Origin of the sequence: Porphyromonas sp. COT-239 OH1446 (assembly GCF_000768875.1) — a bacterium.
Classification (GTDB): Bacteria; Bacteroidota; Bacteroidia; order Bacteroidales; family Porphyromonadaceae; genus Porphyromonas.
Genome location: NZ_JRAO01000018.1, coordinates 57,672 through 104,537, shown reverse-complemented (window position 1 = coordinate 104,537; position 46,866 = coordinate 57,672). Strand labels below are relative to the sequence as shown.

The following is a 46,866-nucleotide window of genomic DNA, read 5'->3' as shown; positions in this document are numbered from 1 at the left end:
AGGCCTAGAGAAAAGTTGGGTTTCAAATCCCCAGCAAAAGTATTCTTCGCTGCTATAAAGTAAATTTGCACTTGATACTTGAACCTGCAGTCGAAAAACAGTACCTTCCTACCTTGACAGCATTGGTCTGTTTTTTGTAAGTTTGCAGTTTGAAAACTATATTGCTTACATATAATTCAAGGACAGACTATGAATATAGCTATCGTAGGGGTAAGCGGGGCCGTGGGACAAGAGTTTCTCAAGGTACTCAGCGAACGCCCTATCAAGATAGATCGCCTAGAGCTCTTCGCCTCGGCTCGTTCGGCAGGTAAGAGTATCACCTTCAGAGGTAAAGAATACACCGTCCGAGAGCTTCGTCATGGAGACGACTTCAAAGATATTGATGTAGCTTTCGTCTCTGCTGGAGGGGATGTCTCCCTCGAATATGCCGAGACTATTACTCGCCATGGGGCTGTGATGATCGATAACTCTAGTGCCTTCCGAATGCAAGAGGATGTGCCTCTAGTTGTCCCCGAGGTCAATGCCTCTGATGCTCTCGTACGTCCTCGAGGGATCATTGCCAATCCCAACTGCACAACGATCCAGATGGTTGTAGCCCTCAACGTTATCGAGCAACTCTCGCACATTACCCGAGTGCACGTGGCTACCTATCAGGCGGCCAGTGGCGCAGGAGCAGAGGGTATGGAGGAGCTAGACCGACAAGTTGTCCAGATCGCCCGAGGAGAAGAGCCTTCGGTAGAGAAGTTCGCCTATCAGCTTGCCTATAACCTTATTCCTCAAATTGATGTCTTCACCGATGGAGATTACACCAAGGAGGAGCTTAAGATGTATTACGAGACCCGTAAGATCATGCATAGCGACATCGCTGTAAGTGCGACCTGCGTACGAGTGCCCGTTACCCGAGCACATTCGGAGAGCATTTGGCTCGAGACAGAGAGGGAGCTGAGCCTAGAGGAGGTGCGAGAAGCCTTCCGTGCAGCCCATGGCCTCGTCCTACAGGATGTGCCTGCCGAGCAGACCTACCCCATGCCGCTCTATGTAGCCGAGAAAGACCCTGTATACATCGGTCGCCTACGCCGAGACCTAAGCAACCCTAGGGGGTTAGCCTTTTGGTGTGTAGCGGATCAGATTAAGAAGGGGGCGGCCCTAAATGCCGTACAAATCGCAGAGTATCTTATCGCTCAAGGAGCATTTAACAAGAAAGCTTAGAGATCATGAAGGTATTTCAAGAGATTGCTGAGCTACAATCTTTCATCGCTCAGCAGAGGGCCGCTGGCAAACGTATTGGCTTCGTCCCCACGATGGGGGCTTTGCACAGCGGGCACATCAGCCTTGTCCAAGAGGCTCTACGACAGTGTGAGGTCTGTGTTGTCAGTGTCTTTGTCAATCCTACTCAATTCAATGACCCCAAGGATCTACAGACCTATCCTCGTACACTCGAGGCAGATATAGAGAAGCTGGAGGCTGCTGGGGCGACGGCCCTCTTCTCTCCAACAGTAGAGACCATCTATCCTGAGCCTGACAATAGAGACTTCGCCGTTGGTCGAGTAGCCGAGGTGATGGAGGGGGCTCATCGTCCAGGGCACTTCCGAGGTGTGATGCAGGTAGTTAGCCGCCTCTTTGACATTGTTCGTCCAGATAAGGCATTCTTTGGGGAGAAGGACTTCCAGCAGATCGCCGTCATCCGAGCCATGGTCGAGCTCCTATCGCTCCCTGTGGAGATCGTCGATTGCCCCATCGTCCGAGAGGAGGATGGCCTGGCTCTGAGCAGCCGCAACGTTCGCCTCTCGGCTCAGGAGCGCAGCTTCGCCCCCGAGATCTATAGAGTGCTCAGTAAGAGTCGAGAGCTTCAGGGCTCGTACAGTCCTAGGCAGTTGGAGCAGTGGGTTGTAGATCAGATCAATGCCACCCCTACACTCCGAGTAGAATACTTCGAGATCGTTGATGCGCGATCGCTAGAGCGTATAGAGCACTGGGGTGATAGCCCTCACCCACATGGCTGCATTACAGTCTTCTGCGGTCAGGTGCGTTTGATAGACAATATCGCTTACTCATCATCAATATAGTCGTGAAGACGATCAGTAAGATAGCACTAAGCAGCCTGCTCCTAGCCTCTATAGGGGTGGGCTGTCGTGCCAAAAAGGATTTAGTCGCATCCCCTCCTGAGGTTGTCTCTGTGGTAGAGCCCCCAAGCATGGCCTTTGCTGCGCAAGAGCCGCTCTCTCTACCAGCCCTCCCTGCCTCTGCAACTTGGAGCCCCCCCATGGGCGACAGCATCCGTCAAGAGATGCGTGCCGTGTGGCTAACAACTGCTTATGGGCTCGACTGGCCGAGGACCAAAGCCGATGACGAGAATGGTTTACGGCGTCAGCAGCAGGATCTCATTCGCATCCTCGATCGCTTGGCGGCAGATGGCTACAATACAGTTTTTTTGCAAGTAAGACAATCCGGGACAGTGCTTTATCCGAGCAATATGGAGCCTTTCGCCCGTTTCTTCACCAGCTCGGGCCAACCTCCGGCCTATGATCCTCTGAGCTTTGCGGTCAAGGCCTGTCGGGCTAGAGGCCTGGCTATCCATGCCTGGCTGGTTACTTACCCTTTGGCCTCTCCAAAGAATGCCCCACATCCGCTCCTCCAGCGTCATCCAGCCTGGGGGCTCAAGCACAAAAATGCTACTCATCTCGACCCCGGAGAGCCTGGTGTGAGACAATATATCGCCTCTCTAGCGAGGGAATTGGCAGCAGGTTATGACCTCGATGGTCTACATTTCGATTACTTCCGCTATCCCGAGGATGCAGTCCGCTTTCCCGACCAACGTTCGTACCGGCTCTATGGGGCTGGGATGGATCGAGAGCAATGGAGACGAAGCAACCTCACCCGTCAGCTTGAGGAGATCAACCAGGCGGTACACTCGATCAAGCCCTATATGCAGATCAGTGTTGCCCCTCTGGGGAAGCTACGCAAGCTTCCCATGCTAGATAGGAGTCATGGATGGACGGCCTTCGAGTCGGTGTATCAAGACCCAATAACCTGGGCCAAGAAGGGCCTTGTGGACTTCCTCGTGCCCATGATGTATTACCGAGACCATCTGTACACGCCTTTCTTGCAGGACTGGAGTCAGTCCGTAGGCCGCTACGTGCCTGTGGTAGCCGGTCTAGCTCCCTATCGCATCGTACAGGATAGGTGGCAGGCACAGACCATTATAGATCAGATGGAGCAAGAACGAATGATGGGCTCTGGCGGCATTTGCTTCTTTAGAGAAGAGCATGTAGGGGATAAATATCCAGCCATGCGTCAGCAGATCCGTCAATTCTTTCATCGCACAGCACTGCCTCTTGCGTTGCCCCGAGGTCTAGAGCACAGAGCCCAAGCCCCTAAGCTTCTTCGTTTAGTCCTAGAGCCCAACGGGGAGCGCACTGTCGTTTGGATGCACGACCGTGATGCCCACGAGCCCCCTGTAACCTATCGTCTCTGGGCTACACTAATCAAGGGCAATGGGGAGCGTCGTGGAGTGCTCCTTGCACAGGGTGTTCGTGAGCCTCACTATAGGCTTAGGGGTGAGCAGTTCTCTGGCTATGAACGTGTGGAGATAGGTGTCGAGGCAGTTAATAGCTATGGAGTCAGCACCCCGATCGACCAAGCCCTTGTGATCACGATGGGATAGGAGGTGTTCCTCTACATCTGTTGAGTCTCCCTCTATATTCCCTCAGTCGAAAGGGCCATCCCCACAACACCTACGATACAATGCTGATACAGATCAGTCTAGAGCAGATGCGCTTCTATGCCTATCACGGAGTGCTGGAGCAGGAGCGTCGGGTGGGCAATCACTTCGAGGTCTCGCTCACAGTCGAGGCCTCTGTGGCGCAGAGCCTCTCTTCAGATGCCCTAGAGGATACAATCAACTATGCCCTCCTGCACCAGGTAGTGGCCGAAGAGATGGCCGTGCCCTCGGAGCTCCTCGAGCATGTCGTCGGTCGTATGGCTCGTCGCCTGTTTGATGAGTTTGCTATGATCGAAGGCCTAGACCTTAGGCTAAGCAAGTGCAATCCTCCCTTCGGGGGGGATGTGCAGCGGGCGACGGTTCGCCTGCAATGCGCTCGTGGGGAGCTGACCTCTACTTGAGGCCCTTGACCCGAGCGGGGTTCTGCTTGACGAAGTCGGCCCAGTTTTTCGTTGCCCCTGCTGAGGGTTGCATCATGGGCGAGGAAGTCAAAAAGTGGTGGCATAATGCCACAGCAAGGGCATCGGTTGCGTCAAGCTCTTTGGGAGTTTCGGGCAGCTTGAGGTAGCGTTGGAGCATACCCGCCACCTGCTCTTTGGAGGCATGACCATTCCCCGTAATAGCCTGTTTGACACGCATAGGGACGTATTCGGTGATCGGAATATCGTACTTGAGGGCTGCGGCCATGGCCACCCCCTGAGCTCGTCCCAGCTTGAGCATGCTCTGCACATTCTTGCCAAAGAAAGGGGCCTCGATGGCTAGCTCGTCGGGACAGAATTCCTCGATCAACCCCGAAACCCTATCGTAGATACGTCTGAGACGTAGGTAGTGATCCTCAAACTTATTGAGCGAGATCACGCCGAGGGCAAGGACGCTGACCTTACTCCCCTGTACTCGAAGTAGACCATACCCCATCTGGAGCGTCCCTGGGTCTATTCCGAGGATGATACGTTCGTTATCCTTATTCATCAATCTAATCTTGCGCTGAGCCCTCGACCCTCTCTTCGGCCTACAGCTCGACCTCCTCCATCGTTGTTGAGAAGCCTATTACTCGCTCGCCAAAGTGGCGTACTAAAGCAGCATTACTATCCACAGCGATCTCTGTCATGAAGCTCATGAGACTCATCTGATCGTCAACTCGAAAATGTAGGGCAAAGCTCACTGCATCGCTCTCTCCCTCGTGTGTTTGGATGCGATGTAGCCTGATGTCGCTCAATATATCACTACCTCTGAGCGCAGGGAGGTAGAGCTCCCTCATAAAGTCAAGAAACTCTTGTACAGTCTGTTCTGTCATCATAAAGGTGGTATTGTGTAACAGTGCCATTGTTGAGAGAATATATTTTGAGATATTTTCGAGCAAAGATAATACTAGAATCAAAAATATTACTTACCTTTGCATCGCAATCGAGAACGGGGTATTAGCTCATCTGGCTAGAGCGCGACACTGGCAGTGTCGAGGTGAGCGGTTCGAGTCCGCTATACTCCACTGGATCATCTAGGTAGAGGAATGATCTGCAAAATAAAGGATCGAGGGTGTGCATGCGCCCTCGATCCTTTTGCTTTTGTATGCTTTCAGGATCTCCGAGCCTATCGCAGCGGACGGGCAATACCCCCACTAGGCGTAAGCGTCTCGAGAGCATAGATTGGCTGAATATTTGGGGTGGAGAAGAAGGCTGCCTACAGCCCCGGAGGAAATCCTCATAGTAGATAGAGGCGAAATGAAGCGGATACCGTAGAGGTGAAAATGATCTAAATAGGATCTCCACCGAGATCCTATCTGAGTCTCAGGTGAGATCCTATCTGAGTCTCGAGTGAGAGCCTACTTGGGCCTCCACGGAGGTGCTCCCGAGAGCTTATCGGATTGAATCTCGAGAGCTCATTTACGAAGCCTGTAAGATCTCCGAAGAAATCGATAGATGCAGGCATTCAAGCTGATAGATAGACCTTGGGCTCGTAGAGCCTCCACAATACGCCGAAAACTCACAAAAAAGAAGCGAGTATCTGCCTGTTTTGGCAAATAAAAACGTAACTTAGCCTGCAAATAAACAAACTATCCCTTTTGTAAATATCAAATAGGAGGAATAATTGACCATGAGCTATCTCAAATTTGATAGACGAATGATGTCTAATCTGGATGAAGCCCTCCAAAGGGAATACATCCGTACTAATAGAATGGGCGCTTACTGCTGCTCAAGCATTGTAGGGTGCAATACCCGCAAGTACCATGGTGTGCTGGTCGTCCCTATTCCCGAGCTGAGCCCTAATAATCATGTCCTACTCTCATCCCTCGATCTGACGATCGTACAGCATGGAGTTCCTTTCAATATAGGGGTGCATGAGTATCGGGATGGCTCGTTCTCTCCCAAGGGGCACAAGTACATTCGAGAGTACAATATAGACATTGCTTCGTCTACGACCTATCGTGTCGGTGGGGTTGTCCTGCGCCGAGAGTTTTTCTTCTGCCACTATGAGCACCGGGTGATCATCAAGTTCACTCTCCTAGAGGCCCATAGCGAGACCACGCTAAGGCTCTCGCCCCTCTTGGCCTTTAGAGATGTGAAGATGCTTACCCACCGCAATGATCACATCAACTCTGAGGTGCGACCCTGCCAACAGGGCATCAGCATGTGCCTCTACAAAGGTTATCCAGAGCTCTACATGCAGCTCTCGCAACCTAGCGACTTCGTACATGAGGCCTACTGGAACGAGCAGGTAGCCTACTTCAAGGAGCGTGAGCGAGGGTATGAATTCACCGAAGATCTCTATGTGCCTGGTTACTTCGAGGTGAAGATCGAGAAGGGCAAGCCCCTCTACTTCTCAGCAGGGCTCAGCGAGACCGATCCCTTGAGGCTCGAACAGGCCTTCGATGCAGAGGTCGATGTGCGCATCCCCAGGCAAGACTTCCGCTCGTGTCTGCTCAATGCAGCTCAGCAATTCTACTATCGCCCCAACCCGACCGATGGTTACCTACTGGCAGGCTACCCTTGGTTCGGCGTCCGAGCGAGAGACCTCTTCGTAGCCCTGCCTGGCTGCTCCATCTACTCTGAGGCTCCCGAGCGGTTCTATCGAATCATGGACACCATGATCCCGGTCTTTGAGCGATATATGTCTCAGGTCTCTGTCGATCCACTAGTAACCCACCTGACCGACCCCGATGTAGGGCTGTGGGCTCTATGGAGCATCCAGCAGTATGCCCTACATACGGGCCTAGAGGATGCTCGAGCTCGCTATGGCTCATTCGTCGGCAAGGTTATTGCCTACTATCAGCGCAATATTCACCCCAGTGTGCGCATTGATGAGACGGGGCTACTCTATACCTATAGCCACGATGATAAGCCACTTAGCTGGATGGATGCCAAGGCTCCCGACGGCCGAGCGATCATCCCCCGAACGGGCTACCTCGTAGAGCTCAATGCTCTGTGGTATAATGCTCTGTGCTTCTATTCGGAGCTGATGCCTGCATACAAAACCCTGGAGCTAGAGGAGCTGTGCGAGCGAGTGGAGCGCAACTTCTGTGCGACTTTTGTCAATGAGCACGGCTACCTCTATGATAGTGTGTGCTATGGAGGGGTCAAGGACTGGAGCGTGCGTCCGAATATGATCTTTGCCGTATCGCTCCCCTACTCTCCGCTCCCACGACCTGTGCAGCGCTCGGTTATCGAATTCGTAACCAGAGAGCTGCGTACCCCAAAGGGGTTGCGCTCCCTCAGCCCGAAGAGCTTCGGCTACGAGGCGCACTGCTCGGGGACCCATGCAGAGCGAGAGCGAGCCTATTACAATGGTTCTGTTTGGCCCTGGTTGCTCGGGCCTTACCTCGAGGCTTATATCCGCCTCTATGGCCGCGCAGCGATCTCCTTCGCCGAGCGAACCCTCGTGGGGATGGAGGAGGAGGTCAAGGAACATGGCCTCGGTACGATCTCGGAGCTCTTCGACGGTAATCCGCCCTACAAGAGTCGTGGAGCCATCTCCCTGGCCATGAATGTGGGTGAGATCCTCCGATCGCTCAAGCTCTTAGAGATCGCCAAGACGAAGTATAACAATACAAACCCTATCATTAGATACGAATGAAAGCATTGATGTTTGGTTGGGAGTTTCCACCACATATCTTAGGCGGCCTCGGGACTGCTAGCTATGGTCTAACTAAGGGCATGGCTCAGCAGCCTGATATGGAGACCACCTTCGTTATCCCCCGTCCCAGTGGAGACGAGGATCAGAGCTTCCTCCGAATTATAGGCGCAGGCGATACTCCTATCGTCTATCGTGATGTCCCTTATGAACATGTGCAGCATCGCTTACAAGGCAAGATGGCTCCCGAGACCTACTACCACCTGCGAGAGCATATCTATGCGGACTTCAGCTCCAAGCATACCAACGACCTCGGCTGCATCGAGTTCTCAGGCCGATATCCAGACAACCTGCTCGAGGAGATCAACAACTACTCGATTGTGGCAGGGGTCATTGCTCGGGCCGAGCCTTTTGATATTATCCATTCGCACGACTGGCTCACTTACCCTGCGGGCATACATGCCAAGAAAATCACAGGCAAGCCTCTAGTCGTGCATGTGCACGCCACCGACTTCGACCGCAGCCGAGGCAATGTTAACCCAGTGGTTTTCGGCATCGAGATGGATGGGCTTAACCATGCAGACCATATCATCACGGTGAGCGACCTAACCCGCCGAACTGTGATCGAGAAATACCACCAAGACCCTAGCAAGGTAACCACAGTACACAACGCCGTTACACCGCTCGAGCCCTCGATCCTCTCCATCCCCGACCAGCGAGGGGTCAAGGAAGATAAGATCATTACCTTCCTCGGGCGCATCACGATGCAGAAGGGCTGTGAATACTTCGTCGAGGCAGCTGCTCGGGTGCTCGAGCGCACGAATAAGGTTCGCTTCATCATGGCGGGCAGCGGGGACATGATGGATGCTATGATCCGTCTAGCTGCCAAGTACAATATCTCTGACCGCTTCCACTTCACAGGCTTTATGAAGGGACGACAGGTGTACGAAGTCTTCAAGTCCAGCGATGTCTACGTCATGCCCTCAGTCTCAGAGCCCTTCGGGATCTCTCCCCTCGAGGCGATGCAGTGTGGCGTCCCCTCGATCATCTCGCATCAATCAGGTTGTGCCGAGATCCTCAACTATGCTGTCAAGGTAGACTACTGGGATGTGGAGGCCATGGCCGACGCTATGTATGCCCTCATTAGCTATCCTGAGATGCACGAGTTCCTCAAGGTCGAGGGGCTACGTGAGGTAAATGCCCTGACATGGGAAGATGCAGGGCTCAAGGTTCGTAACATATACAATAGACTCATTAGATAACGCTACGTTATGAAAAAGATTTGTTTGTGCTTTCAGATACATCAGCCCTATAGGCTACGTCGCTACCGCTTCTTCGATATAGGCAATGAGCATCACTATAGCGATGATATTCAGAATGCTGAGATCTTCTCTCGCATAGCCGAAACCAGCTACTTACCCGCCAATAGGATGCTGCTAGAGATGCTCCGCGAGCACCCCGAGCTGCGCATCAGCTACTGTATCTCGGGGTTGGCCATAGAGCAGATGGAGGGCTACGGGCAGCAGCTCATCGAGAGCTTCAGAGAACTAGTGGCCACTGGGCGTGTAGAGCTCCTGGCCGAGACCTATGCCCACTCGCTGACCTCCCTCTATGACCCAGTTGAGTTTCGCTCTCAGGTTAGGATGCAGCAGCGTAAGCTCCGAGAGCTCTTCGGCATGCAGCCTTCAAGAGTGCTGTGCAATACAGAGCTCATCTACACGGACGAGATCTCCGCTGAGGCTAGGGCTCTAGGTTTCGAGGCTGTACTGACCGAGGGAGCTAAGCATGTCCTAGGCTGGAAGAGCCCTAACTACATCTACAGCTCGTCCACAGAGCCCAGCATCAAGCTCCTACTACGCAACCCATCCCTCTCCGAGCTCATATCCAGAGACTTCTCTCGCTACGATGCCCCCGAATATCCTATCACAGCGGACAAATTGGCTGGCCGTGTGCGCTGGTTGCCTGAGGGAGAGGACTTCACCATCCTCTACATGAACTACGAGGTCTTGGGGAGTATGCACCGAGCCGAGAGCGGCATCTTCGATTTCTTCAGAGCCCTACCATCAATTGCCAAGCGAGAGGGTGTTGGCTTCGCCACTCCGAGCGAGCTACTTGATCTGCATAAGAGCGTGGGAGAGCTCTCTGTCCCTTATCCCATATCCAGTTCAGGAGAGGAGAAGAGTACGAACGAATGGACAGGCAACATCCTACAGCAAGGAGCTATGGAGAAGCTTCGTGAGTGGGGGGAACGTGTACGTACCGTTCAGGATCAGACAATCCTACAGGACTGGCTATATCTACAAAGCTCTGACCACTTCTACTATATGAATACGGTCAATTGGGGGGGCGGAGGCTTTAGCCCCTATAGCTCACCCTACGATGCCTTCAACAACTACATGAATGTCCTGAGTGACTTCGATGTACGAGTAGAGAAAGAGGCCCCTCGGTCGATCGATGTAGAGGAGCTCAACTCCTATCAGCAGACGATCAAAAATCAGAACCTGCGCATCCAAGAGCTCGAGCAAAGACTCGCCCAGCTCTCAGACAAGCAGTAGTCTGAGGGCTTGCCCTACCGTCGAACCCATTTGTACTCCCTTGGCCCGAGCACTAGTCTCGACCGAGGGAGTGCTTTTGAGCCAAACATTCATCCTCAGATGAGGGTTATTCAGATAAATCATTAACTACAGACTTTATGAAGCAATTATCAGATATAGGGCTGATCGGCCTGGCTGTTATGGGAGAGAACCTCGCCCTGAATATGGAGCGCAATGGCTTCTTTGTCTCGGTATACAACCGGGCAGAGGGGGCAGAGGCCGAGGTAGTAGAGCGGTTCATGCAGGGGCGTGGGGCTGGCAAGCGTTTCGCTGGCTTCACGGATCTGAGCAAGTTTGTCGCCTCCATTGAGAGGCCTCGCCGCATCATGATGATGATCCGGGCTGGCAAGCCCGTAGACCTTGTGATCGAAGGCCTTCTGCCTTACCTAGAGGCTGGAGACATCGTCATCGATGGGGGGAACTCAAACTGGGAGGATAGTGAGCGACGAGAGGCCTACCTCCGTGAGCGAGGCATCTACTTCGTCGGTGCTGGCATCTCGGGCGGGGAAGAGGGAGCTCTGAATGGCCCCTCGATCATGCCTGGAGGGGCTGTAGAGGCTTGGGAGCGCATCGCTCCCATCTTCACCCGCATTGCCGCCAAAGCAGAGGATGGCACCCCCTGCTGCTCATGGGTGGGGGCAGGAGGCTCTGGACACTTCGTTAAGATGGTGCACAATGGTATTGAATATGGGGATATGCAGCTTATCGCAGAGGCCTATTGGCAGATGAAGCATATCCTCGGGATGGACAATGAGGCGATGGCCGAGGCCTTCGGCAGGTGGAATGAGGGTAAGCTATCTAGCTACCTCGTAGAGATCTCTTCGCAGATCCTACGCCATCGGGATGCCGCTACAGGAGGCTATCTGATCGACCATATCCTAGACACTGCAGGGCAGAAGGGGACGGGTAAGTGGAGCGTCATCAATTCGCTTGAGTATGGAGCTCCGCTCAATCTGATTGCCTCGGCAGTCTACGAGCGCAGCCTCTCGGCCGCTAAGGAGCTCCGCCTAAGGGCCAGTGCCCACTTCGCCTTAGATCACCACGCCTCAGCAGCCAATGGGTTGCCAGAGATAACCCTCGAAGCTCTACATGACTGCCTCTATGCTTCCAAGCTCGTCTCCTATGCTCAGGGATTCGTGCTCATGCAGCAGGCCTCTCGAGAGCGAGGTTGGGGGCTTGACTTGGCCTCTATCGCCCGCCTCTGGCGTGCTGGCTGCATCATTCGTTCTCGTTTCTTGAGCGAGATCTCTAGAGCCTATGAAGAGACCACTCAGCTCGAGCATCTGTTGCTGGACGATTACTTCTCAGAGGAGATCAAGCAGGCTCTCCCCGCCTGGAGGCTCTGTGTCGCTCAAGCAACGCTGAGAGCTTATCCAACGCCAGCTTTCTCCTCGGCCTTGAATTACTTCCACTCTCTCGTCAGTGGGCAGCTACCTGCCAATATGCTCCAGGCACAGAGAGACTACTTCGGGGCACACACCTTCGAGCGGACGGATGCGCCCCGTAGTACGTTCTTCCACGAGAATTGGACAGGCTTTGGAGGCAATACCTCCTCGACAACCTACAGCGTCTAGCCTCCGCCTCTCCTCGACTCGAAGGATCAATCCCACAATACACAACAAGAAGGAGATGGCTAGGCAAAGCCCCCCTCTCCGTCTAGCTGATAGATGTTGCCTAACGAGTGAGGTTGCCTGGATGAGGAAAAAGCCTTACCTTTGCGGCCGAAGGGAGATACAGACGACCCTTCTATGATATGGGGCCTCGTAGTTCAACGGATAGAACAAGAATTTCCTAAATTTTAGATAGCAGTTCGATTCTGCTCGGGGCTACTTATAAATGAAGAGAAGGCTGCGGTATCAACCTGGGTTGATACCGCAGCCCTCTTCTTTCGAAGGTTTTAGAATGATGACTATATCGCAGATTTTTACGATATTTGCAGCGAATTAAGCCAAAGACTTTGTAGTCTCAGGCTGAGAGCCTAACAAAATAGTTTTTCAAAATAGAAATAAGACGATGACAAAAAGTCCATTACAGGCAGCACGTGGGCAATATAGCCCTAAACTCCCCCTAGCCCTTCAGGGCGCAGTAAAGGTAGTCCTTGGTGAGAAGACGCAGAGCGTTAGCGACCAAGAGGCTGTTCAGGAGCTCTTCCCCCATACTTATGGCCTTCCCAAGCTTACCTTCGAAGCAACAACAGAAGAGGTTCAGGGCAAGCCAGTCAATGTAGGCGTTATCCTCTCTGGTGGTCAAGCTCCTGGTGGGCACAATGTGATCGCTGGTATCTTCGACGGGATCAAGGCGATCCATGCCGAGAGCCGTCTTTATGGCTTCTTGATGGGCCCTGATGGTCTTGTCCAGCACAACTACAAGGAACTAACCGCTGACATCATCGACCAGTATCGCAACACCGGCGGCTTCGACATCATTGGCTCTGGACGTACCAAGCTCGAAGAAGTGGAGCAGTACAACAAGGGCCTTGAGGTCCTCAAGCAACTCAATATCTCTGCTCTCGTTATCATCGGTGGCGACGACTCCAATACCAATGCTGCAGTCCTAGCCGAGTACTATAAGAGTATCAACGCACCTGTGCAGGTTATCGGTTGTCCTAAGACAATCGATGGCGACCTCAAGAACGAGCAGATCGAAACTTCATTCGGCTTTGATACAGCAACTAAGGTCTATGGAGAGGTTATTGGCAATATCCAGCGCGACTGTAACTCAGCACGCAAATACTGGCACTTCATCAAGCTGATGGGTCGCTCAGCTTCTCATATAGCCCTTGAATGTGCTCTGCAGGTGCAGCCCAATATCGCTATCATCTCCGAAGAGGTAGAGGCTAAGGGAATGTCTCTAGATGATGTAGTAACTTATATTGCGAGCATTGTTGCCAAGCGTTCGGCCAAGGGTGAGCACTTCGGGACAGTCCTCATCCCCGAGGGTCTGATCGAGTTTATTCCTGCGATGAAGAAGCTGATCGCAGAACTCAATGACTTCCTTGCTCATCACGAAGAGGACTTCCGTGCCGTAGCTGCAGACGAGCAGCGCAACTACATCATCTCTCACCTGAGCAAGGACAACTCTGAACTTTATGCTAGCCTCCCAGCTACGGTTGCCCGTCAGCTGACACTAGACAGAGACCCACACGGCAACGTACAAGTTTCGCTCATTGAGACCGAAAAGCTCCTGGCAGAAATGGTAGGTACTAAGCTCGCTCAGTGGAAGTCAGAGGGTAAGTTTGCAGGCAAGTTCTCTGCCCTAACCCACTTCTTCGGTTACGAAGGTCGCTGTGCTATGCCATCGAACTTCGATGCAGACTACTGCTATGCCCTCGGTCGCACGGCTTCTTGCTTGATCAACTCGGGTGTTACGGGCTATATGAGCTCTGTTCAGAACCTTACTGCTCCTGCTTCAGAATGGATCGCTGGAGGTATCCCAACCACGATGATGATGAATATGGAACGTCGTCATGGGATGATGAAGCCTGTTATTCAGAAGGCTCTCGTACGCCTCGAGGGCAATCCCTTCCGCTACTTTGTTGGCCAGCGTGATGAGTGGGCTGAGAATACCTGCTATGTCTATCCAGGCCCTATCCAATACTTTGGTACACCAGAGCTGTGCGACCAGCCTACACTGACTCTCAAGCTCGAGCAGTCTAAGTGGTAACTGTCAAATAAATATCAAGGCCTCTCGAGTAGCTGCTCGGGAGGCCTTGATCTTTTCTAGTCCACCTCGACTCCGAGGCAAGTAATAGGGGCTATGCCGACGATTGCGGCATAGCCCCTATTACTTGCCGAGCTCTTAGTAAGTACGCAGCATCGTACGGAGCTTACGATCCTTAATGTCAAGGCTAGGATAGCCTCCATTCATAGCCTTCTCCCATGTACCATAGTTAGGGTTAGGCAGTACAATAAATCGCTTGCCAAACTCTTGCCTCATACGCTGGCTAGCCTCATCTCGGATGGCCTCGTCTGCACTATCAAAGATATGGTCGAAGTCTCCAAGATTATCCCCGAGGTACATCACGACATCATAGTTATCCAGGACAAACTGCCTGCGAGCAGTCTTGTCCGAAGTCGAGGCACGCAAGAGCAACTGAGCATCCTCTACCTGAGGGAAGCCTAAACGACGCAGGTTGAGTAGCGTTCCCTCTCGATTAACCTCGTTGCGATTAGAGACGTAGAAGATCTTCACCCCTCGTTTATCTGCATGAGCAAAGAACTCCCTAGCCCCAGCGAGAGGTAGGGCTTCGGCACGATCGCACCAGGCGTTCCACGAAGTATCGGTATAGTCCTGACCTCGAAGGGCTTGATGTACAGCATTGGGGCTGTTGTCCACGATAGTCTCATCTATATCTGTGATGATTGCTAGAGGCTTTGCCCCTGGACTATGCGAGGCTAAGTGGGCATCTAGTCGCTCTGTAGCGATGTTGAAGGCTTGATGGCAGAGGGCCTTGTACTCTGCCGAGCGTTGGATCCAGGCAGAGGTAAAGAGTTTGCCACCGAGGGTTGCGCTGCTCTGACGAACGATCACCTTGCGTCCGACTTCTGAGTCCTTACCATTCACGTGTACGAAGCAGCCACTACTTAGGAGCACTAGAGCTGAGAAGGCTGCACATTTGGTCATGATTACTTTCATATAAAATCTGTTTTGACTATTGTTTTTGTTCGTTCTTTTGGTGTCTGAGATAGCATCGGCGGCAGAGTGGGCTGTAGGACTGCATCTCTCCGAGCATGACCTGCTGATCGCCCTCGACCAAGCGATAGGAGTAGTTGGCTAGGCGTCCACACTCCATACAGATGGCGTGGATCTTGTCCACCGAGTCGGCAATGGCACAGAGGGCAGCCATTGGGCCGAAGGGCTGACGCTTGAAGTCCATATCCAGCCCTGCAATGATCACCCGTACCCCTTGGTCAGCCAATTGCTGAACCACCTCGATAAGCCCTGGGTCAAAGAACTGTGCCTCATCGACCCCAACGACATCGACCTCTGAGGCCATCAGCAGGATCGTCGCCGAGCTGTCTACGGGCGTAGAGGCAATGCTATTACGGTCGTGCGAGATCACCTGCTGATCGTCATAGCGGGTATCTATCGAGGGTTTGAAGATCTCTACTCGCTGATTGGCGATCTTCGCTCTACGGAGTCGACGCATAAGCTCCTCCGTCTTGCCGCTAAACATCGAGCCACAGATGACCTCTATGCTGCCCCGAGAGGCAGCTCCACAGTTCTCTATGAGGGCGTGTTCCATAAGATAGGATAGGTAGTTTATAGCAGATTAGACTTCGTTGTAATGGGCTGTGAGGATGCGGCCCTGACCATCGGCTTCGAGGGAGAGCTCGACCAGTACAGTATCGCTGGGGAGTATAGGCTCGAGGAGCTTGGGCCACTCGATGAGGCATAGAGCTCCACTCTCGAGATAGTCCTCCACACCAAGCGATAGGGCATCATCGAGACGCTCTAGACGATAGCAGTCGAAGTGATAGATAAGCTCGCCCGAGGGCTCTGCTCGATATTCGTTGATGATGGAGAAGGTAGGACTATTGATAACGTCCTGTACTCCTAGGGCCAAGCAGAGGGCCTTGATGAAGGTTGTCTTGCCCGTACCCATGGGGGCTTCGAAAGCAAATACATCTCCATAGGGCAAGACCTCCTCAACGAATTGGAGGGCTACCTCGGGCAAGGCCTCGAGGCTGGGGATGTGATACACTCTAGTCTGTTTCATTACTTAGGCTGCATAGTGATGAGCGGAACAAGCATCTCCTCAAGAGATACCCCTCCGTGCTGGAAGGTGTCCTTGTAGTACTGCACGTAGTAGTTGTAGTTGTTCGGATATGCGAAGAAGTTGTCCCCTATGCTGAAGACATACTTGTCTGATAGATTGGACTGTGGTAACCCTACTCGAGCGGGATTGGCAAGCTCAAAGACTGTCTTAGGGTCGTAGGTAAGCGACTTGCCGAGCTTGTAGCGGAGATTGGTGTTGGTGTTTCGGTCTCCAATGATTTTCACAGGGGTCTTGACTCTTATTGTGCCATGGTCTGTCGTGAGGACAACCTTATAACCGAGTTCCGAAATGCGCTTGAAGAGGTTGTAGGTAGTCGAATGGCGGAACCAACTCTTCGTCAATGAGCGATAGGCCGCCTCACTATTGGCTAATTCACGGATCATCTTGCTCTCTGTACGGGCATGGGAGAGCATATCCACGAAGTTGAGGACGATGACATTGAGAGGGAACTGCTTGAGGCTATTCAGCTGCCCCAGTAGTCGCTCTCCGTACTTAGCCTCATAAACTTTGTTGTAAGAGAAAGTATAGGGCTTGCGGTAACGCTGCAGCAGGGTGCGGATCATCGGCTCTTCATTGAGGTTCTTCCCCTCCTCGCTCTCCTCATCGACCCAAAGGTCGGGGAACATCTGAGCAATGTCCAGGGGCATCAGCCCCGAGAAGATCGCATTGCGAGCATACTGTGTAGCCGTGGGCAAGATGGAGAGATACATATCCTCCTCGAAGGTGTAGAACTCACTCAGCAGCCCCTTGACTGAGGCCCATTGATCCCAGCGGAAGTTATCGATCAGGATAAAGAAGACCCGTTCACCTGCGTCGAGCAAGGGGAAGACCTTGGTCCTGAAGAGGTCGGGGCTCATCACAGGCTTGGTCTCTGGCTTGGCGAGCCAATCCTCGTAATTGCGGGTGATGAAGCGGGAGAAGAGGCGTCCAGCCTCGGACTTCTGCATATCGAGCAGCTCGCTCATCTGCTGGTCTCCGTCCTCGAGCTCGAGCTCCCAGTAGACGAGACGCTTGTAGAGCTCCTTCCACTCCTCGAGAGAGAGCCTATCACTCATCATAGTACCTAGGCGAGCGAACTCCTGACGATAATTCATCATCGTCGCCTCGCTGATAATGCTGCTTTGGTGCAGGTTCTTCTTCAGCGAGAGGAGCAGCTGGTTCGGATTGACTGGTTTGATGAGGTAGTCGGCGATCTTGCCCCCGATGGCTTGGTTCATCAGCTCCTCCTCCTCGCTCTTGGTTACCATGACGATGGGAACGAAGGGCTTGATCTCCTTCAGTCGCTGCAGGGTATCGAGGCCCGTGAGGCCAGGCATGTGCTCATCGAGGAAGATGAGGTCGAAGCTCTCCTGCTGTACAGCATCTATGGCATCAGCCCCACTGAGCACGGGCTTGACGTAGTATCCCTTGCTCTCCAAGAAGAGGATATGAGGCTTGAGCAGATCAATCTCGTCGTCTGCCCAAAGGATGTTATAGGTCTTATTTGTTGGCATAGTGATCTATATCTTTTGTTGCTAGTCTCCTAGAGATAACGTAGAGAGTAGCTCTTTATTGAGTTGGAAGTCCTCGCCGAGAGCCCCTAGGGCAGCGAGGGCGAAATGCTCGTTCCAAAGCAAATGGCAGCGAAGAGACTGCGGCTGCCCCTCCTGGAGGGATACGAGACGGCAACGACGCTGCTCGAGGAGCTCATCGAGGGGGGTAGCCAACTCGAAGGAGAGAAGCGAGCCACTTGGCGGATTGACCAGCTTGAAGGCGGCCTCCTTGGACGACCACAAGAGATGACGCAGGAGGTGTGCCTCAGGGTGAGCCGAGACCTCCTGCTCCTCCCTAGGGGTGAGATAGCGGGCCGAGACTCGCTCGACTTGATTGCCCAAACGCTCTATATCGACACCGACATCGCCCTGAGGGGAGAGGAGGACTACAGCCCCCCCCTCGGTATGGCTGATGCTGATCCCGAGGCTGGGGCACTCTGTCAGATATGGAGCTCCACACGCTCTGTAGGAGAGTCCCCCACCCCTCTGCTCGCCCAGCAACCCCAGCAAGAGGCTATCGACTGCACGACGCTCGGCCTGGAGGCGTCGATCTCCTGGACGATAAGATACAGACGAGACTGCGATCTGAGGCGCCGTGTGCTCTAGGCTCATCATTGCTCGAGGACAGGAAGCATGCTAGGCCTCTGCCGCAAAAGAGGGCGGAGGGATAATCAAAATCTCTATGATCCGATACCGCTCGATCTGAGTAACCTTAAATCGCCAGCCCTCGGCCTCAGCCATATCGTTGAGCTTGGGGAGGTCTTGCTTGATCTCCATGAAGAGGCCTCCGAGAGTATCGACCTGCTCCTCTGACTTGCCGAAAGTGCCTGGGGCGAGCTCTAGGTGGCGCAGCACATCATTGAGGGGGGTCTTGGCCTCGAAGAGGTAGCTCCCATCGGCGAGCTTCTTATAGGGCAGAGCCTCCTCGTCGTACTCGTCCGAGATCTCGCCGACGATCTCCTCGAGAATATCCTCTAGGGTAACGAGGCCACTTGTCCCCCCGTATTCGTCCACCACGATAGACATGTGGATCTTATTGTGGCGAAACTCCTCGAGTAGGTCATCCAGCCGCTTGTTTTCGGGGACGAAGTAGGCCTTGCGGATGAGGTGCTCCCAGCGAAAGTCCGCCCCCTTGTCCTTGTGTGGGATCAGATCCTTGACATAGAGGATGCCTCGGATATTGTCCTCGGACTCCTCATAGACTGGTATACGAGAGTAACCGCTCTCGAGGATGAAGGAGAGCACTCGGTCAAAGGGCCAAGAGATCTCGACATCGACCATATCAATACGTGGCACCATGATCTCACTGGCGGTCTTGCTGTAGAAGTTGATGATCTCCTCCATCATAGCCTTGTCCTCAGGCTTGTGGTCGGTCAGTAGATCTACCGCCTGGCTGAGGTCATCGACAGAGATACCATACTTCTTCTTGTGCATCCGCTTGGTAACAAGGGCCGTCGAACGCACGAGGAAGCTCGACATGGGGCGGAGGAGGCGGTGCACCACTTCCATACGAGGGGCGGAGAAGCGACAGAAAGCCAACGGGGCACGCTGCGCATACACCTTGGGGATGATCTCGCCAAAGAGCAGGAGCAGCATCGTAAGCACTACCGTCTGGATCATGAAGCCAACTATGGGATAGAGGGAGAAGTCGAAGATCAGCCCAAAGGCATAGCTCGTCAGGATCACGATGGCGACATTCACTAGATTGTTGCCGATGAGGATGGTCGCCAGGAGATGCTCGGGGCTCTTGAGCAGGTTGTAGAGACGCTCATCGGCAGGGCACTCCTGCCGCTTAACCTCCTCAATATCCGCAGCTCCTAGGGAGAAGAAGGCCACCTCGGACGAAGACATGAACGCCGAGAGGACGAGTAGCCCCAGGCTAACGGAGAGGGTGATCCACGCAGCCCAAGGGATGGGACCATTGACAACCTCGCTCAGTATGATACTATCCATTTGATGATGATTGCAGGGCTCTTCAGTTGCCCTATTGCCCAACAAAGATAATCATTCCCTGCGCTTGCCCATCCTCATAAGCTCTGCGAAGTGCTCTCCTCTTGGCTCATCATGGCACTTAGGTGCACTTAGGGATCGTAGGGGAAGCTCTCTCAAGCGATCCTCTCCTCTATGGTCTCTCCCCATCTCTCCTCCAATACCCTACCCCCTCCCGAGGAGCTTCCCATTGCCCTAAGAGTCAGCATAAGGTATTTACCTCCAAAATTCTCGAGTCTAAGGCAACTATAGTATGGATATTTTCGTAACTTGCTCTTTACAAGCGTGTCCCTCTCGGGGTACGTGAATTGAAACATTGTAAGCGTGTCGGCAGGCAAGGAGCGCACAGTGTCGCATCCCTCTCGGGATGCGTGAATTGAAACTCACCCTAATGCGTAGCGAGGGTATCAAGGTTAAGTCGCATCCCTCTCGGGATGCGTGAATTGAAACGCTCTACGCTCTGCCTCGTCCGCCTTGTGCTGCGCGTCGCCCCCCTCTCCGGGTGCGTGAATTGAAACCCGCTTGGCGCAAGTGGTTCGGCGGACATGTTGATGTCGCATCCCTCTCGGAGTGCGTGAATTGAAACCTTGTGTATCTCGAGAAACACCTCTACCTTTGCATTCAAATCACGCTCGGGATGTGTGAATTGAAACAAAAAGGCAGCAATTGCCCCCAACGATACGTACAGAAGCGGACTACCCCCTCGCTGAGGTAGGGCTTCGGATATAAATGGTTACAACGATGAATATTAAGAGACTAAAATCATATCTGCTCGGACTGCTCACCCTCGTGATGCTCCTGGGTAGTGGCGCAGCCTATGCCCAGGAGGCGGCACGAGTATCGCCTCGCTCTATCTTCGAGGCCCTCGAGGCCAGTGGCCCTAACCTCGGCAAGATCACGATCCATCAGAGCGAAGAGGTTCGCCGCCTGGTGGGCAATGCCTCCAGCCGCTACAACCGCATCCTCAGCAAGGAGGGCAATACAGCCCTCGTGTGGGGCTACCGCATCCAGTTCTTCAACGGCAATCAGTCCAACTCGAGAGCGATCGTTCAGGCTCGAGAGCAGGAGATCAAGCTCTCTGAGACCCATCACAACACCTATATTATCTTCAACGCCCCCTTTTGGAGACTACTTGTGGGCGACTTTGCCACCATGGGCGAGGCGAGGCAGGCACGAGCTCGACTGCTCAAGATCTTGCCCGACTGGGCTCGGGAGAGCTACATCGTCCGAGACAAAGTGCGCATCATCAATTACAATTCTACTCTAGAGGAGGGAATAGAAACATTATGAATCAAGACAAGCAACAGCCCTCAGTGCAACTTGAGCTACAGGAGCACTACGGGCAGATCCTCTCGCTGCTGGGCGAAGACCCTCAGCGAGAAGGGCTACTCAAGACCCCTGAGCGAGTAGCCAAAGCATTACAATTCCTTACCAGCGGATACCAGCAAGACCCCGAGGCCATCCTGCGTGGGGCTATGTTTCGGGAGGATTACCGCCAGATGGTCATCGTCAAGGATATCGACTTCTTCTCGATGTGCGAGCATCACATGCTCCCCTTCTTTGGCAAGGCTCATATTGGCTACATCCCGAACGGCTATATTACGGGGCTGAGCAAGCTGCCTCGTGTAGTCGATGTATTTGCCCGCCGCCTCCAGGTGCAGGAGCGGCTCACCACTCAGATCAAGAGCTGCATCCAGAAGACACTCAACCCCCTAGGGGTCATCGTCGTGATCGAGGCCCAGCACATGTGCATGCAGATGCGAGGGGTGGAGAAACAGAACTCTCTGACCACCACGAGCGACTTCACAGGGGCTTTCTCCGAGGCGAAGACCAGGGAGGAGTTCATGCAGCTCATCGGGCATAGCCGCAGATAGGCCTAGGGCCCCGACCATACAGCCGAGTAGCATGGAGTGCATCGAAATCAGAGTTTCGAGCACCTAGGGGCTGCTCGGCTTCTTCATGCTCGGAAACTCCCCCAACCGAATGCAATACCTAGAGCAAACGATCGACTACCTCGGGCAAGAGGTTCGCCTCAAGATCCATCTAGAGATCAAGAAGGGACAAATAGCCACCCCACTCCACTGTGCCGTACTCGAGACCAGGCTAGGGCTCGTCGGCGTGGCCTCAAGCACCAGGGGACTCTGCCGATGCTCGTTCGTGAGCGATCGAGAGAGCTTCGCCCGAGAGCTCGCCGAGCATGCCCCGACGGCAGAGCTGCGCTTCGTCTCTCCAGGGCAATTCGCCCCCCTCATCGACCTCCTCAACGGGCAGGCGAGTAGCCCCATCGAGCTCAGCCTCCACCTCATCGGGACGGCCTTCGCCTGTAGGGTTTGGCTAGAGCTGATCAGCATCCCCACAGCGGAGGTACGTACCTATGCCGGGGTTGCAGCTGCGATCGGGCAGCCTAGAGCCACGAGGGCCGTAGGTAGTGCCGTCGGGCGCAACCCCATCGTCCCCCTCATCCCCTGCCACAGGGTCATCCGCTCGGATGGTCAGATAGGGGGCTACAGCGGCTTAGGTGGCCGAGAGCGCAAGGCTTCGCTTCTGGCTCTAGAGCGTTCGCAGGATAAATAATCGACGAGGTCTCGGAGCACCACTAGGGAGATCCCCATAGGATAGAGGGTGAGGAAGCAGTGGCCCCTCAGCAGAGAACTTAGACGAGATCGTCCTAGAGATCCAAGTAGGATCTCGACTGAGGTCTAGATAGGCGCGAAGGTGAGACTCAGATAGGAGCGCAGTGGAGATCCTATCTAGGTCTCGGGGCTGGTCTCAGTCTGCTCTGCACAGCAGCCCCTGGAGCAGTCCTAGGTCAAGCGCATAGTTTTTATATCTTTGCGATACGAATATCTTACTCACTTGTTCAGTTTATAATTCAATCAATGTCTCAGATACACAAGCAACCGAACTTCTTCGTTAGGGTCTATCGCTTCTATGCCAATGGCTTTCGTACACTCACTCCTATGAGCAAAACACTGTGGCTCATCATTGGGCTGAAGATCTTCATCATGTTCGCCATCCTCAAGGTCTTCTTCTTTCCCAACCACCTCAGGCAAGAGGCAGACAAGCAGAATGTAACCAACTCTCAGTGGGTGCAGCAGGATCTGATAGACCGAGGAGCAAGCTCCCCCACAAACGACTAACCAAAACAAATTATTCATCCAATAACAACTATTACTATGCACCTAGAGTCCTTAATTGACTGGTCAAGAGCTCAGTTTGCCCTCACGGCAATGTTTCACTGGCTCTTCGTACCGCTCACCCTCGGGCTGGGGATCATCATGTCCCTGGTGGAGACCCAGTACTACCGCACAGGCGAGGAGTTCTGGAAGAAATCAGCCAAGTTTTGGCAGAAACTATTCGGGATTAACTTCGCCATCGGTGTGGCGACGGGGATTATCCTAGAGTTCCAGTTCGGAACTAACTGGTCCAACTATAGCTGGTTCGTCGGTGACATCTTTGGTGCTCCGCTGGCTATCGAGGGTATCTTGGCCTTCTTCATGGAGTCTACCTTCATCGCTGTGATGTTCTTCGGCTGGGGTAAGGTGAGCAAACGCTTCCACCTGGCCTCCACTTGGCTCACCATCATCGGAGCAACGATCTCTGCAGTGTGGATCCTCGTGGCTAATGCCTGGATGCAGAACCCCGTTGGGATGACCTTCAACCCCGAGACGATGCGCAGTGAGATGTCGGACTTCTTCGCAGTAGCCCTATCCTCAACAGCGATCATCAAGTTCTTCCACACGGTTGTATCCTCTTGGAGCTTGGGAGCACTCTTTGCAGCAGGGGTATGCGCCTTCTATGCCCTCAAGCAGAAGAACATGGAGTTTGTACAGCGCAACTTCAAGATCATTGCTCCATTCGGCCTAATAGCTGCGATCCTCACGGCTACTACAGGGCATTCGTCTGCGGTCGATGTTGCAGAAAACCAGCCTATGAAACTCGCAGCCATGGAGGCTCTCTACGACACGAAGCAGAGCGAGAGCGGGGCTTACTCTTGCGCTGACGGTGAGGGGATCGGTCTGAGTGCCTTCGGCATCCTCAACCCCAGCAAATCTCGCCCAGATGACGGTGTAGATCCCTACCTGCTGAACATCGAGATCCCTCGTGGCCTCTCCTTCCTAACCGCCAGCGAAGGCAATGCTTATGTCCCAGGCATCAACAACATCCTCCGAGGCGACTACATCCTCAAGGATGGCACGAAGGCGATCTCCGTAGAGGAAAAGATGGCCCGAGGCAAGATGGCCATCAATGCCCTCAAGAACTTTAGTCTGGCCAAGCAAGAGAAGAACGAAGAACTCGCAGCCCAGCATCGAGCTACGCTCGAGGAGCACTTCCCCTACTTCGGCTATGGCTACTTCGACAGCCACTACGAGGCTGTGCCCAATGTGGCTATAGTCTACTACTCTTTCCGCATCATGGTCAGCCTCGGGGGGCTATTCATCCTCCTATTCGCCCTATTGAGCTGGTTCTCTCTACGTCAGAGGGGGGGGGAGCTGCTCCGTAAACGCTGGCTACTCTGGGCGAGTGTCCTCTGCACACCACTGGCTTGGGTAGCTAGCCAATCAGGCTGGATTGTGGCCGAGCTCGGCAGACAGCCCTGGACCATCCAGGATCTACTACCCGTGCGTGCTGCTGTCTCTAAGATCGAGGCCTCGTCGGTGATGATCACCTGCATCCTCTTCTTTGTCCTCTTCTCGATCATGCTCGTAGCTGAACTCAACATCATGCGCAAGGCCATCAAGAGCGGGCCCGATGCACACTAACCCTCCTCATCAACCCTAAATAACTTACATCACTATGAGTTACGCTTTTCTACAAGAATATTGGTGGTTCTTGGTGTCCGTACTCGGGGCTCTGCTCGTATTTCTACTCTTTGTCCAGGGGGGGCAATCGCTCTTCTTTAGCCTGGGCAAAGATCAGATCGACCGTAAGCTCTTGGTCAACTCCGTTGGACGCAAGTGGGAGTTCACCTTCACTACCCTCGTGGTCTTCGGGGGGGCATTCTTCGCCTCCTTCCCTCTATTCTACTCTACGAGCTTCGGCGGGGCCTATTGGGTGTGGATGCTCATCCTCGTGTGCTTTGTCATCCAGGCCGTCTCGTACGAGTACCAAAACAAGCATGGGAATATCTGGGGGAGCAAGGCCTATCAGATCGGTCTCTTCATCAATGGGCTTCTCGCCCCCATCCTCTTGGGGGCAGCGGTGTCTACCTTCTTTACGGGGTCAAACTTCACGGTCAATAAGGGAGCTATTGCAGATCTCTCTGGGGCTAGTCAGGTCATCTCGGCTTGGGTACCCTACCAGGGTATCCAGCTGCATGGTCTCGAGGCTGTCCTAAACCCTTGGAATGTGGTCTTTGGGCTTGCGGTATTCTTCCTCAGCCGCACGACAGCTCTGCTCTACTTCATCAACAATATCTCCGATGACAAGGTCGAGGGGGCCTCTCGCAAGCGTCTAGCCTGGAATGCAGCAGCTTTCCTCGCTCTTTTTCTTGCCTATCTAGGCTTCCTCCTGACCAAGGAGGGCTTTGCAGTTAATCCAGAGACTGGCGAGATCTTCATGCAGGCCTACAAGTACTTCAACAACCTCATCGAGATGCCTCTCGTGCTGGTGCTCTTCCTCGTGGGTGTAGTCCTCGTCCTCGTGGGCATACTACTGACTATTCTCAAGCCTGGCTTCAAGAAGGGGATTTGGTACGAGGGGGTTGGCGTGGTGCTCACAGCCCTAGCCCTCTTCCTCATCGCTGGGTGGAACAATACGGCCTTCTACCCCTCACTCGGGGAGAACCTCCAGCACTCACTAACCATCCGCAACAGCTCGTCCAGCGAGTTCACCCTCAAGGCGATGAGCATCGTCTCGCTGCTTATCCCCTTCGTGCTGGCCTATATGGTCTACGCTTGGCGTGCCCTTGACCTGCACAAGCTGACCCGCCGCGAGGTACAGGATCCTAGCGGACACAATTACTAGAGCTTCTAGACCTCTACTCCGTCTATGGATAAGGTAAGGGATGGCCCGATTGGGCCATCCCTTGCTTATTTGATATAGAGTAGTACAAGCCACCTGAGGCTTTCCCCTACCTACTCCCAAATGAAAAACTCCTCTGGGGCATTGACCAGGTAGAGCCGCTCCGTGGCTCGTGTGATCGAGGTATAGAGCCAGCGCAGCATCGACTGATCCATCGGCAGGAGCTTCATAAGGCCTAGATCTATGAAAACACAACGCCACTGTCCTCCCTGTGCCTTGTGTGCCGTTACGGCATAGCCATACTTCACCTCTAGAGCACCCCAGTAGGGGTCTCGACGAATGCTTCGCCTTCGCTCCGTAATAGACGCTATATGCTCATAGTCTAAAGCGATCTGCTCGAAGAGCTCCGACCGCTGGGCATAGCTTCGCTGTGGCTGCTCATCGCTGAGGCCAGAGAGCAGGATGCGAGCCTCTATCTCCCGATCTCGCTCGGGCAGTCTCAGCGTAGCATCGACAAAGCTGAGGCCATACATATCGTGGTACTTACGCAGGTGCACAATCTCGGCCTGCTCGCCGTTGGCGATGAAGTCTGAGCGATCTCTCCGCTCTGCATAGTGATAGTTGTTTCGGGCGACAATGAGCCTATCGCCACGCTCGAGAGCCTCCTCAAAGTCCAAGACTTGGGCCCTAATACCGAGGTTGAAGCTCAAGGCCCTCTTATTCGACGGAGTAACGACGAGGCACTCCTGCATCCCATAGCGTCTATAGGCAGAGTCTAGCTCATCGACTAGATCACAGCTAGAGACGAGTGATACCTGCCTCCGATCGAGCTGTCGCAGGTCGAGAGAGAGAGGGATAGGAGCATCACTAGGCTCATCGGCATAGGCCTGTAGCAGGGTTCGCAGATGAGTCGCTAGGCTCAGGATGGGCGATCCTTCCTCTTGGCGGACGACTTCTGTTAGTTCACATTCGTAGACCTTGAGGCCATACTTCGTCTGAAGGATCTCCGTATTCAGGGCATCGCTGAGCTCACACCCCACGGGAGGCAGCTGGGCAGCATCGCCCACGAGGACTACTCGAGTCCCCTCAGCCTGCCAAGCAAACGAGAGCAGGTCATCCAGCAAATCGCCCGAGCCAAAGGGAGACACCTCTCCCGTTGCCCCAGAGATCATCGAGGCCTCATCGACAATGATGAGGCTGTCAGCCTGGGTACTCGTCTCGAGACGGTAGCTGCCCCCTCGCTCGATCAGCTCACTAGCAGAGCGATAGATGCGTCGGTGTATCGTACTGGCCGACCGGCCCGTTGCCTGAGAGAGTTGCTTAGCTGCTCGGCCTGTCGTGGCCAAAAGCTCTAGGGGCATACTCGCCTCGGAGGCTGCCTCTGCGAGCAACCTCAGCAAGAAGGTCTTCCCCGTACCCGCATAGCCCCTAAGGACGAAGATGCTGTAGGGATGAGGGTCTTGAACGAAAGATGCCAATTGCTCGAGACAAGCCCTCTGCCCCGAAGTAAGTCCGTCAGGCTGGTTGTCCAAGAGATTAGCGGCACAGGTATATGATTTCATTCGACAATTATTGTATCTTTGCAAGGGTGAAATTAGTCTTTTCCCATAATAGTCTGTACATTTGAGGCCAATAAGCTCGAATTAACTTAATAACTATAGTATAGGATGAACAAAGTATTCATTGCCTTAGTAGCCATTGTGGCAGGTCTACTGGCTTACCTTACGTACGAAAGTGTTGCCACTCCCGTGAGATTTGACAAAGTGCAGATAGAGCGTGAGAAAGAGCTACAGAAGAAGCTCAAGAAGATCGCCAACTATCAAGATGCCTACGAGGACGTTTACGACCGCTTCGCCTCTCGTGAAGAGCTCACGGAGTTCCTGACTAGCGGAAAGCTCTACTACGTTAAGGCCGAGGGAGTGTATACCGACGAAATGCGTGAGAAGGGCCTCTCGGAGCAGGAAGCAGCCCAAAAGGGCCTCATCGTGCGCGACACTACTTGGGTGTCAGCCAAGGATTCTCTGCTCAAGGATGGTACAGACGTCGCTACACTCTTCAACGTACTCAACACCAACAACAAAATTAGTGTCGTAGCAGCTTATATCGAGCAGGTAGCAGGTCAGGATACTATCCAGGTGCCTGTATTCGAAGCGACCATCCCATTCGAAGCATACCTAGCAGACCAGGATCAGAAGCGTCTCGAGCTCAAGAAAGCAGAGCGTAAGAAGAAAGCGAACAGCTACGCAGGTCTTCGCATCGGTTCTCTCAAGGAGGTGAAGATGACTGGTAACTGGGAGTAATGTCGCAACTGCATAGCTCCGAGGCCATCATGCCATCGGCCCTCGAGGTTGAGCAATACTCTATGTCCATCCGACTTGCGTCGGATGGACTTGTTTTTGCCCTATCCCCTCTCCAGAAGGGCAGCCATTTGCCGACCCATCGAGAGGTCGTCCGAGTCGAGGCATCCGGGGATCTTTGGCGGCAGGAGCTTAGGGACGCAATCCTCCAACGTCCCCTCTTGCTACAGAGCTACCCCAAGATCCTTGTTTATTATGAGCCTAGTGCTGGAGTGCTCGTCCCTCAAGAGCTCTATGACGAGGGAGAAGCTGAGATTTGGCTGAGGAATATACTCACTCACCCCTGTGGGAGAGCTGACCAAGAGGCTTCGCTCTACGCCCTCTCTTATCCCTGGAAACAAGAAGGCAAGGTATTCGTACACTACTGGGATGAGGAGGTCTACCACTTCCTACAGCGCACGCTGCACAGCCCTAGCTTTGCCCCTTACTTTGCCCAACTCATAGATCGACGCAAGGCTCTCTCGAGGAGGGACGGTAGGGCCGAGCTGTGTGTCTTCGTCCGAAGGCGTGGCTTCGACTGCATCCTCGTTAGAGAGGAGGAGCAAGTCTTTTACAACAGCTTCGTCTTCGTAAGCCCCTTCGATGAGAAGAGCAAGGTGGGCGAGCTCCTCTACTATATCTTCGCCCTGTGGCAAGACCTCGGGCTCGATGCTGGGCGAGATAGCCTATGCCTCGTCGAGGCTGGCCTAGGGGAGAGCAATCGTCCTCTACCCTCTTGGAGATCTGAACTCAGGATCGAGCTTGGACGACGCCTCAGTTCAATGACCATATTAACTCACTCGGCACTCCCTTAACATATACTGGAGAGCACCTCGGACATTAGCCAACTAGCACTTATATAGAAATAATGAGAATTATCGGAGGCAAGCACAAGCGTCGTCTCTTCGACGTGCCAAAGAGCTTCAATGCTCGCCCAACTACAGACTTCGCCAAGGAAAACTTATTCAACGTCCTCGCCCACTACCTAGACTGGGAGGAGGTCGTAGCCCTAGACCTCTTTGCTGGTACAGGCAGTATCTCGGCTGAGATGCTCTCTAGAGGCTGCGCTCGTGTCGTCGCTGTCGAACAACGCCGAGAGCATGCCACCTTCATTCGCTCGGTAATAGAAAAACTCGGAGAGGGAGATAGGGCAAAAGTCCTACAGACTGATGTCCTGCGCTACCTGCGCATGCCTGGAGTGGCAGAGTTCGACTTCATCTTCGCTGACCCACCCTACAAGCTCGATCAGCTAGCCGATCTACCCGAGCTCATTCTCTCGTCGGGCAGGCTACGCCCTGGAGGGCTATTGGTACTCGAACACCCGGGTAACTATAGCTTTGAGGAGCACCCTCTATTCGTGGAGCATCGCAGCTATGGGTCGGTGAACTTCAGCTTTTTCGCCAAGGGATCGCCACAGGAGACAACAAGGAGATCCATCTAAAGTATCAGAGGGACTCTAGAAGAGAATAGATAAATACTGTCTAGAGATGGAGAGACCAAATAGAGGTAGGGTTAATAGCTCCTATTACAGGGTGATATTCTATGGTTTGTCCCCTCTCTATACTAGAAAAATATAGCTACCTTTGTAGCTCACATTAGTTAAACAACTAAACGAGAAAAAAGATAATGAGAACCAATCTAAGTTCACTCATCAAGCTCTCGGAAGTACCTGTTAGGTATTATCGACCAGCAAACGCTATCGAAGAGGCTGTACTGACCCGCTTCGAGAAAATCCCCACCACTATTGGAGAACATGACTTCGAGGCAGCTCAAGCCCTCGCCCACCAAATCGCAGAGGAAATCAAGGCTGCCCAAGACGCAGGCCACAAGTACCTACTGGGTCTCTCTGGCGGTGAATCGCCCGTAGCTGTCTACAAGGCCTTGATCGAGCTCCACAAGAGAGAGGGATTAAGCTTCGTCAACGTCGTGGCTGTCCTAGGCTATGAATACTATCCTCTCTCTGCCAATGCAGCTGTAGGCTGTCTAGCCAAGGTGAAGAACGAGTTCCTTGACCACATCGACATTAAGCCCGAGCATATCCTCGTTCCCCCTGCCACATGCTCTGTAGAGGCAGTGTCGGCCGAATGTGCAGCTTTCGAACGGAAAATCGCTGAGTTTGGTGGCATCGACCACTTCATCCTGGGCATCAGCTCTTCATCTGCCATTGGCTTTAACCCTCCTGGTACCACACCTAACACCTACACTCGTCTTGTGGCCCTAGATGCTACGGCCCGCAAGGAGGCAGCCAAGTCTATGTTCCACCACGTGGATGCAGTGCCTCGCAACGCTATCAGCGTGGGCCTAGGCACAATCCTAGCAGCGAAGAAGGCCTCACTAGTAGCCTGGGGTGATGTTAAGGCCAAGCAGATCGCCCTAGCCGTAGAGGGTCGCATGACAGACGCCATCCCAGCCTCTATTCTGCAGAATCACCCACATGCTCGGGTTTACCTAGATCTCGGGGCTGCCTCTCTGCTCACCCGTATCAACCATCCCTGGCTCGTTACGACCTGTGAGTGGAACAACAAGCTCATCCGCCGCGCTATCGTATGGCTCTGCGAGGTAACCGGCCTACCCATCCTCAAGCTCACTAATAAGCACTATACCGACAATGGTCTCGGTGAGCTGATCACAGAGTTTGGCTCTGCCTATGCTGTGAATATCAAAGTATTTAATGACATCCAACACACCATCACTGGATGGCCTGGAGGTAAGCCCAACGCAGACGATAGCAACCGTCCTGAGCGGGCAAACCCCTATCCTAAGCGAGTAATTGTCTTCAGCCCACACCCCGACGATGATGTGATCTCTATGGGTGGCACTTACCACCGCCTGGTGGAGCAGGGACATGACGTACATGTTGCCTATCAGACCTCGGGTAATATCGCAGTAGGGGACGAAGAGGTGATTCGCTACGCCCTCTTCCTCAGAGATATTGCCAAGAAGTATGGCGTAGAGAATGACCCTATCCTACAGAAGGCGGAAGAGATCCGAGAGTTCTTACAGCACCATAAAAATGAAAATGATCCAGAGCGCGAGGATGTTCGCTTCTTCAAGGGAACGATCCGTCGCGAAGAGGCTCGTACAGGTAGCTACTATGTAGGTCTACCTGATGATCACATCCACTTCCTAGACCTCCCCTTCTACGAAACTGGTACAGTCAAGAAGAGCGATCTCAGCGAGGTAGACATCAAGATCGTGAAGGAGTTCATCGAGAGCATCAAGCCTCATGAGATCTTCGTAGCCGGAGACCTAGCTGACCCTCATGGTACGCACAAGGTTTGCCTAGATGCTATCCTCGGGGCTATTGACACCTTCAAGGATGAGCCTTGGTATGCTGAGGACTGCCGTGTATGGATGTATCGTGGAGCTTGGGCTGAGTGGGAGATCGAGCACATCGAGATGGCTGTGCCCATGAGCCCAGAGGAGCTTCGCTTCAAGCGCAATAGCATCCTCAAGCATCAGAGCCAGATGGAGGCAGCTCCATTCCTCGGCGACGACGAGCGTCTCTTCTGGCAGCGTTCGGAGGATCGCAACAAGGGTCTTGCCGAGCTCTACGCTAGCCTTGGGCTAGCCAGTTACGAGGCGATCGAAGCCTTCGTACAGTACCGCACGGTACGCTAGAGAGCTTAGAGCATCAATAGCCTATCACTCATTAGCCCCACTCGGCCTTCTAGGAGGGTATCGAGTGGGGCTAATTGTTATTCAAAAACACACAACTATTTGTCTGTCAAGACAGAGGCCTGGGGGGGCTCTCGGGCGGGGGATTCAGAGCGAATGCTCCAGAGCTGAGAAGAGCTCCTCGGGAGTGATCCGTAGCCGCTCCATCTCAGTCTTGAGCTCGGGGATTGTCTCCTCGAAGAAGGTCTTACGCCGCTGAGCCAATATCTGCTCTCGAGCCCCTTCGGAGACAAAGTAACCCATGCCTCGCTGGGTATAGATGAGTTCCTGACGTTGCAGACGCTCGTAAGATCGGGAGATGGTGTTCGGATTGACCTCCATCTGCTCAGCGAGCTCCCGCACTGAGGGGATGCGCCCCTCGGCTATGAAGTCCCCCACAAGGATGCGGTCGCACACCCAGTCGGCGATCTGTACAAAGCCCATGGTGAGATGGTTGGTTTTCATTTGACTTGCAACTTTTTGAAACGATAGTAGATAGCAATGCTGAGGCCTATGACTAGGAGGGAGAAGAAGATGTTGTACATCCAGGCAAATTCGATCGGAGTAAGCCCTATACCCACCTCGTATGCAGGCCCACCTAATAGCTGAACGAGTAGCACAGGAATACCTACGAAGATCACTGCCGAAGTCATCAATAGGGCTGAGAGGACTCGGCGAAAATGTATGGCGGAGAAGGCATAGGCTAGGAAAATCGACAGTGGCATCAAAAAGGCAAGGATAGTACCTCGCTCGATCTCCCCGCCCTCCAGGGGCTTGGTAAACTCGGCAACGAAGTAGTTCCCCCCAAAAATTTGCGACCAAAGACTACCCTGCTGCAATGCCTGATGATTGAGCTCGAGAGCGATCGCCCCTATCGCGGCCAGGGCTACAAGGATAGCCAGGACAAGGACGACAAAGCTCTGCAAGGCTAGCGAGAGGAGCTTCTCCCCGATGGTTGCAGGCAGGAGCGTATAGGCCCCAGGCGTATGATGGCGTGTCTGTCGGTTGATCCCAACGATGTTGGAGAGGGTTGCAAGGATAGTAGCTAAGGCCAAAAAGATAGAGACCATGATGTAAGGCTCAGGGCCATAACCCAAGAGGTAATGATCCTGCCAATGGCGATAAGACCACTCACCGAAGAGCACGTCTACATGAGCGATAAACCACAAGAGGAAGAAGAGCAAGCCCAAGCTGATCAGGAGCGGACGGCGATAGACAGTCCAGCTCAGGCGGAGCAAGAGCCAAACTCGAGAGAGACTAAAGGTATTGTGGGGAGTCATAATCATATTCATTGATAGATGGATAACTAAATCTGAGTGGATTTACTTCACTTCTAGTGCTGCGAGCATGCGAGAGCGTTCGGCGACCATGGCATTGAAGAAGAGCTCCATGCTGAAGTTCCCCTCGGCCTCGTCATCTCTACGAGCAAAGACCCCGAGCTCGCCCATGATGCTGGGCTCGACGTACAGAGCCTCGAAACGGCTCTGTGGGGTCGTAGAGGCAAAGCTCAGATGACGTAGGATATGATCGATCGAGTAGTTTGCGATAATGCGATTGCCGTCGAGTAGAAGTAGGTGGTCAATGAGCTGCTCCAAATCTCTAACCTGATGGGTACTGATGATGATCATCTGCTCGGGGCTGGTGTAGCGAGCGACGACACGGCGAAAGATCGACTTGGACGGGATGTCAAGGCCATTGGTAGGCTCGTCCATCAGGAGCAGGGGGACACGCAGCGAGAGAGCCAGGGCGATGGCAGCCTTCTTCTTCTGCCCGAGGGAGATCTTGCCCAGATTCATCCCCCAATTGATGTCGAACTCCCCCATCAAACTATCGGCGATACGCTGATCGTAGGTTGGGTAGAAGGGGGCATAGCAGTCGAAGTACTCACGGATGCTGATCGAGGGCATCTGCACCTCCTCGGGCAGGTAATAGAGCTCTCTGAGCAGGCCTACAGGTCGCTCCTTGGGGTTCTTGCCGAGCACCTCGATCGAGCCCGAGGAGGCAAGCAACTGCCCAGAGATGAGTTTCATGAGGGTACTCTTACCCTCCCCATTACGCCCCAGGAGACCAACGACGCTACCCATAGGTAGCTCGAAGCCGATCTCCGAGAAGAGCTGCTTTCGGCGGCTATAGCCGAAGTTCACTTTGTCTAGCTTGATCATTTCTTTATATGAGTTAATTGACAAAATCAAATAGCGTACTAGTCGAGTAGTACACCGCAAAGGTAAGCACAAATTCGGAATAAACAATACCTCTGCCCTATTCATTCGCTATATCTCATCTTACGAGGGAAGGGAGTACATCGGAGGCAAAGATTTATAAGAGTAGGAGGAAGGATATAATCATATAGTAATCAAGAATTTATATCGAAAAAGATAGGTTTATGGGCTCTACTTGAAGGCCCAGAGAGGCAGGGGATATAGGCCCAGGCGAAAGAGCAATAGAAATCTAAGTAGGATCTCAATGGAGACATAAATAGGATCGACATCGAGGTATAAGTAGGAGCTCGATCGAGGTACAGATAGGATCGCCATCGAGGTATAAGTAAGAGATCAATCGAGCCCTACTAGAGCATACCATCACCTCCCCCGATAGAAACTTCCCCAATACCTCGGTAACCTCCATGCTTCGCTCGAAGCATAACAGAGCAGAGATCCCGAGACGAGCAAAGCCAAAGCATAATTTATTACCTTTGTGGGGCATTAGTAAATATGATTATATAATTAAGGAGAACTTCTACATATATGGCTACCAGCGAAGAGCTACAGGCAACCCCCAAGCGCAGCCTCAACTTCATCGAACAGATCGTTGAGAAAGATCTCAAGGAAGGTAAAAACGACGGCAGACTACAAACCCGATTCCCACCCGAACCCAACGGATACCTACACATCGGACATGCCAAGGCCATCTGCATGGACTTCGGCATCGCAGAGCGATATGGCGGTATCTGCAACCTACGCTTCGACGACACGAACCCAGTCAAGGAGGATGTGGAGTATGTAGAGGCCATCCGTGAAGACATCGAGTGGCTGGGCTTCAAGTGGAACGAGATCTATTACGCCTCAGACTACTTCGACGAGCTGTATACCTTCGCCGAGCGTCTCATCCTCGAGGGCCATGCCTATGTGGACGAGCAGACAGCCGAGCAGATCGCTCAGCAGAAGGGGACGCCCACCGTCCCCGGGATGCATAGCCCCTACAGAGACCGTCCAGCTCAGGAGAGCCTAGACCTATTCCGCCGCATGAATGCAGGCGAATTCGACGAGGGAGCTATGACCCTACGTGCCAAGATCGACATGGCCTCGTCCAATATGCACTTCCGAGACCCCATCATCTACCGCATCATCAAGCACCCACATCACCGTACAGGGCGCACCTGGAGCGTATATCCGATGTACGACTTTGCCCATGGTCAGAGTGATTACTTCGAGGGGGTAACCCACTCGATCTGTACGCTTGAGTTTGAGGTACACCGCCCACTATACGACTACTTTATCGACCTACTCAAGGACGAGCGGTCATATCGACCCAGGCAGTTTGAGTTCAACCGCCTCAACCTCACCTATACGATGATGAGCAAGCGCAAGCTGCTACAACTGGTCAAGGATGGGCTCGTCCAGGGTTGGGACGACCCCCGCATGCCTACGATCTGTGGATATCGCCGCCGTGGCTATACACCCGAATCGATCCGTAGCTTCATCGACAAGATCGGCTACACCAAATACGATGGTATCATCGATGTAGCCCTCCTCGAGCATGCTGTGCGTGAGGATCTCAATCAGCACGCTACCCGTGCCTCGGCTGTGCTTGACCCCATCAAGCTGGTTATCACCAACTACCCTGAGGACAAGGTCGAGCAGATGGAGTTCGTCAACAATCCCGAAGATCCAACCTCTGGCTCGCACAGCATCACCTTCGCTAGAGAACTCTTCGTCGAGCGTGATGACTTCATGGAGGATGCCCCCAAGAAGTACTACCGCATGACCCCAGGCCAGGAGGTTCGCCTCAAGAGTGCCTACATCGTCAAATGTACTGGCTGTAAGAAGGATGAGCAGGGCAACATCGTCGAGGTATATGCCGAGTACGACCCCAACACCCTCTCTGGGATGCCCGAGAGCAACCGCAAGGTCAAGGGGACAATCCACTGGGTATCATGCCACGACAGCGTAGAGGCCGAGGTACGACTCTATGATCGTCTCTTCACCGACGAGAACCCCTCCGAGATACAGGGCAAGGAGCTCCATGAGCTCATCAACCCCGAGTCGCTCGTCGTGCGTCAGCACTGCCGCATCGAGCGTTTCCTCGCCTCGGCACAGGTGGGTGAGAGATTCCAGTTCCAGCGTATCGGCTACTTCTGCGTAGACAGAGAGAGCACGAGAGAGCGATTGGTGTTTAACCGTACCGTTTCGCTCAAGGATAACTGGAAGAAGATTAATCAATAATCTCTCCTTGATGTAATGGAATCACTAGAGTTTATACAGGAGATCCTACGCCACCTGGACTACTTTTGGGTAACGGTTCTGATGGCTATCGAGAGCTCGTTTATCCCCTTCCCTTCAGAGATAGTCATTCCCCCAGCAGCCTGGCGTGCAGCTAATGGCGAACTCAACGTCCTGCTCGTTGTCCTCTTCGCCACAATAGGCTGCAACATAGGGGCTTTGGTCAATTATTACCTAGCCAAGTACCTCGGTCGCCCAGTGGTCTATCGCTTTGCCGAGAGCCGAGTGGGTCGCTTGTGCCTGCTGAGCCGAGAGAAAGTAGAGCGGGCCGAGGCCTACTTCCAAAAGAATGGGGCGATCTCGACCCTCGTGGGGCGATTGATCCCTGGCATCCGTCAGCTCATCTCCATCCCTGCAGGGATGGCGGGAATGCCCCTAGGGCCCTTCCTTCTCTACACAACCATCGGAGCGGGGGCATGGAATGTCGTCTTGGCAGCCTTAGGCTACTTCCTCGGAGCTAACCAGGAGCTTCTGATCGCCTACAGCAAGACCATTGGCCTCTCTATCGCTGGCATAGTTGTGGTAATACTCATCGGCCTATACTTCGTCAAGAGGCGCAGGACTTCTCTACAGAAGTAGGGCCCGCATAGAGCATCTGACAGATCGCCCATGAGAGATGGGGCTGCGACGAAATGACCATTTCGCCGTAGCCCCATTAACCGAAGTATAGAGATCTCTTGCCAAGATCCTTATAGATCTACAGCACAACCCTCTAGCCTACCCCACTAAGGAGCATCTACCCAGCAATTGTCTTGAGAGATCAGGAGGCAGTCCACATTGGCACGATATTTGATGTTGTGTTTGCAGTATTTACATTATGACTCGAGGGTATTATCCCTTAACAATAGATGAACAACAAAGATATTTTACAAATAATAGATCAGGTCGAGGAGGCCAACGGGATCTTCCCCGTAGTGGCCGATTGTCCTATAGACGTAGACTTCAGCCTCAGTGGAGAGGAAGAGCTGAGCACACAGGGGGAGATCCCCATCCTCGCCCTACGCAATATGGTGCTCTTCCCAGGCCTCGCTATGCCCATCCTTATCGGGCGAGAGCAGTCAGTCAAACTCATTCGACACATCGAGCGCACACAGGGCCTCTTCGGCACTGTGGCTCAGCGAGACAACGGAGTTGAGTACCCTAAACGTGAGGATCTCTTCGACGTCGGGGTCATGGCCGAGCTGCTACGTGTGATCGAGCTCCCCGATGGGCAGATCACTGTTATCGTACAGGGACGGCAGAGATTTGACCTCGGCGATATCAATACAGAGGGCGAATTCCTACGTGGGACAATTGCCCTGAGACCTGAAGTCCTGCCCAAGCGCAATCGGGCTGAGGACAAGGTGCTCCTCTCGACCATCAAGGACAATACGCTGAGCCTCCTACAGCACAATATGCGCAACATGCCTAACGAATTCGTAGGTGCGCTCAAGGGTAATAAGAACCCAATCTATATCGTCAGCTTTGCTGCCAGTAACCTAGCCCTAGATCTAGAAAAGAAGCAAGCATTGCTAGAGATCGACTCGCTGCGAGAGCGAGCACTCAAGGTACTTACGGCCCAAAATACCGAGCTACAAATCGCTCAACTCAAGGAGAACTTACAAAGTCGCACTCGAGAGGAGATGGACAGGCAGCAGAAGGAGTACTTCCTCCAGCAACAGATCCGTACGATACAGGAAGAACTCGGTGGCAACCCCTCAGAGATCGAGATCACTGAGCTGAGAGAGGAGGCTCGCAAAAAGAAGTGGAGCCTAGAGGTTCAGACAACTTTCGAGAAGGAGGTAGGCAAGGCTGAGCGGATGCATCCTCAGAGCCCTGAGTACGGCATTCAGATGCAGTACCTGCGCACAGTGCTCTCATTGCCCTGGGGCGAGTATAGTCAGGACAACTTCAACCTAAAGAACGCCCAGCGCATCCTCAATAGTCATCACTACGGCCTCGAGAAGGTCAAGGAGCGCATCCTCGAACACCTAGCCGTCCTCAAGCTCAAGGGCGATCTCAAATCCCCCATCATCTGTCTCTATGGCCCTCCAGGAGTTGGTAAGACCTCTCTAGGCAAGAGCATCGCCGAGAGCCTCGGGCGCAAGTACGTCCGCATCTCGCTCGGTGGGGTGCACGACGAAGCTGAGATCCGAGGCCATCGACGTACCTATATCGGCGCAATGAGCGGGCGTATCATCCAGGGTCTTCAGAAGGCTGGGACTTCTAACCCAGTCTTTGTCCTGGACGAGATTGACAAGGTCTCCAGCGATTACAAGGGAGACCCCTCCTCTGCCCTGCTAGAAGTCCTCGACCCAGAGCAGAATACAGCCTTCCACGACAACTATCTCGACATTGACTACGACCTGAGCAAGGTACTCTTCATCGCTACGGCCAACAACATCTCCAACATCTCTCAGCCTCTGCGAGACCGCATGGAGATGATCGAGGTCTCGGGGTATATTACCCAAGAGAAAGTACAGATTGCCAAGCGACACCTCATCCCAGAGGCGATCGAGGCACACGGATTGCGTTACAAGACCGTTACATTCAGCAACAAAGGCATAGAACACGTCATCGAACATTACACCCGAGAGAGCGGGGTGCGAGGACTGAATAAGCAAATCGCTAAGATTCTGCGCAAGATAGCCTTCATCGAGGCCTCTGGCGACTATGCCCCTAGGGATATTACCCCCAAGCAGGTCGAGGAGTATCTGGGCAAACCTCCCTATTCCCGAGACAAGTATCAGGGCAATGACCACCCAGGCGTTGTTGTGGGTCTTGCTTGGACGAGTGTAGGGGGCGAGATCCTCTTCGTAGAGAGCAGCCTACACAAGGGACAGGAGGGTAAGCTCATCCTCACAGGTAGCCTCGGTGATGTGATGAAAGAGTCTGCCGTTCTGGCCTTAAGCTATATTCGCACTCATGCCGAAGAGTTTGGCATCCAACCCGAGGCATTCAAGGAGCGAGAGGTGCACATCCACGTGCCCGAGGGAGCAGTGCCCAAGGATGGCCCCAGCGCAGGGATTACCATCGTGACCTCACTCGTCTCTACCCTTACTCGACGTAAGGTGCGAGCCAATCTAGCCATGACGGGCGAGATCACCCTTAGAGGCAAGGTATTGCCTGTCGGAGGGATCAAGGAGAAGATCCTTGCAGCCAAACGATCAGGCATTACAGACATCATCCTCTGCAGCGAGAATCGCAAGGATATTGAAGAGATCGGAGCAACCTATATCAAGGGCCTCACCTTCCACTATGTAGACGAGATCAGCCAAGTGCTAGCCATTGCCTTGACTGACGAAGTCGTTGGCTAACATCTACACAGCTAGAGAGCTATGAGCAAATCAGACACCCAGGCACAAGTACAGACCGTCGTGGCCCAGTGCCGAGAGCTATTCGTACGCAAGCTCCATGACTATGGCCCCTCGTGGCGGATCATGAGAGCCTCGTCCTTGACAGATCAAATCTACATCAAGGCTGGACGTATTCGGACGCTCCAGCAGGTCGGGGAGCGATGTGTGGATGAGGGGATAGAGCCCGAGTTCGTCGGGATCATCAACTATGGTCTCGTGGCCATGATACAGCTCGAGCGCGGAGCAGTAGACCACCCCGACATTAGCTGCGAAGTGGCTCTAGAGTGCTATGACAGACAACTGGAGCGCACCCTAGAGCTGATGAGAGCCAAAAATCATGACTATGGAGAGGCTTGGCGACAGATGCGCTTGAGCTCTCTCGTAGACCTCATCTTGACCAAGATCTATCGTACAAAGCAGATCGAAGACCTAGGTGGAGAAACGCTTGCCTCTGAGGGGATCGAGGCCAACTACATGGACATGGTCAATTATGCCATCTTTGCCTTAGTCAAGCTACAACAATGAAGTCTTACTCTCGCTATGTATTGGAGGTTGCCCGGGTAATACTCGGTGGGGTCTTCGTAGCCTCAGGACTACTCAAGGCCATAGATCCTATAGGGGTATCTCTCAAGCTGGGCGAGTATGTAAGAGCCTTCGGCCTAGGCTTCTTGGCCGAGTACGAAACGGGAATGGCTTGGCTAGCCTATGGAGTGTGTGCTATTGAGTTCCTGCTGGGTTCTTTCCTACTAATGGGCATTTATCGCAGGCTCTGCTCTAGACTGATCTTCTTGACCATGCTGCTGATGACTCTGCTAACGGTCTACACCTTGGTAACCGGAGCGATTACAGACTGTGGATGCTTCGGAGATGCCATTAGGCTCTCCAACACAGAGACAGTAATCAAAAACCTTCTGCTCCTACCTCTCTCTTACTGGGTTATGCGTCATGCCCGAGGTATTCACTACCTCTACACTCGGCGAGAGCGATGGATACCTATGGTTCTAGCAGTCTTTGGTATTACGACTTTCATCCATGCGAATGTAAAGTACCTACCGATCATTGACCTACGCCCCTACCCTAGAGGGCTAGATCTAGCTCAAGCCATTGCGATGGAGCAATCTGAGCGACAGACCCGACTGCTCGAGGCCAGCCGCTACATCTATGAGCGGAACGGGGAGCAAGGGAGCTTCTCTCCCGACAGCCTACCCGATAGCTCATGGAGCTTCGTCAAGGTAGAGAGCCTTGCCCCCACAGAACTGGAGTCATCACGCTACAGTCTCGACCTGCTGGGGGCGGATGGGGAGAACCTCACAGAGAACATTCTGAGCGATAGCATGGGGGCAATCCTCCTCCTCTCGGCCAATCTTGAACGTGCCGACCAAGGGCACATCGACCAAATCAACGAGCTCTACAGACAGAGCCGAAGCCTAGGCTATAATTTCTATGGTGTCTCAGATGGCTCTAAGTCTGCTATGGAGTGGTGGCAATATCAGACCGGAGCTAGCTATCCGTTCCTAACAGCGGATGCGACGACCATCAAGACGATCGGCAGAGGCAATCCGACACTACTGCTCTTGCGCTCGGGTAAGATAGTAGACAAGATCTCCACGGCCAACCTACCCGAAACGGAGCAAATCACGACCTACCTGCATAGTCGTATGCAGGAGGGTAAGACAACCCACCCTACCTACTGGCGCATGGCACTGCTCGGGCTGTGGGCAGCACTACTGCTACACGGGGCTCTGCGACTGCTACTAAGGTACATCATGGTACTCTCCCAACTAGTCAGAAGAGGAAGAGAGACAAATTCAACTAATCATCATTCATAAAAGTAAACGACAAATGAGAAAGAACATTGTAGCAGGGAACTGGAAGATGAATAAAACCCTCTGTGAAGGGAAGAGCTTCATCGAAGAACTGAAGTCCACCCTATCGGGCAAGCAGCTCCGCTGCGAAGTCATCATTGGTGCTCCTTTCATTCACCTGGCAAGCATTGCCGAACTAGCCACTGATAGCCCCATCGGCATCGCTGCTGAGAACTGTGCCGACAAGGCTGAGGGAGCTTACACGGGCGAAGTATCTGCCGCTATGGTGGCCTCTACTGGGGCTAGCTATGTGATCCTAGGACATTCCGAGCGAAGAGCCTACTATGGTGAGACGGATCAGATCCTGACAGAGAAGGTGAAGCTAGCCTTAGCCAATGGCCTGACACCTATCTTCTGCATCGGTGAAGTGAAGGAGGAGCGTGAGGCTGGCAAGCACTTCGAGGTTGTAGAGCAGCAGATCGCTCAAGCACTCTTCTCGCTCTCAGCAGAGGATTTTGGCAAGATCGTGCTGGCCTACGAACCTGTTTGGGCTATCGGTACAGGTCTGACCGCTACCTCCGATCAGGCTCAGGAGATTCATGCGCACATCCGCAGCTTCATAGCCAACAAGTATGGGGCTCAGATCGCAGAGGACTGCACGATCCTCTATGGTGGCAGCTGCAATGCAGGTAATGCTCAGGAGCTCTTCTCTCGTCCAGACGTTGATGGCGGACTGATCGGCGGGGCTTCTCTGTCTGTTGAGAAGTTCCTTCCCATCATCGAGGCTTTCTAAGTCTCTCAACGGAGAGCAAAACTATCCGAGAGGGGTTGTGGTGAGGCTGAGGCCTCTCCGCAACCCTTTTCCTTTTGCAAGAACCTCCAGCATGCAGGCAACAAAGTCTCTATTCCTTTTGCTACCTTTGCTTAAAGAAATAGTTACGTACATTATGGTTATAGCATATTGCCTTCAGGCACTGCACCGCAGAGGTGGCATCGAGCGAGTAATATCGAGCAAGGCAAACTACTGGGTGCAGCATGGGCATACGGTACACATCATCACGACTGATCAGAGAGGGGCGAGGCCAGCCTTTGATCTAGACGATCGGGTTCAGCTACATGACCTTGCGCTCAACTATGAGCTGGACAATGCTCTCGGACGGTGGCGTCGTCTGCGGGCTCTACGTATCAAGAGAGGCGAGCATAAGCGCAAACTCGAGGCCCTACTCGCCGAGATCAAGCCCGACATTACGGTATCGACCTTCTTCCAAGATGCACCACTATTGCCATCTCTTCGAGATGGCAGCCTCAAGGTGCTAGAACTCCATAGCTCTAAGTATACACGAATACTAATGTACCCCAAAAATAGATGGTTGTATCGTCTTTGGGGAGTCTTACGGGTGTGGGCAGAAGAGCTACTTTCTCGCCGCTACGATCGTTTTGTCATCTTAACTCAAGAAGAGTTAAAACTATGGAAGCGTAATAAGAACGTAATAGTCATCCCTAACGCCTGCCCCTTTGCACCTAAAAAGATTGCCGATATTTCTTCTAAAAGAGCCATTGCTGTAGGACGATTTGAATATCAGAAAAATTTCTCTTCACTCATAGATCTATGGGCTCTAGTTGCGAAACAATTTCCTGATTGGGAGCTAGTTATTATGGGGGATGGGCCATTAAGACAAGAGCTTCAAGATAAAATCAATAGACTAGGACTAGAGCAGCAGATCATCCTTGGAGGTATTAGCCACTACATCGAAAGGGAGTATTGTAAGTCATCTATCTACGTAATGAGTTCTCATTACGAGGGTCTACCAATGGTACTCATTGAAGCACAGGCTATTGGACTACCTGTTGTTTCCTATGCGTGTCCAAGTGGTCCAAGAGATATCGTCCGCCACGGGCAATCTGGCTATCTGATTGAGCCGGGGAATGAACAGGCCTTCGCTGAAGCACTAGCGAAACTCATGGGTGATGAAGCTATTCGTCAAAAGATGTCTGCCGAAGCTATTCGCTCCTCCGAACGATACCAAATAGAGCCCATTATGGCACAATGGGAAGAGCTATTCGGCCAGTTACTCCACACGAAACATTGAGCCGATGAAGCGAACGATTGTCATTTCGGCCGTAAACCTGCGCAAAGGGGGGACGTTGACCATCCTCAGACAATGCCTTTCATTCCTGTCCTCCGAGGTCAATAGGCAAGGCTGGCGCATCATCGCCCTGGTACATCGGCGTGATCTAGCAGACTATCCCCATATAGAGTATATCGAACTACCCTGGGCCATCGATGGGTGGGCTAAGCGTCTGTGGTGCGAATACATGACCATGCACCGCATATCGAAAGAGCTCGAATCGATCGACCTATGGCTCTCTCTACATGATACGACACCGAGGGTTCGGGCTGCCCGTCAAGCGGTTTACTGTCAGACCTCTTTTCCCTTCCTCAAGTGGCATTGGGGGGACTTCCGCTTTGATCCCAAGATCCCACTCTTTGCCCTATTCACCAGGTTCGCCTATCAAATAGGTATCAGGCGCAATCGCTATTTGATTGTCCAGCAAGAGTGGCTGCGTAGAGGCTTCAGCAAGATGTTTGGCATCACAGCCGAACGCTTCATCGTTGCCCCCCCACCCCGCAACGCACAGCTACCAGCGAGCCTCTCCAGCTTGAGCAGAGGCGAGGAGGATGTACCCTACCGCTTCTTCTTTGCCTCTACACCCGATACCCATAAGGGTTTCGAGACCTTAGCCGAGGCCACACGACTGCTGGAGAGGCGAGTGGGCTGTGGGGCTTTTGAGACCATCATGACGATCCGGGGGGATGAGAATAAGTATGCTCAGTACATCAAGGCTCGATGGGGTGAAGTACGCTCCCTACACTTTGCAGGACTCATGGATCGAGATCGATTGTATGCTCACTATGCCTCGACTGACTGCTTCGTTTTCCCCTCTCGGGTGGAGACCTGGGGATTGCCGATCACAGAGTTTCTCGAGACCTGCCACACCTTGGGGGTAAGCAAGCCCGTGCTCTTGGCAGATCTACCCTATGCGCACGAGACCTCTGCTGGAGGCGAACGAGTGGCCTTCTTCCCCGTGGAGGATGCCGCTAAGCTAGCCGATCTGATGGAGCAGGCACTATGCGGTAAGCTCGCAACCCAATCAATTACCAGGGAAGAAGTATCTGCTCCGTACGCACAAGATTGGTCTGCCCTCTTCGAGATTCTACTAGGCGAAGTCAACACCTAGAGATCATATCGTAAAAGGATCTAGATAGGATCGCGGGCGAGCGGCCAATAAGAACTCCGTAGAGACATAAAATAGAGTCGCAGTGGAGATATAGATAGGATCTCACTCGAGGATCAGATAGGACTTCACTCGAACTCCTACTTAGATCTCATCATCGATCCTACTTGAATTCCTAGAGGGAGACCAGTGGCGTTAGATCTGATAAATGCTCAAGATGCTGTGGAGGTAGAGCTTAGAGAGATTTACTACCTTTGCTTAGATCCTCAGCCGCCCCGACGTCTCTCTGAGGTCTGTAATGGTGCATAGATTTACCTCGACAACAAAGAATGAATAAACAAACCCGCCTATCGGCCATACTGCGCAATCTACGCCTCAGATTTATCAAGGGCTTCCGCTTCCTCACGCTCGATATGTGGCGCATCAGCCATGATGAGCTCTCGGGGTCTAAAGCTATTGGCATCTCTGCCATCAAGGCTTTTTCGATGAGCGTAAATAGCTTCTTCCAAACGAACCTCTACAGCAAGGCCTCATCGCTCACCTATAGTACCATCCTATCCCTAGTCCCCATGCTAGCCGTCATTGTCGGCATTGCCAAGGGCTTTGGGCTACAGCATGTAGTACGCAATGGGCTCAACAAGGCTCTTCCTGGGCATGAGGAGGAGCTACAGCGAGGCTTCGAATATGTGGAGAATTATCTAAACCAAGTTCAGGGGGGGCTCTTCGTCGGCTTGGGTCTCCTGATCCTGCTCTACACCGTGCTGATGCTCGTCGTGGACATTGAGGATACCTTCAACGATATTTGGCAGGCTCCACACCGACGCTCCTGGGGGCGTAGGATCATCAATTACCTCGGAATATTCGTCCTTATCCCTGTGCTGATGATCCTTTCCAGTGGGGTAACGATCTTCATGACAACGATCAAGAATACCTACCTCAGCGACCTCATGATTATTGGCCCGCTGACGGCACAGCTCTTCAAATTTCTCCCCTATGCACTCTCGATCATACTCTTCTTCGGGTTATACAAATTCATGCCGAATGTACGAGTGCGCTTCATGCCTGCATTGATCGCAGGGGTGATCGCAGGATCGGCCTTTCAGATCTTCCAAGCCCTCTACATCAGCGGGGTACTATGGATCTCTCGATACAATGCGATCTATGGGAGCTTTGCGGCCTTTCCCCTACTGCTCCTCTGGCTACAGCTCTCCTGGGTGATTACCCTATTCGGAGCACAACTGAGCCACTCAATACAGAATGTAGGCAACTTCTACTTCGAGGCTGCCAGCGACAATGCCTCTAGGCGTTACCAAGACTTCGTCACTCTGATCATCCTCAGCCGCATGACCAAGCACTTCGCCGACCCCTACCTCCCACCCTACGATGCGGCACGTCTCTCGAGCGAATGCAAGATCCCTGCCCGCATGCTGGGACGCTCACTTACACTGCTGCGTAGGCTAGGCCTCATCGTCGAAGTGCGCCTCTCCAGCGACCCTGAGGGGGTCTATTATCAGCCAGCCTTTGACCCCGAACTCTTGACTGTAGGCTACGTCCTCGACCTGATCGATCGACATGGGGTGGAGGACTTTAAGATAGACAGGAACGAACGCTTCTCAGCCGAATGGGAGGCTATGCTCAGAGCCCGATCAGCATGCCTGGCGAATACTCAAAGTGAAAAGATCCGAGACCTGTAAAGGCCTCGGATCTCTCATTCAAAGGAAGGGTGTCAGTAGATTAGCAAACCAACCGACGAACTTACGCCATAGGCTTCTCCGCTCCCAATAGTCATCATCCAGTGGGATGCAATGCTCTTTGTCCCGATCAAAGAGCGAGTCGAGCTCCGCAGTAAAGCCCCGATCGAAGATAAAGGCATTCGTCTCATAGTCATAGCGCAGGCTACGACTGTTGAGATTAGCAGACCCTACTGTTGAGAAGCGATCGTCCACGGTCATGATTTTGGAATGATGAAAGCCTCCCTGATAGAGTAATACCTTAGCTCCATGCCGGGATAGCTTACGCAACTTATGCAACATCGCATCCGGGGTGAAGGGGATGTCAGACTTCTCAGGCACCATGATCTCGATCTGAATACCGCGCTTAAGCGAAGAGCGAATAGCTCGCCAAATCGAGGTCGTTGGGACGAAGTAAGGGTTGATGATCCGAACCCTATCGTCCGAGACCTGTATCGAGGCCGCATAGGCCCTCTTAATAGCCTCTGGGCTGATATTCGGCTCTCGATCGACAATAGCCACAGCGATGGCAGAGTCCGCAGGGGGCGGATTGGGGCTACCGATATAGTAGCCATAGCCCGAAATGTCTCGCCCAGTCTCCCCTCGCCACATATCAATAAAGA

General features: G+C 53.1%; 41 protein-coding genes and 2 tRNA genes (1 of these 43 cut by a window edge). 30 read left to right on the top strand and 13 right to left on the bottom strand.

What is annotated here, in order from left to right; all coding sequences use genetic code 11:
• Positions 1-189: 189 nt before the first annotated feature.
• The 4 genes from HQ37_RS05245 to folB all read left to right on the top strand — a co-directional run bounded on the left by HQ37_RS05245 (position 190) and on the right by folB (position 4,122).
• Positions 190-1,209: an aspartate-semialdehyde dehydrogenase gene (locus HQ37_RS05245; RefSeq protein WP_036881262.1), complete on the top strand. Its 1,020-nt coding sequence runs from the start codon at positions 190-192 to the stop codon at positions 1,207-1,209.
• A 5-nt stretch (positions 1,210-1,214) separates the two neighbouring features.
• The gene (gene panC / locus HQ37_RS05240) at positions 1,215-2,066 is read left to right on the top strand and encodes a pantoate--beta-alanine ligase (protein ID WP_036881261.1); all 852 of its coding nucleotides are present in this window, start codon (positions 1,215-1,217) and stop codon (positions 2,064-2,066) included.
• Between the two features lie 2 nt (positions 2,067-2,068).
• Positions 2,069-3,664 (top strand): glycoside hydrolase family 10 protein, encoded by a 1,596-nt coding sequence (locus tag HQ37_RS05235; protein ID WP_152566801.1) that lies wholly within the window; start codon positions 2,069-2,071, stop codon positions 3,662-3,664.
• 80 nt (positions 3,665-3,744) lie between these two features.
• Positions 3,745-4,122, top strand: coding sequence for a dihydroneopterin aldolase (gene folB, locus HQ37_RS05230; RefSeq protein WP_036881259.1), 378 nt, complete (start codon positions 3,745-3,747; stop codon positions 4,120-4,122).
• Here folB and ruvC read toward each other — a convergent pair.
• Entirely contained in the window at positions 4,115-4,690 is a 576-nt protein-coding gene (gene ruvC / locus HQ37_RS05225; RefSeq protein WP_036881258.1) for a crossover junction endodeoxyribonuclease RuvC, read from the bottom strand. The genes folB and ruvC overlap by 8 nt on opposite strands.
• Before the next feature lie 40 nt (positions 4,691-4,730).
• The gene (locus HQ37_RS05220) at positions 4,731-5,045 is read right to left on the bottom strand and encodes a DUF4286 family protein (protein WP_036881257.1); all 315 of its coding nucleotides are present in this window, start codon (positions 5,043-5,045) and stop codon (positions 4,731-4,733) included.
• Positions 5,046-5,133: 88 nt separating this feature from the next.
• On the opposite strand from HQ37_RS05220, the gene HQ37_RS05215 reads away from it, so the two are divergent.
• The 7 genes from HQ37_RS05215 (at position 5,134) to HQ37_RS05185 (ending at position 14,043) form a co-directional block, all read left to right on the top strand.
• Positions 5,134-5,207, top strand: a tRNA-Ala gene (locus tag HQ37_RS05215).
• 605 nt (positions 5,208-5,812) lie between these two features.
• Entirely contained in the window at positions 5,813-7,789 is a 1,977-nt protein-coding gene (locus tag HQ37_RS05210; RefSeq protein ID WP_036881256.1) for a glycogen debranching enzyme N-terminal domain-containing protein, read from the top strand.
• Positions 7,786-9,048, top strand: a complete 1,263-nt coding sequence (locus HQ37_RS05205; RefSeq protein WP_036881255.1) for a glycosyltransferase family 4 protein — start codon at positions 7,786-7,788, stop codon at positions 9,046-9,048. The genes HQ37_RS05210 and HQ37_RS05205 overlap by 4 nt, the downstream gene beginning before the upstream one ends.
• Positions 9,049-9,057: 9 nt before the next feature.
• Positions 9,058-10,341, top strand: coding sequence for a glycoside hydrolase family 57 protein (locus HQ37_RS05200; RefSeq protein ID WP_036881254.1), 1,284 nt, complete (start codon positions 9,058-9,060; stop codon positions 10,339-10,341).
• A gap of 137 nt (positions 10,342-10,478) precedes the next feature.
• Positions 10,479-11,954, top strand: a complete 1,476-nt coding sequence (gnd, locus tag HQ37_RS05195; RefSeq protein ID WP_036881253.1) for a decarboxylating NADP(+)-dependent phosphogluconate dehydrogenase — start codon at positions 10,479-10,481, stop codon at positions 11,952-11,954.
• 183 nt (positions 11,955-12,137) lie between these two features.
• Positions 12,138-12,209 (top strand) — tRNA-Arg (locus tag HQ37_RS05190).
• Positions 12,210-12,393: 184 nt separating this feature from the next.
• Positions 12,394-14,043, top strand: a complete 1,650-nt coding sequence (locus HQ37_RS05185; protein WP_036881252.1) for a diphosphate--fructose-6-phosphate 1-phosphotransferase — start codon at positions 12,394-12,396, stop codon at positions 14,041-14,043.
• 135 nt (positions 14,044-14,178) lie between these two features.
• Here the strand turns inward: HQ37_RS05185 and HQ37_RS05180 are convergent, their stop codons facing one another.
• Genes HQ37_RS05180 through gldE form a run of 6 tightly spaced genes read right to left on the bottom strand, consistent with a single transcriptional unit; the run spans position 14,179 to position 19,644 of the window.
• Positions 14,179-15,015: a 5'-nucleotidase, lipoprotein e(P4) family gene (locus HQ37_RS05180; protein ID WP_052080777.1), complete on the bottom strand. Its 837-nt coding sequence runs from the start codon at positions 15,013-15,015 to the stop codon at positions 14,179-14,181.
• Between the two features lie 16 nt (positions 15,016-15,031).
• Positions 15,032-15,625 (bottom strand): thymidine kinase, encoded by a 594-nt coding sequence (locus HQ37_RS05175; protein ID WP_036881251.1) that lies wholly within the window; start codon positions 15,623-15,625, stop codon positions 15,032-15,034.
• A gap of 27 nt (positions 15,626-15,652) precedes the next feature.
• On the bottom strand, positions 15,653-16,099 hold the full coding sequence (tsaE, locus tag HQ37_RS05170) for a tRNA (adenosine(37)-N6)-threonylcarbamoyltransferase complex ATPase subunit type 1 TsaE (RefSeq protein ID WP_081951771.1): 447 nt from the start codon (positions 16,097-16,099) through the stop codon (positions 15,653-15,655).
• Complete coding sequence (locus HQ37_RS05165) at positions 16,099-17,652, bottom strand: bifunctional response regulator/alkaline phosphatase family protein (RefSeq protein ID WP_036881249.1); 1,554 nt, start codon at positions 17,650-17,652, stop codon at positions 16,099-16,101. Before HQ37_RS05165 ends, tsaE begins: the two co-directional genes overlap by 1 nt.
• Positions 17,653-17,673: 21 nt before the next feature.
• Complete coding sequence (locus tag HQ37_RS08090) at positions 17,674-18,306, bottom strand: 4'-phosphopantetheinyl transferase family protein (RefSeq protein WP_081951770.1); 633 nt, start codon at positions 18,304-18,306, stop codon at positions 17,674-17,676.
• Positions 18,307-18,327: 21 nt separating this feature from the next.
• On the bottom strand, positions 18,328-19,644 hold the full coding sequence (gldE, locus tag HQ37_RS05155) for a gliding motility-associated protein GldE (RefSeq protein WP_036881248.1): 1,317 nt from the start codon (positions 19,642-19,644) through the stop codon (positions 18,328-18,330).
• A gap of 777 nt (positions 19,645-20,421) precedes the next feature.
• On the opposite strand from gldE, the gene HQ37_RS05150 reads away from it, so the two are divergent.
• The 6 genes from HQ37_RS05150 to HQ37_RS05125 all read left to right on the top strand — a co-directional run bounded on the left by HQ37_RS05150 (position 20,422) and on the right by HQ37_RS05125 (position 25,647).
• Positions 20,422-20,970, top strand: a complete 549-nt coding sequence (locus HQ37_RS05150) for an SPOR domain-containing protein (RefSeq protein WP_160215068.1) — start codon at positions 20,422-20,424, stop codon at positions 20,968-20,970.
• A complete protein-coding gene (gene folE, locus HQ37_RS05145; protein WP_036881247.1) occupies positions 20,967-21,554 on the top strand; it encodes a GTP cyclohydrolase I FolE in 588 nt (195 codons plus the stop codon). The genes HQ37_RS05150 and folE overlap by 4 nt, the downstream gene beginning before the upstream one ends.
• Positions 21,555-21,663: 109 nt before the next feature.
• The gene (locus HQ37_RS05140) at positions 21,664-22,254 is read left to right on the top strand and encodes a methylated-DNA--[protein]-cysteine S-methyltransferase (protein WP_052080774.1); all 591 of its coding nucleotides are present in this window, start codon (positions 21,664-21,666) and stop codon (positions 22,252-22,254) included.
• Positions 22,255-22,559: 305 nt separating this feature from the next.
• A complete protein-coding gene (locus HQ37_RS05135) occupies positions 22,560-22,820 on the top strand; it encodes a DUF4492 domain-containing protein (RefSeq protein WP_036881246.1) in 261 nt (86 codons plus the stop codon).
• Positions 22,821-22,856: 36 nt separating this feature from the next.
• A complete protein-coding gene (locus tag HQ37_RS05130; protein ID WP_036881245.1) occupies positions 22,857-24,443 on the top strand; it encodes a cytochrome ubiquinol oxidase subunit I in 1,587 nt (528 codons plus the stop codon).
• 34 nt (positions 24,444-24,477) lie between these two features.
• Complete coding sequence (locus tag HQ37_RS05125; RefSeq protein WP_036881244.1) at positions 24,478-25,647, top strand: cytochrome d ubiquinol oxidase subunit II; 1,170 nt, start codon at positions 24,478-24,480, stop codon at positions 25,645-25,647.
• A gap of 110 nt (positions 25,648-25,757) precedes the next feature.
• Here the strand turns inward: HQ37_RS05125 and HQ37_RS05120 are convergent, their stop codons facing one another.
• Positions 25,758-27,206 carry an ATP-dependent RecD-like DNA helicase gene (locus HQ37_RS05120; protein WP_036881243.1) on the bottom strand — a complete coding sequence of 483 codons (1,449 nt, stop codon included), beginning with the start codon at positions 27,204-27,206 and terminating at the stop codon, positions 25,758-25,760.
• Between the two features lie 105 nt (positions 27,207-27,311).
• Between HQ37_RS05120 and HQ37_RS05115 the strand changes: the two genes are divergently transcribed.
• From HQ37_RS05115 to HQ37_RS05100, 4 genes are all read left to right on the top strand, one after another.
• Positions 27,312-27,944: a hypothetical protein gene (locus HQ37_RS05115; RefSeq protein ID WP_036881242.1), complete on the top strand. Its 633-nt coding sequence runs from the start codon at positions 27,312-27,314 to the stop codon at positions 27,942-27,944.
• Positions 27,944-28,795, top strand: a complete 852-nt coding sequence (locus HQ37_RS05110) for a DUF3822 family protein (RefSeq protein ID WP_036881241.1) — start codon at positions 27,944-27,946, stop codon at positions 28,793-28,795. The genes HQ37_RS05115 and HQ37_RS05110 overlap by 1 nt, the downstream gene beginning before the upstream one ends.
• A 53-nt stretch (positions 28,796-28,848) precedes the next feature.
• Positions 28,849-29,421: an RsmD family RNA methyltransferase gene (locus HQ37_RS05105; protein ID WP_036881240.1), complete on the top strand. Its 573-nt coding sequence runs from the start codon at positions 28,849-28,851 to the stop codon at positions 29,419-29,421.
• A gap of 185 nt (positions 29,422-29,606) precedes the next feature.
• The gene (locus tag HQ37_RS05100) at positions 29,607-31,601 is read left to right on the top strand and encodes a glucosamine-6-phosphate deaminase (RefSeq protein WP_036881239.1); all 1,995 of its coding nucleotides are present in this window, start codon (positions 29,607-29,609) and stop codon (positions 31,599-31,601) included.
• 144 nt (positions 31,602-31,745) lie between these two features.
• Here HQ37_RS05100 and HQ37_RS05095 read toward each other — a convergent pair whose 3' ends face one another.
• The 3 genes from HQ37_RS05095 to HQ37_RS05085 are packed head-to-tail and all read right to left on the bottom strand — an operon-like array spanning position 31,746 to position 33,799.
• The gene (locus HQ37_RS05095; RefSeq protein WP_036881238.1) at positions 31,746-32,102 is read right to left on the bottom strand and encodes a GntR family transcriptional regulator; all 357 of its coding nucleotides are present in this window, start codon (positions 32,100-32,102) and stop codon (positions 31,746-31,748) included.
• The gene (locus tag HQ37_RS05090; protein WP_152566799.1) at positions 32,099-32,923 is read right to left on the bottom strand and encodes a hypothetical protein; all 825 of its coding nucleotides are present in this window, start codon (positions 32,921-32,923) and stop codon (positions 32,099-32,101) included. Before HQ37_RS05090 ends, HQ37_RS05095 begins: the two co-directional genes overlap by 4 nt.
• Positions 32,924-32,959: 36 nt before the next feature.
• Positions 32,960-33,799: an ATP-binding cassette domain-containing protein gene (locus HQ37_RS05085; protein ID WP_036881236.1), complete on the bottom strand. Its 840-nt coding sequence runs from the start codon at positions 33,797-33,799 to the stop codon at positions 32,960-32,962.
• Positions 33,800-34,381: 582 nt separating this feature from the next.
• Here HQ37_RS05085 and HQ37_RS05080 point away from each other — a divergent pair.
• The 9 genes from HQ37_RS05080 (at position 34,382) to HQ37_RS05040 (ending at position 46,207) form a co-directional block, all read left to right on the top strand.
• A complete protein-coding gene (locus HQ37_RS05080) occupies positions 34,382-36,079 on the top strand; it encodes a glutamine--tRNA ligase/YqeY domain fusion protein (protein ID WP_036881235.1) in 1,698 nt (565 codons plus the stop codon).
• A 15-nt stretch (positions 36,080-36,094) separates the two neighbouring features.
• Positions 36,095-36,715, top strand: coding sequence for a DedA family protein (locus HQ37_RS05075; RefSeq protein ID WP_036881234.1), 621 nt, complete (start codon positions 36,095-36,097; stop codon positions 36,713-36,715).
• A 269-nt stretch (positions 36,716-36,984) separates the two neighbouring features.
• The gene (gene lon / locus HQ37_RS05070) at positions 36,985-39,432 is read left to right on the top strand and encodes an endopeptidase La (protein ID WP_036881233.1); all 2,448 of its coding nucleotides are present in this window, start codon (positions 36,985-36,987) and stop codon (positions 39,430-39,432) included.
• Positions 39,433-39,453: 21 nt separating this feature from the next.
• On the top strand, positions 39,454-39,996 hold the full coding sequence (locus tag HQ37_RS05065; RefSeq protein WP_036881232.1) for a DUF1599 domain-containing protein: 543 nt from the start codon (positions 39,454-39,456) through the stop codon (positions 39,994-39,996).
• Complete coding sequence (locus HQ37_RS05060; protein ID WP_036881231.1) at positions 39,993-41,300, top strand: BT_3928 family protein; 1,308 nt, start codon at positions 39,993-39,995, stop codon at positions 41,298-41,300. Before HQ37_RS05065 ends, HQ37_RS05060 begins: the two co-directional genes overlap by 4 nt.
• Positions 41,301-41,313: 13 nt before the next feature.
• On the top strand, positions 41,314-42,069 hold the full coding sequence (gene tpiA, locus HQ37_RS05055; protein WP_036881229.1) for a triose-phosphate isomerase: 756 nt from the start codon (positions 41,314-41,316) through the stop codon (positions 42,067-42,069).
• Positions 42,070-42,223: 154 nt separating this feature from the next.
• A complete protein-coding gene (locus HQ37_RS05050; protein WP_036881270.1) occupies positions 42,224-43,366 on the top strand; it encodes a glycosyltransferase family 4 protein in 1,143 nt (380 codons plus the stop codon).
• Positions 43,367-43,370: 4 nt separating this feature from the next.
• Positions 43,371-44,516 carry a glycosyltransferase family 1 protein gene (locus HQ37_RS05045; protein ID WP_036881228.1) on the top strand — a complete coding sequence of 382 codons (1,146 nt, stop codon included), beginning with the start codon at positions 43,371-43,373 and terminating at the stop codon, positions 44,514-44,516.
• A gap of 326 nt (positions 44,517-44,842) precedes the next feature.
• The gene (locus tag HQ37_RS05040) at positions 44,843-46,207 is read left to right on the top strand and encodes a YihY/virulence factor BrkB family protein (RefSeq protein WP_036881227.1); all 1,365 of its coding nucleotides are present in this window, start codon (positions 44,843-44,845) and stop codon (positions 46,205-46,207) included.
• 18 nt (positions 46,208-46,225) lie between these two features.
• Here the strand turns inward: HQ37_RS05040 and cls are convergent, their stop codons facing one another.
• A protein-coding gene (gene cls, locus HQ37_RS05035; RefSeq protein ID WP_081951768.1) for a cardiolipin synthase crosses the window boundary here: on the bottom strand, positions 46,226-46,866 show its 3' portion. The gene runs 628 nt beyond the window's last position; 641 of the gene's 1,269 nt are visible here — the last part of the coding sequence; the start codon falls outside the window, past its right edge — the gene reads right to left on this strand; the stop codon is at positions 46,226-46,228.

Bases quoted from the DNA above. Each gene is read 5' to 3' on its own strand.
- HQ37_RS05245 (WP_036881262.1), top strand. From the start codon at position 190: ATGAATATAGCTATCGTAGGGGTAAGCGGGGCCGTGGGACAAGAGTTT.
- panC (WP_036881261.1), top strand. From the start codon at position 1,215: ATGAAGGTATTTCAAGAGATTGCTGAGCTACAATCTTTCATCGCTCAG.
- folB (WP_036881259.1), top strand. From the start codon at position 3,745: ATGCTGATACAGATCAGTCTAGAGCAGATGCGCTTCTATGCCTATCAC.
- ruvC (WP_036881258.1), bottom strand. From the start codon at position 4,690: ATGAATAAGGATAACGAACGTATCATCCTCGGAATAGACCCAGGGACG.
- HQ37_RS05220 (WP_036881257.1), bottom strand. From the start codon at position 5,045: ATGGCACTGTTACACAATACCACCTTTATGATGACAGAACAGACTGTA.
- HQ37_RS05210 (WP_036881256.1), top strand. From the start codon at position 5,813: ATGAGCTATCTCAAATTTGATAGACGAATGATGTCTAATCTGGATGAA.
- HQ37_RS05205 (WP_036881255.1), top strand. From the start codon at position 7,786: ATGAAAGCATTGATGTTTGGTTGGGAGTTTCCACCACATATCTTAGGC.
- HQ37_RS05200 (WP_036881254.1), top strand. From the start codon at position 9,058: ATGAAAAAGATTTGTTTGTGCTTTCAGATACATCAGCCCTATAGGCTA.
- gnd (WP_036881253.1), top strand. From the start codon at position 10,479: ATGAAGCAATTATCAGATATAGGGCTGATCGGCCTGGCTGTTATGGGA.
- HQ37_RS05185 (WP_036881252.1), top strand. From the start codon at position 12,394: ATGACAAAAAGTCCATTACAGGCAGCACGTGGGCAATATAGCCCTAAA.
- HQ37_RS05180 (WP_052080777.1), bottom strand. From the start codon at position 15,015: ATGAAAGTAATCATGACCAAATGTGCAGCCTTCTCAGCTCTAGTGCTC.
- HQ37_RS05175 (WP_036881251.1), bottom strand. From the start codon at position 15,625: ATGGAACACGCCCTCATAGAGAACTGTGGAGCTGCCTCTCGGGGCAGC.
- tsaE (WP_081951771.1), bottom strand. From the start codon at position 16,099: ATGAAACAGACTAGAGTGTATCACATCCCCAGCCTCGAGGCCTTGCCC.
- HQ37_RS05165 (WP_036881249.1), bottom strand. From the start codon at position 17,652: ATGCCAACAAATAAGACCTATAACATCCTTTGGGCAGACGACGAGATT.
- HQ37_RS08090 (WP_081951770.1), bottom strand. From the start codon at position 18,306: ATGATGAGCCTAGAGCACACGGCGCCTCAGATCGCAGTCTCGTCTGTA.
- gldE (WP_036881248.1), bottom strand. From the start codon at position 19,644: ATGGATAGTATCATACTGAGCGAGGTTGTCAATGGTCCCATCCCTTGG.
- HQ37_RS05150 (WP_160215068.1), top strand. From the start codon at position 20,422: ATGAATATTAAGAGACTAAAATCATATCTGCTCGGACTGCTCACCCTC.
- folE (WP_036881247.1), top strand. From the start codon at position 20,967: ATGAATCAAGACAAGCAACAGCCCTCAGTGCAACTTGAGCTACAGGAG.
- HQ37_RS05140 (WP_052080774.1), top strand. From the start codon at position 21,664: ATGCAATACCTAGAGCAAACGATCGACTACCTCGGGCAAGAGGTTCGC.
- HQ37_RS05135 (WP_036881246.1), top strand. From the start codon at position 22,560: ATGTCTCAGATACACAAGCAACCGAACTTCTTCGTTAGGGTCTATCGC.
- HQ37_RS05130 (WP_036881245.1), top strand. From the start codon at position 22,857: ATGCACCTAGAGTCCTTAATTGACTGGTCAAGAGCTCAGTTTGCCCTC.
- HQ37_RS05125 (WP_036881244.1), top strand. From the start codon at position 24,478: ATGAGTTACGCTTTTCTACAAGAATATTGGTGGTTCTTGGTGTCCGTA.
- HQ37_RS05120 (WP_036881243.1), bottom strand. From the start codon at position 27,206: ATGAAATCATATACCTGTGCCGCTAATCTCTTGGACAACCAGCCTGAC.
- HQ37_RS05115 (WP_036881242.1), top strand. From the start codon at position 27,312: ATGAACAAAGTATTCATTGCCTTAGTAGCCATTGTGGCAGGTCTACTG.
- HQ37_RS05110 (WP_036881241.1), top strand. From the start codon at position 27,944: ATGTCGCAACTGCATAGCTCCGAGGCCATCATGCCATCGGCCCTCGAG.
- HQ37_RS05105 (WP_036881240.1), top strand. From the start codon at position 28,849: ATGAGAATTATCGGAGGCAAGCACAAGCGTCGTCTCTTCGACGTGCCA.
- HQ37_RS05100 (WP_036881239.1), top strand. From the start codon at position 29,607: ATGAGAACCAATCTAAGTTCACTCATCAAGCTCTCGGAAGTACCTGTT.
- HQ37_RS05095 (WP_036881238.1), bottom strand. From the start codon at position 32,102: ATGAAAACCAACCATCTCACCATGGGCTTTGTACAGATCGCCGACTGG.
- HQ37_RS05090 (WP_152566799.1), bottom strand. From the start codon at position 32,923: ATGATTATGACTCCCCACAATACCTTTAGTCTCTCTCGAGTTTGGCTC.
- HQ37_RS05085 (WP_036881236.1), bottom strand. From the start codon at position 33,799: ATGATCAAGCTAGACAAAGTGAACTTCGGCTATAGCCGCCGAAAGCAG.
- HQ37_RS05080 (WP_036881235.1), top strand. From the start codon at position 34,382: ATGGCTACCAGCGAAGAGCTACAGGCAACCCCCAAGCGCAGCCTCAAC.
- HQ37_RS05075 (WP_036881234.1), top strand. From the start codon at position 36,095: ATGGAATCACTAGAGTTTATACAGGAGATCCTACGCCACCTGGACTAC.
- lon (WP_036881233.1), top strand. From the start codon at position 36,985: ATGAACAACAAAGATATTTTACAAATAATAGATCAGGTCGAGGAGGCC.
- HQ37_RS05065 (WP_036881232.1), top strand. From the start codon at position 39,454: ATGAGCAAATCAGACACCCAGGCACAAGTACAGACCGTCGTGGCCCAG.
- HQ37_RS05060 (WP_036881231.1), top strand. From the start codon at position 39,993: ATGAAGTCTTACTCTCGCTATGTATTGGAGGTTGCCCGGGTAATACTC.
- tpiA (WP_036881229.1), top strand. From the start codon at position 41,314: ATGAGAAAGAACATTGTAGCAGGGAACTGGAAGATGAATAAAACCCTC.
- HQ37_RS05050 (WP_036881270.1), top strand. From the start codon at position 42,224: ATGGTTATAGCATATTGCCTTCAGGCACTGCACCGCAGAGGTGGCATC.
- HQ37_RS05045 (WP_036881228.1), top strand. From the start codon at position 43,371: ATGAAGCGAACGATTGTCATTTCGGCCGTAAACCTGCGCAAAGGGGGG.
- HQ37_RS05040 (WP_036881227.1), top strand. From the start codon at position 44,843: ATGAATAAACAAACCCGCCTATCGGCCATACTGCGCAATCTACGCCTC.